At 46.5% G+C, this 56,892-nt stretch carries 61 protein-coding genes, 1 pseudogene and 1 riboswitch (2 of these 63 only partly in view); of the genes and pseudogenes, 19 read left to right on the top strand and 43 right to left on the bottom strand.

Translation table 11 applies throughout. From position 1 onward, the window contains the following. The 6 genes from trpB to BLU03_RS11020 all read right to left on the bottom strand — a co-directional run. Window positions 1-392, bottom strand: partial view of a tryptophan synthase subunit beta gene (trpB, locus tag BLU03_RS11045; protein ID WP_093107799.1) — the start only. Its footprint begins 796 nt before the window's first position; the window shows 392 of its 1,188 coding nt (coding positions 1-392); the start codon lies at window positions 390-392; the stop codon falls past the left edge of the window. Beyond that, a complete protein-coding gene (locus BLU03_RS11040; RefSeq protein WP_008588469.1) occupies window positions 367-1,026 on the bottom strand; it encodes a phosphoribosylanthranilate isomerase in 660 nt (219 codons plus the stop codon). The genes trpB and BLU03_RS11040 overlap by 26 nt, the downstream gene beginning before the upstream one ends. Then, window positions 1,026-1,781, bottom strand: coding sequence for an indole-3-glycerol phosphate synthase TrpC (gene trpC / locus BLU03_RS11035; protein ID WP_093107797.1), 756 nt, complete (start codon window positions 1,779-1,781; stop codon window positions 1,026-1,028). The genes BLU03_RS11040 and trpC overlap by 1 nt, the downstream gene beginning before the upstream one ends. Continuing rightward, window positions 1,771-2,790 carry an anthranilate phosphoribosyltransferase gene (gene trpD / locus BLU03_RS11030; protein WP_076571406.1) on the bottom strand — a complete coding sequence of 340 codons (1,020 nt, stop codon included), beginning with the start codon at window positions 2,788-2,790 and terminating at the stop codon, window positions 1,771-1,773. The genes trpC and trpD overlap by 11 nt, the downstream gene beginning before the upstream one ends. Further along, window positions 2,787-4,274, bottom strand: coding sequence for an anthranilate synthase component I (gene trpE / locus BLU03_RS11025; RefSeq protein WP_093107795.1), 1,488 nt, complete (start codon window positions 4,272-4,274; stop codon window positions 2,787-2,789). Before trpE ends, trpD begins: the two co-directional genes overlap by 4 nt. Before the next feature lie 284 nt (window positions 4,275-4,558). Beyond that, window positions 4,559-4,759 carry a hypothetical protein gene (locus BLU03_RS11020; RefSeq protein ID WP_008588461.1) on the bottom strand — a complete coding sequence of 67 codons (201 nt, stop codon included), beginning with the start codon at window positions 4,757-4,759 and terminating at the stop codon, window positions 4,559-4,561. A 147-nt stretch (window positions 4,760-4,906) separates the two neighbouring features. Here BLU03_RS11020 and bshB2 point away from each other — a divergent pair, with 147 nt between their 5' ends. Together bshB2 and BLU03_RS11010 are read left to right on the top strand one after the other, a co-directional pair. Then, window positions 4,907-5,593, top strand: a complete 687-nt coding sequence (gene bshB2 / locus BLU03_RS11015) for a bacillithiol biosynthesis deacetylase BshB2 (protein ID WP_093107793.1) — start codon at window positions 4,907-4,909, stop codon at window positions 5,591-5,593. Between the two features lie 182 nt (window positions 5,594-5,775). Next, entirely contained in the window at window positions 5,776-6,525 is a 750-nt protein-coding gene (locus tag BLU03_RS11010; RefSeq protein WP_076571401.1) for a FixH family protein, read from the top strand. Window positions 6,526-6,578: 53 nt separating this feature from the next. On the opposite strand, the gene typA is transcribed toward BLU03_RS11010, so the two are convergent. Then, window positions 6,579-8,420, bottom strand: coding sequence for a translational GTPase TypA (gene typA / locus BLU03_RS11005; RefSeq protein WP_008588455.1), 1,842 nt, complete (start codon window positions 8,418-8,420; stop codon window positions 6,579-6,581). 115 nt (window positions 8,421-8,535) lie between these two features. On the opposite strand from typA, the gene BLU03_RS11000 reads away from it, so the two are divergent. The 3 genes from BLU03_RS11000 (at window position 8,536) to BLU03_RS10990 (ending at window position 11,217) form a co-directional block, all read left to right on the top strand. Beyond that, complete coding sequence (locus tag BLU03_RS11000; protein WP_076571399.1) at window positions 8,536-9,447, top strand: RluA family pseudouridine synthase; 912 nt, start codon at window positions 8,536-8,538, stop codon at window positions 9,445-9,447. 112 nt (window positions 9,448-9,559) lie between these two features. After that, the gene (locus tag BLU03_RS10995) at window positions 9,560-10,513 is read left to right on the top strand and encodes a TIGR03571 family LLM class oxidoreductase (protein ID WP_093107791.1); all 954 of its coding nucleotides are present in this window, start codon (window positions 9,560-9,562) and stop codon (window positions 10,511-10,513) included. Next, window positions 10,510-11,217 (top strand): DUF5694 domain-containing protein, encoded by a 708-nt coding sequence (locus BLU03_RS10990; protein WP_008588448.1) that lies wholly within the window; start codon window positions 10,510-10,512, stop codon window positions 11,215-11,217. Before BLU03_RS10995 ends, BLU03_RS10990 begins: the two co-directional genes overlap by 4 nt. 41 nt (window positions 11,218-11,258) lie before the next feature. Here the strand turns inward: BLU03_RS10990 and BLU03_RS10985 are convergent, their stop codons facing one another. Further along, window positions 11,259-12,890: a BCCT family transporter gene (locus BLU03_RS10985; protein ID WP_076571397.1), complete on the bottom strand. Its 1,632-nt coding sequence runs from the start codon at window positions 12,888-12,890 to the stop codon at window positions 11,259-11,261. A gap of 168 nt (window positions 12,891-13,058) precedes the next feature. Between BLU03_RS10985 and BLU03_RS10980 the strand changes: the two genes are divergently transcribed. Further along, the gene (locus BLU03_RS10980; RefSeq protein WP_076571395.1) at window positions 13,059-13,325 is read left to right on the top strand and encodes a hypothetical protein; all 267 of its coding nucleotides are present in this window, start codon (window positions 13,059-13,061) and stop codon (window positions 13,323-13,325) included. Here BLU03_RS10980 and BLU03_RS10975 read toward each other — a convergent pair. From BLU03_RS10975 to BLU03_RS13540, 6 genes are all read right to left on the bottom strand, one after another. Next, window positions 13,318-13,572 carry a hypothetical protein gene (locus BLU03_RS10975; RefSeq protein WP_093107789.1) on the bottom strand — a complete coding sequence of 85 codons (255 nt, stop codon included), beginning with the start codon at window positions 13,570-13,572 and terminating at the stop codon, window positions 13,318-13,320. The two genes, BLU03_RS10980 and BLU03_RS10975, sit on opposite strands and share 8 nt — an antisense overlap. 147 nt (window positions 13,573-13,719) lie before the next feature. Further along, the gene (gene mbcS, locus BLU03_RS10970; RefSeq protein ID WP_093107787.1) at window positions 13,720-15,285 is read right to left on the bottom strand and encodes an acyl-CoA synthetase MbcS; all 1,566 of its coding nucleotides are present in this window, start codon (window positions 15,283-15,285) and stop codon (window positions 13,720-13,722) included. 151 nt (window positions 15,286-15,436) lie between these two features. Continuing rightward, window positions 15,437-16,288, bottom strand: a complete 852-nt coding sequence (locus BLU03_RS10965) for a YitT family protein (RefSeq protein WP_008588437.1) — start codon at window positions 16,286-16,288, stop codon at window positions 15,437-15,439. 154 nt (window positions 16,289-16,442) lie between these two features. Further along, window positions 16,443-17,312 carry a DNA-3-methyladenine glycosylase family protein gene (locus BLU03_RS10960; RefSeq protein WP_076571389.1) on the bottom strand — a complete coding sequence of 290 codons (870 nt, stop codon included), beginning with the start codon at window positions 17,310-17,312 and terminating at the stop codon, window positions 16,443-16,445. A 130-nt stretch (window positions 17,313-17,442) separates the two neighbouring features. Next, window positions 17,443-18,747 (bottom strand): Na+/H+ antiporter family protein, encoded by a 1,305-nt coding sequence (locus tag BLU03_RS10955; protein ID WP_076571387.1) that lies wholly within the window; start codon window positions 18,745-18,747, stop codon window positions 17,443-17,445. 98 nt (window positions 18,748-18,845) lie between these two features. Next, window positions 18,846-18,995 carry an SE1561 family protein gene (locus tag BLU03_RS13540; protein WP_008588430.1) on the bottom strand — a complete coding sequence of 50 codons (150 nt, stop codon included), beginning with the start codon at window positions 18,993-18,995 and terminating at the stop codon, window positions 18,846-18,848. A 220-nt stretch (window positions 18,996-19,215) separates the two neighbouring features. Here BLU03_RS13540 and BLU03_RS10950 point away from each other — a divergent pair. Continuing rightward, window positions 19,216-20,531 (top strand): IS3 family transposase gene (locus tag BLU03_RS10950; protein ID WP_093107785.1). Its coding sequence is split into 2 segments (ribosomal slippage): window positions 19,216-19,576 and window positions 19,576-20,531, totalling 1,317 coding nucleotides; the frame shifts between segments, so codons are not numbered across the junction. Between the two features lie 49 nt (window positions 20,532-20,580). Here the strand turns inward: BLU03_RS10950 and BLU03_RS10945 are convergent. Beyond that, entirely contained in the window at window positions 20,581-20,970 is a 390-nt protein-coding gene (locus BLU03_RS10945; protein WP_093107783.1) for an OsmC family protein, read from the bottom strand. 144 nt (window positions 20,971-21,114) lie between these two features. On the opposite strand from BLU03_RS10945, the gene BLU03_RS10940 reads away from it, so the two are divergent. Beyond that, a complete protein-coding gene (locus BLU03_RS10940; RefSeq protein ID WP_093107780.1) occupies window positions 21,115-22,284 on the top strand; it encodes an MFS transporter in 1,170 nt (389 codons plus the stop codon). Window positions 22,285-22,302: 18 nt separating this feature from the next. Here BLU03_RS10940 and BLU03_RS10935 read toward each other — a convergent pair whose 3' ends face one another. The 7 genes from BLU03_RS10935 to BLU03_RS10905 form a co-directional block, all read right to left on the bottom strand. Further along, window positions 22,303-23,256, bottom strand: coding sequence for a metal ABC transporter substrate-binding protein (locus BLU03_RS10935; RefSeq protein ID WP_093107778.1), 954 nt, complete (start codon window positions 23,254-23,256; stop codon window positions 22,303-22,305). Window positions 23,257-23,322: 66 nt separating this feature from the next. Next, window positions 23,323-23,736, bottom strand: a complete 414-nt coding sequence (locus tag BLU03_RS10930; protein ID WP_008588420.1) for a Fur family transcriptional regulator — start codon at window positions 23,734-23,736, stop codon at window positions 23,323-23,325. Further along, entirely contained in the window at window positions 23,733-24,590 is an 858-nt protein-coding gene (locus tag BLU03_RS10925) for a metal ABC transporter permease (RefSeq protein WP_008588418.1), read from the bottom strand. The genes BLU03_RS10930 and BLU03_RS10925 overlap by 4 nt, the downstream gene beginning before the upstream one ends. Then, the gene (locus BLU03_RS10920) at window positions 24,587-25,360 is read right to left on the bottom strand and encodes a metal ABC transporter ATP-binding protein (RefSeq protein WP_008588416.1); all 774 of its coding nucleotides are present in this window, start codon (window positions 25,358-25,360) and stop codon (window positions 24,587-24,589) included. Before BLU03_RS10920 ends, BLU03_RS10925 begins: the two co-directional genes overlap by 4 nt. A 102-nt stretch (window positions 25,361-25,462) precedes the next feature. Beyond that, window positions 25,463-26,155 (bottom strand): amino acid ABC transporter permease, encoded by a 693-nt coding sequence (locus tag BLU03_RS10915; RefSeq protein ID WP_076571382.1) that lies wholly within the window; start codon window positions 26,153-26,155, stop codon window positions 25,463-25,465. 12 nt (window positions 26,156-26,167) lie between these two features. Beyond that, complete coding sequence (locus BLU03_RS10910) at window positions 26,168-27,046, bottom strand: transporter substrate-binding domain-containing protein (RefSeq protein ID WP_093107776.1); 879 nt, start codon at window positions 27,044-27,046, stop codon at window positions 26,168-26,170. 119 nt (window positions 27,047-27,165) lie between these two features. After that, window positions 27,166-27,633 carry a low molecular weight protein-tyrosine-phosphatase gene (locus tag BLU03_RS10905; RefSeq protein WP_008588409.1) on the bottom strand — a complete coding sequence of 156 codons (468 nt, stop codon included), beginning with the start codon at window positions 27,631-27,633 and terminating at the stop codon, window positions 27,166-27,168. 135 nt (window positions 27,634-27,768) lie between these two features. Here BLU03_RS10905 and BLU03_RS10900 point away from each other — a divergent pair, with 135 nt between their 5' ends. Continuing rightward, the gene (locus BLU03_RS10900; RefSeq protein WP_076571378.1) at window positions 27,769-29,124 is read left to right on the top strand and encodes an alanine/glycine:cation symporter family protein; all 1,356 of its coding nucleotides are present in this window, start codon (window positions 27,769-27,771) and stop codon (window positions 29,122-29,124) included. A gap of 113 nt (window positions 29,125-29,237) precedes the next feature. On the opposite strand, the gene BLU03_RS10895 is transcribed toward BLU03_RS10900, so the two are convergent. After that, a complete protein-coding gene (locus BLU03_RS10895; RefSeq protein ID WP_093107774.1) occupies window positions 29,238-29,603 on the bottom strand; it encodes a DnaJ family domain-containing protein in 366 nt (121 codons plus the stop codon). Window positions 29,604-29,614: 11 nt separating this feature from the next. Beyond that, a complete protein-coding gene (locus BLU03_RS10890) occupies window positions 29,615-30,358 on the bottom strand; it encodes a YkgJ family cysteine cluster protein (protein WP_008588403.1) in 744 nt (247 codons plus the stop codon). Between the two features lie 132 nt (window positions 30,359-30,490). On the opposite strand from BLU03_RS10890, the gene mreBH reads away from it, so the two are divergent. From mreBH to BLU03_RS10865, 5 genes are all read left to right on the top strand, one after another. Continuing rightward, the gene (gene mreBH / locus BLU03_RS10885; RefSeq protein ID WP_008588401.1) at window positions 30,491-31,498 is read left to right on the top strand and encodes a rod-share determining protein MreBH; all 1,008 of its coding nucleotides are present in this window, start codon (window positions 30,491-30,493) and stop codon (window positions 31,496-31,498) included. A gap of 228 nt (window positions 31,499-31,726) precedes the next feature. After that, window positions 31,727-32,023 (top strand): hypothetical protein, encoded by a 297-nt coding sequence (locus tag BLU03_RS10880; protein ID WP_008588398.1) that lies wholly within the window; start codon window positions 31,727-31,729, stop codon window positions 32,021-32,023. A gap of 34 nt (window positions 32,024-32,057) precedes the next feature. Further along, entirely contained in the window at window positions 32,058-32,978 is a 921-nt protein-coding gene (locus tag BLU03_RS10875; protein WP_076571374.1) for a ketopantoate reductase family protein, read from the top strand. A 115-nt stretch (window positions 32,979-33,093) separates the two neighbouring features. Continuing rightward, the gene (locus tag BLU03_RS10870; protein WP_076571372.1) at window positions 33,094-33,744 is read left to right on the top strand and encodes a hypothetical protein; all 651 of its coding nucleotides are present in this window, start codon (window positions 33,094-33,096) and stop codon (window positions 33,742-33,744) included. 228 nt (window positions 33,745-33,972) lie between these two features. Further along, window positions 33,973-34,353: a hypothetical protein gene (locus BLU03_RS10865; RefSeq protein WP_076571370.1), complete on the top strand. Its 381-nt coding sequence runs from the start codon at window positions 33,973-33,975 to the stop codon at window positions 34,351-34,353. Between the two features lie 97 nt (window positions 34,354-34,450). Here the strand turns inward: BLU03_RS10865 and BLU03_RS10860 are convergent, their stop codons facing one another. From BLU03_RS10860 to BLU03_RS10820, 9 genes are all read right to left on the bottom strand, one after another. Then, entirely contained in the window at window positions 34,451-34,792 is a 342-nt protein-coding gene (locus tag BLU03_RS10860; RefSeq protein ID WP_084193883.1) for a DUF2188 domain-containing protein, read from the bottom strand. Between the two features lie 71 nt (window positions 34,793-34,863). Then, window positions 34,864-35,322 carry a DUF2188 domain-containing protein gene (locus tag BLU03_RS10855; protein WP_093107772.1) on the bottom strand — a complete coding sequence of 153 codons (459 nt, stop codon included), beginning with the start codon at window positions 35,320-35,322 and terminating at the stop codon, window positions 34,864-34,866. 141 nt (window positions 35,323-35,463) lie between these two features. Next, window positions 35,464-36,438 (bottom strand): quinone oxidoreductase family protein, encoded by a 975-nt coding sequence (locus BLU03_RS10850; protein WP_093107770.1) that lies wholly within the window; start codon window positions 36,436-36,438, stop codon window positions 35,464-35,466. A gap of 18 nt (window positions 36,439-36,456) precedes the next feature. Further along, window positions 36,457-37,509, bottom strand: coding sequence for a phosphotransferase family protein (locus BLU03_RS10845; protein ID WP_076571364.1), 1,053 nt, complete (start codon window positions 37,507-37,509; stop codon window positions 36,457-36,459). A 4-nt stretch (window positions 37,510-37,513) separates the two neighbouring features. After that, window positions 37,514-37,924 carry an acyl-CoA thioesterase gene (locus BLU03_RS10840; protein WP_008588381.1) on the bottom strand — a complete coding sequence of 137 codons (411 nt, stop codon included), beginning with the start codon at window positions 37,922-37,924 and terminating at the stop codon, window positions 37,514-37,516. Window positions 37,925-37,929: 5 nt separating this feature from the next. Next, complete coding sequence (locus tag BLU03_RS10835; RefSeq protein ID WP_008588379.1) at window positions 37,930-38,502, bottom strand: TetR/AcrR family transcriptional regulator; 573 nt, start codon at window positions 38,500-38,502, stop codon at window positions 37,930-37,932. Window positions 38,503-38,518: 16 nt separating this feature from the next. Next, complete coding sequence (locus BLU03_RS10830; RefSeq protein ID WP_093107768.1) at window positions 38,519-39,298, bottom strand: SDR family oxidoreductase; 780 nt, start codon at window positions 39,296-39,298, stop codon at window positions 38,519-38,521. Beyond that, complete coding sequence (locus BLU03_RS10825) at window positions 39,285-40,514, bottom strand: acyl-CoA dehydrogenase family protein (protein ID WP_093107766.1); 1,230 nt, start codon at window positions 40,512-40,514, stop codon at window positions 39,285-39,287. The genes BLU03_RS10830 and BLU03_RS10825 overlap by 14 nt, the downstream gene beginning before the upstream one ends. Window positions 40,515-40,626: 112 nt before the next feature. After that, window positions 40,627-41,253 carry a FusB/FusC family EF-G-binding protein gene (locus BLU03_RS10820; protein ID WP_076571355.1) on the bottom strand — a complete coding sequence of 209 codons (627 nt, stop codon included), beginning with the start codon at window positions 41,251-41,253 and terminating at the stop codon, window positions 40,627-40,629. A gap of 185 nt (window positions 41,254-41,438) precedes the next feature. Here BLU03_RS10820 and BLU03_RS10815 point away from each other — a divergent pair, with 185 nt between their 5' ends. Next, window positions 41,439-42,539, top strand: coding sequence for an NADH-dependent flavin oxidoreductase (locus BLU03_RS10815; protein WP_093107764.1), 1,101 nt, complete (start codon window positions 41,439-41,441; stop codon window positions 42,537-42,539). Window positions 42,540-42,580: 41 nt separating this feature from the next. On the opposite strand, the gene BLU03_RS10810 is transcribed toward BLU03_RS10815, so the two are convergent. Then, window positions 42,581-42,907 (bottom strand): thioredoxin family protein, encoded by a 327-nt coding sequence (locus BLU03_RS10810; RefSeq protein ID WP_245698830.1) that lies wholly within the window; start codon window positions 42,905-42,907, stop codon window positions 42,581-42,583. 389 nt (window positions 42,908-43,296) lie between these two features. Between BLU03_RS10810 and argS the strand changes: the two genes are divergently transcribed. Continuing rightward, window positions 43,297-44,919 carry an arginine--tRNA ligase gene (argS, locus tag BLU03_RS10805; RefSeq protein ID WP_093107760.1) on the top strand — a complete coding sequence of 541 codons (1,623 nt, stop codon included), beginning with the start codon at window positions 43,297-43,299 and terminating at the stop codon, window positions 44,917-44,919. 69 nt (window positions 44,920-44,988) lie between these two features. Further along, window positions 44,989-45,219, top strand: a complete 231-nt coding sequence (locus tag BLU03_RS10800; protein WP_008588364.1) for a hypothetical protein — start codon at window positions 44,989-44,991, stop codon at window positions 45,217-45,219. 87 nt (window positions 45,220-45,306) lie between these two features. Here BLU03_RS10800 and BLU03_RS10795 read toward each other — a convergent pair whose 3' ends face one another. The 7 genes and pseudogenes from BLU03_RS10795 to msrA all read right to left on the bottom strand — a co-directional run bounded on the left by BLU03_RS10795 (window position 45,307) and on the right by msrA (window position 50,902). Beyond that, a complete protein-coding gene (locus tag BLU03_RS10795; RefSeq protein ID WP_076571349.1) occupies window positions 45,307-45,762 on the bottom strand; it encodes an SRPBCC family protein in 456 nt (151 codons plus the stop codon). Further along, entirely contained in the window at window positions 45,737-46,849 is a 1,113-nt protein-coding gene (locus tag BLU03_RS10790) for an ethanolamine utilization protein EutH (RefSeq protein WP_076571347.1), read from the bottom strand. Before BLU03_RS10790 ends, BLU03_RS10795 begins: the two co-directional genes overlap by 26 nt. A gap of 189 nt (window positions 46,850-47,038) precedes the next feature. Beyond that, on the bottom strand, window positions 47,039-48,652 hold the full coding sequence (locus BLU03_RS10785; RefSeq protein WP_093107758.1) for an ABC transporter permease: 1,614 nt from the start codon (window positions 48,650-48,652) through the stop codon (window positions 47,039-47,041). Between the two features lie 25 nt (window positions 48,653-48,677). Further along, window positions 48,678-49,559 carry an ABC transporter ATP-binding protein gene (locus BLU03_RS10780; protein WP_076571343.1) on the bottom strand — a complete coding sequence of 294 codons (882 nt, stop codon included), beginning with the start codon at window positions 49,557-49,559 and terminating at the stop codon, window positions 48,678-48,680. 46 nt (window positions 49,560-49,605) lie between these two features. Then, a complete protein-coding gene (locus tag BLU03_RS10775; RefSeq protein ID WP_245698829.1) occupies window positions 49,606-50,043 on the bottom strand; it encodes a TetR/AcrR family transcriptional regulator in 438 nt (145 codons plus the stop codon). A gap of 15 nt (window positions 50,044-50,058) precedes the next feature. Continuing rightward, window positions 50,059-50,178: pseudogene (locus tag BLU03_RS13840) on the bottom strand (TetR/AcrR family transcriptional regulator); the annotation flags it as partial. A 253-nt stretch (window positions 50,179-50,431) separates the two neighbouring features. After that, window positions 50,432-50,902, bottom strand: a complete 471-nt coding sequence (gene msrA / locus BLU03_RS10770; protein ID WP_093107754.1) for a peptide-methionine (S)-S-oxide reductase MsrA — start codon at window positions 50,900-50,902, stop codon at window positions 50,432-50,434. Between the two features lie 121 nt (window positions 50,903-51,023). Next, a riboswitch (SAM riboswitch) is annotated at window positions 51,024-51,143 on the bottom strand. A gap of 180 nt (window positions 51,144-51,323) precedes the next feature. Here msrA and BLU03_RS10765 point away from each other — a divergent pair. Together BLU03_RS10765 and ppc are read left to right on the top strand one after the other, a co-directional pair. Continuing rightward, window positions 51,324-51,809 (top strand): DinB family protein, encoded by a 486-nt coding sequence (locus BLU03_RS10765; RefSeq protein ID WP_093107752.1) that lies wholly within the window; start codon window positions 51,324-51,326, stop codon window positions 51,807-51,809. Window positions 51,810-51,998: 189 nt separating this feature from the next. Then, window positions 51,999-54,758: a phosphoenolpyruvate carboxylase gene (gene ppc, locus BLU03_RS10760; protein ID WP_093107750.1), complete on the top strand. Its 2,760-nt coding sequence runs from the start codon at window positions 51,999-52,001 to the stop codon at window positions 54,756-54,758. A gap of 91 nt (window positions 54,759-54,849) precedes the next feature. Here ppc and BLU03_RS10755 read toward each other — a convergent pair whose 3' ends face one another. After that, a complete protein-coding gene (locus tag BLU03_RS10755) occupies window positions 54,850-55,905 on the bottom strand; it encodes a C45 family autoproteolytic acyltransferase/hydolase (protein ID WP_093107748.1) in 1,056 nt (351 codons plus the stop codon). 88 nt (window positions 55,906-55,993) lie between these two features. Beyond that, window positions 55,994-56,892: the 3' portion of a Glu/Leu/Phe/Val family dehydrogenase gene (locus BLU03_RS10750; protein ID WP_008588347.1), read on the bottom strand. It continues 478 nt past the right edge of the window; 899 of the gene's 1,377 nt are visible here — the last part of the coding sequence; the start codon falls outside the window, past its right edge; the stop codon is at window positions 55,994-55,996.

The raw sequence follows: 56,892 nt of genomic DNA, 5'->3' as shown, positions 1-56,892 counted from the left end.
CCGAGCTTTGCCGCTATGGTCGCGGAGGCGACACCGTGCTGTCCTGCTCCGGTCTCGGCTATGATTTTATCTTTACCCATACGTTTGGCCAGAAGGGCCTGACCGAGAGCGTTATTCAATTTATGTGCCCCAGTGTGAAGCAGGTCTTCCCGCTTCAGGTAAATATGGGCTCCTCCCAGTTCAGCGGTCAGTTTATCTGCATACGTCAGTGGAGTCGGACGGCCGGCATATTCTTTCAGATCGTGTTCATACTGTTTCAGGAAAGTCTCGTCTTCCATCGCTTCATCAAGCGCGGATTCCAGTTCCTCCAGTGGTGCCATCAGCGTTTCCGGTACGTATTTTCCACCGAAGTCACCGAATCTCCCCTTATGATTTGGCAAATTTGTAAGCATGACCCGTCACCTCTTTCGTAATTACCTGGATTTTATGAAAATCTTTCCGACCCTCTGTTTCAATTCCGCTTGAAATATCTACGCCTTCCGGAGAGTAGGTCATCAATTCCTTAATGTTTTCGGGAGTAATACCTCCCGCCATCAGACACGGTACGTTCTGCCTGTTCGCTTCCTGCTGGTAAGCAGGAATAGCTTCCCAGTCAAAGCTGACACCTGTGCCGCCGTAAGCTCCCTTCACTTTGGAATCCACAACGAAGCCCTCAGCCACCCCGCTGAACAGCTTCATCGTCGCCAGACCATCCTTCTGGTGAGGGATAGCTTTCCATACGGGCATAGGGAAAGTTTCCTTGATTTTCAGGAGTTCCGAAACCGTCTCGTTACCGTGGAGTTGTATAACATCGAGAGGTACAAACCTCAGCACTTCATCAATTTCATCTACAGTCGGATTAACGAATACACCTACCAGCTTCTGAGCAGGTCTGATACGTTTAATCCAGCTGCCTGCTTTCTCGGGAAGAACGTATCTTCCCGCAGACTTCACAAAGATAAAACCTAAATGGGTAGCAGGCGAAAACGCGCCTTTTTCCACGTCAGCCTCACGCTGGTTTCCGCAAAGTTTAATAAGTGGTTCCATTAGTTCTCCTCCTTCAGCAGCTGTCGTACCGCTTCTTCCACATCTGACTGCCTCATTAATGACTCACCCACAAGAACCGCTCCCGCTCCGGCTTTCTTTACCTCGGCTACATGCTCGCTCGTATAGATTCCACTTTCGGATATGAGAAAACAGTTTTCGGGCACCGAATCGGCAATAGTAGCTGTGTGGGTAAGGCTCGTGTTGAAAGTATTCAAATCACGATTGTTGATACCGAGTACTGCAGGCGTGAAAACCTCCAGAATTCTGTGCAGCGTTTTTAAAGCATGCACTTCGACCAGCACTTCCATGCCGAGACTGTACGCTTCATCATACAGCTTTTTCAACTGTTCCACATCCAGCGCTTCACCGATCAGCAGGATAGCATCCGCCCCTAATCGGCGGCTCTCCTGAACCTGGAGGGAGTCGATGATGAAATCCTTTCTCATTACGGGCAGGGAAACGTGCTGTTTAATCGCTGTGAGATATTCAGGATTTCCCTGAAAAAAGGTTTGGTCGGTCAATACGGATATAGCCCGGGCTCCGCCTGCTTCGTAGGCTTTCGCTATAGCCACAGGGTCAAAATCTTCGCGTATAAGTCCTTTGGAAGGAGACGCTTTTTTTACTTCGGCTATAAGTCCGATCGATCCTTCCTTCTTCAGAGAATCAGCGAACGGCACACACGGTTCTCCCTCACGTTCCGGAAGGGTGAGTCTGCTGATTTCTTCTCTTTTCACTTCCAGAATCTTATTCAGCATAACTGCTCTCCCCTTCTGTCAAGCGTTCATAGTACTGTTCAACTTTTCGACCGGCGATCGCTTCCTTCACCTGTGTTACCCCGTCGGCGATGGTTTCAGCACCTCCGGCTACGTAAACGCCGGCACCGGCATTCATTACGGCAATAGCCTGAGCGGCTTCCGGAGCAGAACCTTTCAGCACGTTCCGGATTAAAGCGGCACTTTCATCCGAGGATGAGATCTGAACATCTTCAATCGGAAAAGTACTGTAACCGAAATCCGCGGGATGGACTGTGAATCTGGTTATTTCGTTATTTTTAAGTTCCACTACGTCCGTCGTACCGGTAATAGTAATCTCATCCAGACCATCCTGTCCTGTTACGAACAGTACGTGTTCCGACCCTAATTGTCTAAGAGCCTCCGCCATCTTTTCGGCATACTCCGTGTCATACACACCTATCAGCTGTCTCTTCGCGTTTGCAGGGTTGCTCATCGGGCCGAGCAGATTGAATACCGTGCGGAATCCCAGTTCTTCCCGGGCTTTTGCTGCATGCTTCATCGCAGGATGATAAACCGGGGCGTACAGAAACGTCAGACCTTGAGCCCGGATCGTTTCCGCTCCCTCATCCGGAGTGGAGTCCACCCGGATACCGAGAGTTTCTATAACATCTGCGCTTCCGCTCGTGGAAGAAACTTTACGATTTCCATGTTTCGCGACTTTAACCCCCATTCCAGCCAGTATAATCGAGACGGCAGTCGAAATATTGTAGGTAGAGGCGCCATCGCCCCCCGTACCGCACGTATCCACGACATCGGAGTCGGACATCGGAAATTCTTTCATGTGTTCTCTCATCGCTTTGACAAATCCTGTGATTTCACTTGAGGTTTCCCCGCGATATTTCATAAGGCTGAGAAGACCGGCCAGCTGAGCCGTGGTCACTTCCCCGTTCATTATCGAATGCATCAGCTCATAAGCTTCATGTTCAGAAAAAACTTTACCCTCCAGGGTGTCATTTAAAAATTTGTTCATTTCTTCTCCGCTCCTTCTCTTCTCGTCTCAAATGCCTGCTCTGCTACAGCCAGCGCATATTTCAACGCACTCGCTTTCTTCACTGTTTCCTCATACTCCCCTTCAGGATCCGAATCGGCCACGACTCCGGCTCCGGCCTGGATAAAGACCTGCTGACCGATTTTCGTCATCGTCCGGATGGCAATACAGGAGTCCAGGTCTCCGTCAAGACCCAGATATACCACTCCACCCCCATACACGTGCCGGGGAGAAGGTTCCAGTTCACGCAGAATCTGCATTGCTCTTACTTTCGGCGCTCCTGAAAGTGTCCCTGCCGGAAATGCGGCTGTTAAAGCATCGATAGAGGAAATATCCTCCCTTATCTCTCCTGTAACTTTACTGATGATATGCATTACTTTTGCAAAAAGTCCGATCGTCATATAGTCATGGACGTCCACTGTTCCGTATTTAGCTACCCGTCCGACATCATTCCTGGCAAGATCCACGAGCATACGGTGTTCTGCCTGCTCTTTCTCATCCGCCAGAAGATCGGCTGCCAGCTCTTTATCCTCCTCTTCCGTTTCGCCTCTCTTTCTCGTCCCGGCGATAGGATGGATTTCCAGCTGTCCTTTTTCCACACGCAGTAACCTTTCCGGTGAGCTGCCTATTATTTCCATGTGGGGGAAGTTCAAATAAAACATATACGGGGAAGGGTTCACTTTTCTGAGGACCCGGTACAGTTCAAAGCCCGAACGTGTCGTTTCAGCCTGGAAACGCTGGGAAAGCACTGCCTGAAATATATCGCCCGCTTCAATATACTCCTTGATAGTACGTACACTTTCGAGGTAACTGTTTTTGGTGAAATTACTTGTCAGAGTCATTTCCACCGGACGGATGTTTTCATCAATAAGGAAGTCCGGAAACACACTTCCTTTCACAATCGACCGTTTCACCTCATTAATGCGTTCGCAGGTGTTTCGATAAGAAGATTCAGGGAACTTCCCGTCCGCAAAAGAAATGACCGTCGTTTTTTCGGTACGGTGTTCATGAGCAATAATGGTGCGACAGAACACAAAATGATAGTTTTCCTGATCTTCATTAACGGGAGGCACAGGTTCAAAATCAGAAACTGCATCGTAGGATATATACCCTACGCACCCTCCCTTGAACGGAAGAGGCGTCTTCGGAATCTTGATCTGAAGAAATTCATAAAGACCTTCATACGCTTCTTCAAGCGATGTGTATGCGGAAGTTTCTTCCGTTTCCAGAGTTTTTACAAAAAATCGCCCTTCTTCCTGAAAAATAGTATAGGCGGGGTCGAGGCCTATAAAGGAGTAGTTGGACCACTCCGACTCCCTGTCTCCACTTTCAAGCATGTAGACCGCTTCTTTTTCAAGAGCCGCAAACATGTGAATCGGAGTGATAGTGTCTGTTGTAAATGTCTCCATCACAGGAATAGTAAGATAATGATCAGAATCTTTTCGGAAGGATTCATAAGTAGTCAAGTGGCTCACCTCTCCATAGTTGCAGAATGGAGAATGAGATTATGAAGAATGTAAGAGAGTGGTGGTGCAGGGGATATGACGCAGCCCTCAGACAGCTCCTTACGTCCGTCTTTATCTGCGTTCTCTCGGCTCACCTGAATTCTCAGCTCAACTGCTCTCATTCTCGACTTTATAATGTAACTTTCGAATAGTTTATAAAATTCAGAACTGAAAGTCAACCTTATAGGCAGGTTTCTCTCTGTTCTTCAGGATACGTCACTTCACCAGAACCTATAATCACCACGTCAGGGCGTCGGTTCTTCATCACGTTCCACTTCCACGGTTTTAAGATTACCTACTTCATCAAAATCAATATAGAGAAATTCTCCGGGCACCGCAAAAGCTTCCAGCCTTTCACGAAGTACCAGCAGCTCATCAGTTTCTTCCCTCTCCTGAACGAGGACGGCGAATTCCTGCTGGAATCGGGCAAGTTTGTAACGGTTCATTGTACCGCTCCTTCCTTTTTTCTGAAAATACCCTTTTATTTCGAAATCTAAACAAGCATACTTTCTCCAAAGAATCCTTTTAAGCAGATGAATTTATATTTCTTTAAACTTCTATCATAATGAATATAGCTAAAGGAGGAAGTCTGTATGCTTAGGAACGAAAATCACGTATTAGTTATTTTTCCACATCCGGACGATGAGGCATTCGGAGTAAGTGGCACTATATCCTCGTATATTAACCAGGGGGTTCCGGTCACCTACGCATGTCTCACATTGGGAGAAATGGGAAGGAATCTCGGAAATCCGGCGTTCGCCACGAGAGAATCCCTTCCTGAAATAAGAAAAAAAGAACTGCAGAAAGCAGCGGAAGAAATGGGACTCAGAGACCTTCGCATGATGGGATACCGGGATAAAACACTAGAGTTCGAAGATGATGATAAGCTCCAGGGTCTGGTGGAAGATCTTCTGGAAGAACTGGAACCTTCCCTCGTCATAAGTTTCTACCCGGGGTATGCTGTACACCCTGATCACGAGGCGACAGCCCGTGCTGTTGTCCGTGCCTTACGGAACATCAAAGAAGAAGAACGCCCTGCTTTTTATGCTCTCGCTTTTGCGAACGATACGGAGGAAAATCTCGGGCAGCCGGATGTGTCTCACGATATTTCGGAAGTCCAGGAAAAGAAACTGAGAACACTGAAAGCGCACGACTCCCAGACATCGCAGCTCCTGAGCGATCTCGAAGCAGGAGTAAGAAGCGGGAATCCGGAAGCTATGAAATGGGTGACCCGAGAACAATTCTATTCATACAACTGGAAAGAAGACAACGTAGACTGACCCTCATTTTCAGGGTCAGTCTTTTTGCATACACGGGTGCAGTGTTTCCGGATTTCCGGATCTCCTGCTCCCCCGCCCCCCGGCCGGCATGGAATGAAAAAATATTTTAGGGAATGTTCACAGACGAAGTCCTGAAACCATGATATGCTGAAGGAAACACATAATAAAGGAGTATTACCCATATGAAAAAAGCAATCCCGTTCTTATTACTAATAATCACTCTTGCTGCCTGTGGTTCGGCATCTTCCGAGAAAGAATCCACGGATTCAGAGAAAAAGGAGGATGAAATGGCTGCCGCTCCTGTAGAGGTGGAGGTCAGCTTTGAACCTCACCCCCTCACGGCCGCGGAGAATGCAGATATTACCGCTACAGTGACCCAAAATGCGGAGCCGGTCAATGATGCCGAATACGTGGAGTTTGAAATATGGAAAACGGACCAGGGACAGGAGTCATCCGAAACGATTCAGGCCGTACAGTCGGAAGAAGGAAAATACACTACCCAGTACAGTTTCTCTGAAGCCGGCTCCTACCAGGTTATCGCCCATACACAGGCCCGGGGACTTCACACCATGCCTCAGAATGAAGTTACGGTGGAAGGCGCAGATGGACAGACTTCCGAAGATGGTAGCCACAGTCATGCATCCTCCCCTTTCGAAGTAACGCTTGAAAAATCCCAAAATGATGAAGGAACCGTATTAAAGACGACAATCAATAAAGACGGGGTTCCTTTCGAAAAAGGAGAGATCACTTATGAGATCTCGAGCCCGGAATCAGAGAAGCATGAATATGTGGATGCAGAAGAAACAGAACCGGGAGTTTACAGGGCCCGGCATTCCTTTCCTTCCAAAGGCACCTACACAGTGGCAGTCCATATAGAAAAGCCTTCCGAAGAGATTCATCAGCACCAGGAAAAGAAAGTCACGATCCAGTAGTTATTTACCACAAAAAAACCGGAGACTCCTCGTCTCCGGCTTTTTCTGTTCTTCTATTCTTCAGCGTTCTGTAACTTATTCCTTTTAGCGGCACGGTCGCGTTCACCTTTGTTAAGGACTTTCTTACGAAGACGAACGTTTTCAGGCGTTACTTCGCAATACTCATCGTCATCCAGATACTGAATCGCTTCTTCAAGCGTAAGGTCACGAGTCTTCTTAATAGTGTTCGTCGTGTCCTTCGTAGCTGAACGTACGTTAGTCAGGTGTTTCTCTTTTGTAATGTTTACGGTCAGATCGTTTTCCCGGACGTGTTCTCCGACAATCATTCCTTCATAAACATCCGTACCAGGGTCGACGAAAATTGTACCTCTGTCTTCAAGGTTCATAATTCCGTACGTTGTAGCCTTCCCTTTTTCCTGGGAAACAAGTACCCCGCTGCGGCGTCCGCCGACATTACCTTTCTGTAATGGAGCGTATCCGTCAAATGTATGGTTCAGAATACCATACCCGCGTGTCTGGCTCATGAATTCTGTGGAATAACCGATCAGTCCACGGGAAGGTACGAGAAACTCAAGACGTACCTGGCCGTTACCATCGTTGACCATGTCTTTCATTTCACCTTTCCGTGTACCGAGTGATTCCATGACGGCACCCTGATACTCTTCGGGTGTATCCACCTGGACACGTTCCATCGGTTCACACTTCACTCCGTCGATTTCCTTGATGATTACTTTAGGTTTGGACAGTTGCAGTTCGAAACCTTCACGGCGCATATTTTCCACCAGAATGGAAAGGTGCAGCTCTCCACGTCCGGATACGGTAAAGGCATCCGGGGAAGAAGTAGGTTCCACACGCAGACTTACGTCTGTTTCCAGCTGAGTAAGAAGACGCTCCTCGATTTGACGGGAAGTCACAAATTTACCTTCCCTGCCTGCGAATGGACTGTTGTTTACAAGGAAAGTCATTTGCAGTGTCGGCTCATCGATACGCGGAATCTCCATGGCTTTCTGGTTATCTTTGGCCGTTACCGTTTCACCGACGTTAATGTCCTCAAGGCCGGCAAGTGCGATAATATCGCCGGCTTTCGCTTCAGTTATCTCCACCCGTTTCAGACCGATAAAGCCGAACAGTTTGGAGATACGGAAGTTCTTCACGGAGCCGTCTTTCTTCATAAGGGAAACGTTGTCTCCCACTTTCAGTGTTCCCTGAAAGACACGGCCTACTCCGATCCGTCCGAGATAATCGTTGTAATCCAGAAGCGTTACCTGGAATTGCAACGATTCATCCCGGTTGTCGATCGGGGCAGGAATATTGTTCATGATAAGGTTGAAGATCGGTTCCATCGTCTCTTCCTGATCATCTTCCCCTTCTCCGGAAGTACCGTTCAGGGCAGAAGCTGTGACGACAGGGAATTCAAGCTGCTCATCATCTGCACCCAGTTCGATGAAAAGATCGAGCACTTCGTCGATGACTTCCTGAGGACGGGCATTCGGACGGTCGATTTTATTCAGTACTACTACAGGCGTAAGCTTTTGTTCAAGTGCTTTTTTCAGAACAAAGCGTGTCTGCGGCATACACCCTTCATAAGCATCGACGACGAGAAGAACGCCATCCACCATTTTCAGAATACGTTCAACTTCCCCGCCGAAATCAGCGTGTCCTGGCGTGTCCAGGATGTTGATTCTTGAATCTCCATATTGAACAGCGGTGTTTTTGGACAGAATCGTAATTCCGCGTTCTTTTTCCAGATCGTTGGAGTCCATGGCTCTTTCACTTACATTTTCGTTGTCACGAAATGTTCCAGAATAACGTAACAATTGGTCTACTAACGTCGTTTTTCCGTGGTCGACGTGTGCAATAATAGCAATATTGCGAATATCATCTCTAAGTTGCACGGTGAAAACACCTCTTTCTACTCGTTTCATTTTTTAACCTACCTATTATAACATAGTGTATACATAGTTCAACAACATGATTACAATAGATTCACAGAAAAGGGGGGAGAAGTCTATGGAACGACATGGTGAATGGCTACATATGACCGTACCCGAAAATTGGTCCGGAATAACAATAGCTAACGTAATGAAGAATAAATGGAAGGTGCCGAGAAAACTGAGACACGATTTCCGCTCCAACGAAAAAGTGTTGCTGAACGGCAGTCCTCCCCACTGGAAAACTGCTCCTGTGCGGTCCGGAGACATACTTTCCTTAAATTTTTTTCAACACGAAGACTTTACTCTTCCTGAATTCGAAATGGAGCTGGATGTCCTTTACGAAGACGACCACGTACTGGTCGTAAACAAACCGGCGGGAATGTTCACCCATCCAAATGGAGCTGCTGATATCCAGCAGACGCTATGGAATGGCATAGCCTTTTACTGCAGAAAACAACAATTACCCGTCTTACCTAAATATATTCACCGGCTCGACCGTCACACCTCCGGAGCCGTACTTTTTGGAAAGCACGCTCTGGCCACGGCGATACTGGGAGATATGATGAAAAACAGACGAATCAGCCGTGCATATGCAGCTAAAGTACACGGCCTTGTGGAAAATGACAACGGGCGTGTAGAGGTGCCGATTGCAAAAGACCCCGCTCATCCTGTGAAAAGAATGGTCGATGAAGACGGGCAGCCCGCCATTACTAATTATCACGTTGTACAGCGGGGACAGGATTATACACTTCTCAGTCTGAAACTGGACTCGGGCCGCACTCATCAGATCCGTGTGCATCTGAGTCACCTGGGGCATCCGCTCCTTGGAGATGATCTTTATGGAGGACAGGGCGATGTACTTGGACGCCAGTCTCTGCATGCAGCCGCTTTGTCTTTCCCCCACCCTTTCACGGGAGAAATAATCACGTGTGCCGCTTCGTCCGAGACGACGCCTTTTTTCACAGAAGAAGAGTTACGCTCTTTCTGAATCGCAATATTGGGAAATTGCCTCGCCCTTTCTCTATACTGGGAAGAAAGCTATATCTTTACTTGTCTGCACAATCAGCCATACTTAATTTTTTGGAAAGGGGAGAATACTGTTGAAAGAGCATAAAGGATTCACTTCTATGTTTCAGAAAAGAAAACTTACGCTTGGGCTGAATATTCCTATAGAGGCTCACGGGAAAGAGGTACCCATACTTGATCGGCAGGTGGAGCGGGCACAACTGGCAGAAGAAGCCGGATTTTCCTGCTTATGGTTTCAGGACGTCGTACTTGAAGACCCCACGTTTGAAGATCCTGCCACCGGTCAGATTTTCGACAGTCTGATTTACCTCACTTATCTCGGAGCACACACAAAGTCGATAAATCTAGGTACTGCAGCAGTAGTAACGCCGTTACGTCATCCGCTCCGCCTTGCCAAGGAAGCTGCGAGTATAGAACGGCTTTTCCCGGAGAGACTAATACTCGGTATCTCTTCCGGAGACCGGCGTAAGGATTTCGAAGGGCTGAACGTCCCGATTATGAAGAGAGGACGCCTGTTCCGGGAATCTTTCGACTTCTTCAAAAGAGCGATAAGCGAAGAATACCCGGCACTCGAATCCCCCATGGGCAAACTCGATAAATCCAACCTTGTCCCGAAACCGTCTTCTCCCATACCTTTGCTCATGACCGGCTACTGTCAGCAGACGTTTGACTGGATTGCGGAAAATGGGGATGGGTGGATGTTTTACCCGCAAGCTCCCGAAAAACAGAAGGAGATGGTAGCATCCTACAGAGAGAAAGCAGCAGAGTTCCACGAAGATGAATTCCATCCATTTATTATGCCGCTTCCTGTGCAGCTGGAGGAAAACGAAGATGCCCCCCTTTCGAAGATTCCGGCAGGATACCGCGGTGGACGGAGAGCGATCGTTGATATTTTGAAAGAGTACAGGGAAATCGGAGTGAATCACATTATGTTCAACCTGGCCAAAAGTGAGCGGCCTGTAGAAGAAGTGATTCACGAATTTAAAGAATATATTATACCTGCTATTGAGGAGGAAAATTTCTCATGAGTCGTCTTTTACTGATAGCAGTACCTAACTTTTCAGTTCATCCCGACCTCGTCCAGGAGGAGAAAATTTCGTCTATTGCGGAGTCTTTCGCTTCATTTGAACCGACTGCGATAGCTATCGAGAAAAATTACTATGTGGAAGAGGAAGTCAACAAAAATCTCGATTCTTATCTCAGGGAAGAATTCATTCTTACTTATGATGCACTGGAGCAGTTCTCTTTCCGCACGGCAGAACAGGCAGGGCTTGCCGTCCTCTATATGGTTGATGAAATCGTGAATATGTCCGACCCTTCCCTCGATCAGGTATTTACCTGGGTGGAAGAGTATCAGCCGTCTTTGTTGAAGGAAATCATATCCATTAAACAAAAAGCGGACGCTTTTCGAACGTACGATGATATCCAGGGGGTTTTGGAACAGATAAACAGCGATACCTACATCACTCTCATTCAACACCTGCACGCCTCCATAAATATTGCAGGGGATCGGTATCACCAGGTCGGAACGGCCTGGCTGAAACAATATTTTGAAAAGAATCTGGCGATTGCCGCCAATCTGGAAAGAATGATCCGGCACGAAGAGCGGATCATTGCATTTGTAAGCGAGGAAACACTCCCCTTACTGAAAAATCTTTTAAAAAACAGCAATCGTATTACGCTGGAGCACCCCGACTCCTACTTAACCCGTCACAATTCTTCGAACGAATAAAAAGCCGCCTCTTCCTAGCTGGAAGAGGCGGCTTGATGTTTCTATTTTTGATCCTTTTGATTCTTTTGATCATCTTTGAAGACCTGGGAAGCGGCACGACGCTTGCCTTCTTTTTTCCAACGTTTAATATGAATCGTCGGTGATTCATAATCATCTTCTGATCTGATATCCGCGCTGGAAGCTTTCATGAACGACCAGGCAAGCAGGAACATTATGAAGATGAGCGGAAAACCACCTACGATACTGGCCGTCTGCAGTGTACCGAGTCCCCCGAGGAAAAGAAGAACAAGAGGCATCAGACACAGGGCAAAAGCCCAGAACAAACGGTTCCATCTTTCCGGTTCTCCTTCGATCTCTTTCTGAACGACAGAAGCAAGAATATAGGAAGAGGAATCGAATGTGGTTGCAAGAAAGATGATTGCCAGCACAGTGAATACAAACACCATAAAAGGAGCAAACGGCAGCTGGGCAATAATTTCAATGATGGTTGCCGGAGCACCGTTGGCCTCCAGGAAGGAGATTGCATCGAACTGACCGGTAAGCTGCAGATAAAGTCCGAAGTTCCCCATGATACCGAAGAAAAGGATACTTCCGAGACTTCCGTATACAATCGTACCGAAAATCATTTCGCGAATCGTCCGGCCTCTTGAAATCCTGGCAACAAACAGACCGACGAACGGAGCGTAAACGAGCCACCACGCCCAGTAGAAAACGGTCCACGCTTCAGGGAAACCGGTTTCTTCAAATTGTCCAAGATTTCCAAATGGTTCCATCCAGGTAGCCATTTTGAAGAAATTATCCAAAAGGATCCCGACGGCGTTGAATGTCGTTTCCAAAATGAACCGTGTCGGTCCTACAGCTAATATAAAGGCGAGTATAAATATGACCAGCCATATATTGATGTCACTAAGCACCTTAATCCCGTTTCTTAGTCCCGAATAGGAACTGACGGCGAATATTCCGGTGGCTACAAGCATAATGACAGCCTGCATTCCGAGAGTGACGGGAATGCCGGTCAAATAATTGACCCCCTGGGCAATCATCGGTGTACCGAGAGCGAGAGTCGTTCCGGCACCGCCCATCAGACCGAACATAAATAACACATCTATGATATTCCCGACAGGGCCGTCCACCCATTTTCCGAGGACCGGACGTACTGCTTCACTTACTTTAAGTACAGGTTTTCGTCTTACGTAAAAGAAATATGATATAGGAAGTGCGGGTAAGGTGTAAATCGCCCAGGCGATTGGACCCCAGTGGAAAATCCCGTAAGCGGTAGACCACTGTATCGCTTCTTTCGATTCCGGCGCTATGCCAAAAGGAGGTCCCTGGTAATAGTATACCCACTCTATGACACCCCAGTACAGAATACTTGAGCCGATACCGGCGGCGAATAGCATGGCCGCCCAGGAGAACGTATTGAACTCCGCTTTTTCTCCTTCTTCGCCAAGTTTTACATGACCATTCTTACTGAATGCTACAAATACGAGGAATGCAAAAACTGCCAGCCCCATGGCCATATAAAGAAACCCGAATTTATCGGTCATAAAATCGTTCGCTTGCCCTACCAGTTCTTTACCTGCTTCCGGAAATAAAATGAGCGGAACAGTTACAAGCAGTAGAAGAGCCAGTGCCCCAAAAAATGTGGGCCAATCCATAATCCGTTTATTCATTTTCTCCATCCTTTCCAAAAGCTTGTGTTGTTTCATTGCTGTGTACGGTTTAGTATTGTAACAAAGCCTTAAAATAAGTCAAAGGGAATTCATTACTTTTCGACCATATTATGGTTAATTTCACACAGTTTAAAAATATTAAAAAAAGGGAATGAGGAAAAGTTATTCATGAAAAAATTCTTTGAAAAATGGAAGCTTGACGCCCTGTACGTACCCCTTGTAACCGCATACCCGGCGGGCTTATGGTTGCTTCTTGGATCGACGGAATGGCACGCTACGACACTGACTCTTTATATATTATGCATCCTCTTTTTATCATTCTCCGGCTTCGTGGAAACCGGTGGAGATTCAGGCAAAGAAATTTTTTTCGGCTACGTCTATCTGACAGGTGCCCTGTTCTTTTCTGCAGCCGGTTTGTGGATGTGGCTTATATAAAGAACAGGAAAGGCAGAATCATTGGTATCATGATGATTATAGTGAAAATCAGCCACTCTGTCTTCCGGTCCCCTTTCACCTGTTTGTAATAGGACATCCCCCAGGCTAAAAGCAGCAGACCCGTCATAATTATACTCCTTAAATGCAAGTCCCCGTCTTTATTATTCGTAAAGATGAACAGACCTCCCTCCACCAGTATCAGTATACCGACGATACTATTGAAGAGATGATGAAATGTATTGCTCATGTTACTCTCTCCTTTCTACTTCCATCATACCTTATAGCTCTTACTTCCATAAAACAAGAAAAATTCCCGCGCGAAAAGCTGTCTTTTTTCACTAAACAGGCGCAGAAGAGCGTTGTTCTTCTGCGCCTGTTTCTGATATTATTTCATTTATTTCTCTTTCTTCCTCAATTCGATTCTCCGTATTTTTCCTGAAGTCGTCTTCGGCAGCTCCTCGATAAACTCGATTTTTCTCGGATATTTATAAGGGGCCGTTTCCGCTTTAACATGATCCTGCAGTTCTTTGACGAGCTTCTCGTTCCCTTCCACGCCGGACTGCAGTACAATAAAAGCTTTGACTACGTTACCTCTTACCTCGTCGGGACTTGCGACCACTGCGCATTCCTGGACGGCTTTATGTTTCACGAGAGCATCTTCCACTTCGAAAGGCCCGATCGTGTATCCGGAACTGATGATGATGTCATCACTTCGGCCTTCGAACCAGAAGTAACCTTCTTCATCTTTTTTAGCCTGGTCTCCGGTAATATAATAATCCCCTCTCCGGGACATTTTCGTACGTTCCGGATCTTTATAGTATTCTTTGAACAGGGCCGGTGTATCAAGATGCACCGCTATATCCCCTACCTCCCCGACTTCTGCCGGTTTACCTTCTTCATCGATTACATCCACATCGTTGCCCGGTGTAGGGCGACCCATCGATCCCGGGCGCACTTCCATATCTTTCATAATCCCGACAAGCAGAGTGTTTTCCGTCTGACCGTAACCATCCCGTACCGTGATGTTGAAATGATTTTTGAACGTATCGATCACTTCCCGGTTCAGCGGTTCACCTGCGGATACGGCACTGTGAAGCGATTGAAGCGAATAATCATCAAGATTATCCACTTTGGCCATCAGCCGATACTCCGTAGGCGTGCAGCAGAGAACATTCACGTGATAGTCCTGCATAATCTGCAAGTACGTCCGCGGGTCGAATTTACCTTGATAAATAAGTCCACACGCGCCCGTGCCGAGAACGGAAAGGAAAGGTGTCCAGATCCACTTCTGCCAGCCCGGCCCGGCTGTAGCCCAGACTACGTCGTTCTCTTCTATAGCCAGCCATTTGGATGCAGCCGTCTTCAGATGGGCGTACCCCCATCCGTGAGTGTGCACCACACCTTTCGGGTTTCCGGTAGTCCCGGACGTATATGGAAGAAAAGCTGTGTCGTCCCTGTGGGTCGGAGCCGCTTCCAGTTCCTCCGATGTATTTTTAATTTTTTCTTCAAGAGATATCCAGCCTTCTTTCCCTTCTCCGACAGAAAACAGATGAAGATCATCGATCCCTTTCACTTCATCAAACTGTGAAGTGAATGGATGATAGCAGGCTACGGCTTTCGCTTCTCCGTGTTCTATGCGGTACTGCAAATCTTTTGCCCGCAACATCTCCGACCCCGGTATAATGATGATCCCTGTCTTCATAGCAGCAAGATATACTTCGTAGGCTTCAATCGTCCGCGGAATCATGATAACTATTTTGTCTCCCGGTTTCAGTCCTTCATTCAGGAAAGCGTTACCAATTTTGTTTACTCTTTTCATTAATTGCTGATATGTAGCTTCCTTTTTGTTGCCTTCACTGTCAATCCAGATTAAGGCCTTCCGTTCTTCACCCCGGGCATACTTTTCCATTTCGGAAATAATATTATACTGTTCCGGTGCAATGAGTTCCTTTCTATCCATTAAAAATCCCCCCAAATAAAATGTATCTCTTTCATTATACCTAAGATTCTGATTTTTTGGAATGATTCAAACAATTATTATGCCAGAAAAAACCTGCTTCGAATAAAGAACTTTACGCAAAAGGGTTCTTTGTCCAAAGCAGGAGTATTTATCAGGAAGCTAAACGTTTGAAGTTTTCTCCCAGTATTTCATTCATTTTGTGTACAGTGATAAACGCATGCTCATCAATGAGAGTCATGGATTTTTTCAGGAGAGTGTATTCTTTTCTGGTCAGCACCGTAGTGATCACTTCTCTGTCCTCTTTGTTGAAAGCACCCTTAGCCTGATGGATAGTAGCTCCGCGACCCAGTTTTTCTACAATATACTGACGGACTTCGTCACTTTCCTGGCTGATGATGACGACTTCCTTGTTGTCTTCGAACTGTTCGAGAGCGTAATCTATAACGAGACCGTTCAAAATGACTCCGAAAAATGCATACATGCCGATAGCCGGGCCGAATACGAGTACGGAAGATATCGCGATAGCAATATCGGAGACGAGAACCCCTTTCCCGACTTCAATGGAGAAATATTTATTGAGAATCATAGCGATAATATCGGTACCTCCGGTGGAAGCACCCTGATGGAAGACGATAGCCATTCCGGAAGCTGCGATGATCTGACCGATAATCAGCTGAATCAAAATGTCCTCGCTGAGCGCTTCCTGAATAGGAAAATACGTCTCAAGCCCCCACACCATGAAGGATAAAGCGAAACCCGCATATATCGTCTTCGCGCCGAAACGAAAACCGAGAAAAATGAATCCGACGATAAATAAAAGAATGTTGAGTATAACCATAATCAGCCCGAGAGACAGTCCAGGGAAAACATTACTCATTACGATGGAAAGACCACTGACGCCTCCGGTAGCCAAATCGTTAGGAGACAGAAAGTAAGTTACGTTCACTGCTACAAAAAGAGCACCAAGATTCATCAGCAAAAAACTTTTCATTTGTTTCCACATGGAACACAACCCCCTCGTTTTATCCGTAATTTCTTCTCACAAAGACGGATTATAACGAGTCTTACACCCTTTGTAAACAGGCTTCGGAAAACTTTCCCAAGTAAGCGGATACACCCTGAAACTTCTGAATTATCTCCACTTTCAATGCATTTTATTACTGTTCCATAAGACTTCTCCACAACAGGAGTGAAGCATAACTTCTGTAGGGTGCCCACTCCCGGCTGACCCGAAGCATTTCTTCCTGCGAAGGTTTCGATTCTTTTCCGAAATACAACTTCCAGGCGTTCTGGATCCCTACATCCGCTTCCGGAAAGAGGTCTGCACGGCCGAGTGCTCTCATCTGCCAGTTCTGGGCCGTCCACTTCCCTATTCCCCGCACTTTGGTCAGCTGCGTTATCGTATCTTCCGCACCAATCTGTTCAAAATCGTTCAACTCCAGCTCCTCGCGGGCGATTTTACCGGAAGTATCGATTACATATTCCGCCTTTCTCTGACTGAACTGCAGTTCCCGGAGGTCATCATATGCGAGTGAAGCCACTTTCTCCGGAGACGGATAAAACCAGACGCCCTTTTCCTTTTCCCCGAAATTTTCTACAAATCTGGTACTCAACCGATATGCGAACGTTTTATTAAGCTGCTGATGGATAATCACTCTCATGAGTGCATCATACATATGAAAACTTCGGACTACCGGTGTGGCCGGAAACTTTTTCTGAAGGTCGGCTAACGAAGTCCCGAGGAAGTGAGCGTCCACTTTCTCAAGATCAACGTCCCATTGAAAAATTTCGTAGAGTCTATTTACTACAGTATCTCTATCCCGCTCCCCCGTAACCCGGAACTCCGGCGCATCTCTTGTACCTGTAGACTGCACACGTGCGACTTCTCTTTCATTGCCATGAAGTACCAGCGGAACATCCACCCACTGTTCCTGCTTGTCCAGCCGGATGAGCGGGTCTTCTCCCATACGATCCAGTACAAACGAAAAATCATAACGGAACGGCAATTCGATATTTTCTGTCCACATAATCATTCCTCCCGCTTTTTCTCTACCTTACTTCAGTATAGACGAAACCTTAGGCTCTTCAGGAACCGTTGAAAATTAAAAGCCTTACTTCTTCCCGAAGAGAAAAAGTAAGACTTTCAATAAAGTGCCATCAGAATAGAAGGCTCGCCGCCCATCCGAAAATGATCAGAGGTATATTATAATGCAGGAAAGTCGGTACGCATGTATCCCAGATATGATTGTGACGACCGTCCGCATTAAGACCCGACGTAGGTCCGAGCGTACTGTCGGAAGCGGGGGACCCGGCATCACCGAGAGCCCCTGCCGTACCGATCAGAACAGCGATCGCCATAGGAGAGTAACCGACTTCCAGGCAAATCGGAACGAATAACGCAGCAAGAATAGGGACGGTAGCGAAAGACGAACCTATACCGATGGTAACGACAAGGCCTACGAGAAGAAGCACGAGTGAAATTACTGCTTTATTATCACCGATCATGCCTGAACTCGATTCCACGAGGTCCTGGACAGAAGCTGTTTCTGTAAGGACGTTAGCGAACCCGGCAGCCGTCAGCATGACAAAAGCGATAAAACCCATCATGGTTATGCCCTCTCCCATCGTACGATCACCATACTGAAAAGGAACGACTCTGAAGATGAACATAACGATCAGTCCGGCAAGAGCTGCAAATATAAGGTTCCCCCACACTGCCTGTATAAAGAGCGTCACTACGATCGCTATAATGGTGTAAACGTGCTGTTTTCGAAATGTCACCTGCTCATCTTTCGGTATTTCGGAAAGACCGCTTCCATCCGAAGCGCGCGGCTCCCTTGGTCTCCTGTAAGTGATAAGTACAGCGACGAGAAGACCGGTCACCATCCCGAGACCAGGTATTATCATCGATTTGGCGATCGTACTGATAGATGTTTCCACTCCATTCGACTGCATCGCATCCTGGATTGTCTGGTGGAAAATAAGACCGAAACCGAGCGGAATAGTGACATAAGGTGCTTTCAAACCGAATGTCAGTGCTGCCGCTACAGCTCTTCTGTCCAATTTCATCTGGTCGAACATGTGTAAAAGCGGTGGAATAAGAATCGGAATAAAAGCGATGTGTACAGGGACGACGTTCTGTGAGAGACTCGCCACTGCTGCTATGATGAATACGAGCCATACTTTTTTATCTTTCAGCAGGTGCAGGAGCGTCTGCACGAGAAGCGTCGTAATACCCGAAAAACTGATGGCGGCCGCAAAAGCTCCCAACAGTATATAACTAAGTGCCACCTCAGCCTGGTCTCCCATGCCGGCGATGAACAAATCCAGAGCCTCCGTCAGCGATTCTCCGTTCATCACTCCCGCTGTAAGACCTGCAGCTATAATTGCTACTATAACATTGACCCTGGCCAGACTGAGAATAGTCAGAACCAGCACGGATACAATAACAGCCGATGCCATCATCCCCACCCCTTTCATCTCATTAACGATTTACCATGATAAAGAATAAATATAAAAAAATCAACCCTTTCCCATAATGTCTGAAAAGGTTGAAAAAGTCATTTCATTCTATCTTCGAGTTCATCAAGCATTCGTATCAGTTCATCAATATCTTTGACGTCCGTTTCTTCCGGATCCAGTTCATCGATCCGTTCGGCGAATTGAGCCAACTTCAGTTTCAAATTACTCAGTTTTTCCTGATCCTCCATAAAAAGCTCCTTTTCTTCTAAATCGGTTCCAGTTCATGATAGTACAGTTCAACCGCACTGTCGATATTTTTTCCGGAAAAAAAGCCCTCCAGGCAGAGGGTGAACTATACCCCGAATAATGGACACGAAAAAAAGTGCCCCTTATTCGGGGTTTTTTATGTTTCCTAACCTCGAAGTTCCTTTATAATCAAATTAACGACAAAGAGCGGGGTTGAAAAACATGACGAAGATAATGTTTACCGAAGCACAAAGAAAAGAGTTAGCGTCCAATCCGAACGTCCTCAAGGTGACTGATCGTTCCATCACCTATGCCCCAGCCTTCAAAGTGAAGGCTGTGAAAGAAAACCAAGAAGGAAAGAGCCCGTCTCATATCTTTGTAAACCACGGTTTCGATGTGGCGATGATTGGCGCCAAGAAGCCTAAAGAGTGTTTGAAACGGTGGCGCAAGATATTCCATGAACACGGAGAAGATGGGTTACGGGGCAAAGGTTCCACAGGGAGACCTTCCTCGAAACATCTTTCTTCCGAAGATCAATTGAAGAAGGCAGAAGCGCGTATTGCGTATTTGGAGGCAGAGTTGGATTTTGTAAAAAAGCTCGACGAACTCGAAAGGCAGGCGAAGAAGAAGAGATAACCACCTCAGAGAAATTTCAACTCATTGAACGAGTCCTCCGGACTCATGGTTTCCCCCATATGATCCGGTATTTTTGTGAGATTGCCCGGGTAAGCCGGTCCGGGTACTACAACTGGTTGAAATCAGAGGATGCCCGTCATAAGAGGGAACAGAAAGGTGAGGCGGATTATGAAATCATCAAGAAAGCGTTCGACCGGCGTCAGGGCAGAATCGGAGCTCTCCCCATCAAAATGATGGTGGAGAACGATGAACACGTCGTGATGAACCATAAACGTATTCGACGCATCATGAAGAAATACAACCTCGTATGTACCATTCGCAGAGCGAACCCTTATAAACAAATCGCTCAAGCGACCCAGGAACATCAAACATGTGACAATAAGCTGGAGCGTCACTTCGATCACGAGGAACCACAACGCGTCCTTTTAACGGATATCACGTATCTCTATTATGCGAAGGGACAGAAGGCTTACCTTTCGGCCATCAAAGATGGGGCGACCCGTGAGATTCTGGCTTACTATCTATCGACCTCTTTGAAGATGGATATCGTCTACACGACTCTTGATAAGTTAATGGAACGGGAGGATTTCTTCCCTCATCCCGATTGTCTGATTCACTCAGATCAGGGTATGCATTACACGCATCCTGCGTTCCAGAAAAAAGTGAAAGACCTGGGGTTACACCAGTCGATGTCTCGAAGAGGCAACTGTTGGGATAATGCCCCGATGGAATCCTTCTTCGGCCACATGAAAGACGGCATCAACTTCAAGGCCTGTTTCTCTTTCTCCGAGGTGCAACAAGCCATCGACGAATACATGGATTATTACAACAACCATCGATACCAGTGGTCCTTACAAAAAATGACCCCGGCTCAATACCGAGGTCATCTTATAGCAGCCTAGCACTTTTTATTAAACTGTCCATTTTCAGGGTTACAGTTCAGGGCTTCAGTCAGCTCAATTGAATGCATTCTATAGTCTCTTCAATGTCGATACTGTCTTTCACTGACTGCACCATCGAGCAGTTTTTTCTTGCTACTTCAAGGTTTTTAGCCAGCTTATCCTGGTTCAGATGATAGCCTTTCACTACGTAATGAAGATGGACTTTTTCAATCCGGTTCGCTTCATCAGGGTTTCTTTTCACATCAGCTGTAAGATTGATGTCTTCATATTTGATCCTCTGCTTATCGAGAATTTTCCGGTACACACTCAGGCTGCACCCGGCTATGGAAGCCGTCATCAGCTGGTAAGGACGGAAACCGTAATTCTCATCACTGGAAATATTAAGATTGTCGAACTCGAATGATGTACGGATGCCTTCATCTTTCAGATAAAATTCCATTCCCTCTCACTCCTCTGTTAAAATGCGTCTTTATTCATAGTATAACCGATTCATCTGTATTTCTAACGTAAAATTAATCTTCTTGCAAACGATCCCTCTGTTCGCTTATTCTGTAGGAAGACTTTACCGGAGGGAGGGAGTACCATGTTCAGTGTAAAACAGAGATTCCGGGTCTTAATAGGACTCGTTACTATTTCCGGGTTTTCTCAAGGGATGCTCCTCCCTCTACTGGCTGTCATTCTGGAACAGAACGGAGTATCCTCCTCTTTGAATGGCATCCATGCTACAGGTCTTTACATAGGTATTCTCCTTGCTTCCCCTTTTATAGAAAAGCCGCTCCGTTCCCTCGGCTTCAAGCCGATTATTATGGTCGGAGGTCTCCTGGTGGTTACGTCGCTGTTCCTTTTTCCTTTCTGGCAGTCCCTATGGTTCTGGTTCGCCCTCCGTGTAGCTATAGGTATCGGGGATCAGATTCTGCACTTCGGTACGCAGACGTGGATTACGACTACGGCCGACAAAGGAAGCCGCGGACGCAGTATCGCCTATTACGGGCTGTTCTTCAGTCTCGGTTTCACACTGGGCCCTCTTATGACCAATCTTCTTTCGGTCAGTACGTACTTTCCTTTCCTGCTGGCTTCTTTCCTCAGTTTGGTCGTATGGCTGTTCATGCTGAAAGTGGGAAATGAATTTCCGGAGGAAGATTACGCCTCCGCTCACGGATCCAGTTCGTTCGGAAGATTCCTCAAAGCCGCCGCAATAGCCTGGCCCGCTTTTCTCGGTCCGCTCTGCTACGGCTTTCTGGAAGCGTCGCTGCACGGCATATTCCCGGTTTACGGATTACGTATCGGTCACGAAGTGCAGACCGTCTCTTTCATTATCCCGGCCTTCGCTGCAGCAAGTCTTTTATCACAGATTCCGCTCGGCCGCTGGAGCGATTCCATAGGGCGCCCCCGCGTCATACGCTATGCTCTTGCCGGAGGCACAGCCGCTTTTCTCATCGCTTCCTTCTACGAGTCTTCGGCCACTGTACTGTTTCTATGCTTTGCTTTCGCCGGACTTTGTGTCGGATCTTTATTTTCCCTGGGCATCTCTTATATGACTGATCTTCTGCCCCGGGAACTCCTCCCTGCCGGAAATATATTATGCGGGATGTCGTTCAGCATCGGCAGTATTCTCGGTCCGTTTCTGTCGGGAATCGTTCTTGACATACTCCCGGACCTGTCTCTCTTCTTTTTGATCGTAGGTCTGCTCGTCTTTATTTTTCTGGTGTTCTTTTTCAAAAAAGATGTATCCGTCACGCAGGACCCGGTCTGAAGTGTAGACGGGTCCTCTTTACCGGTTCAAGGCCTGCTCGAGAACTTCCCTGTTTTCTTCCATGATGTCGAAGTAATCTTTTCCTTTTTCCGCTTCTTCTTCTGTTCTCGTAGCCAGATTATGCAGATAAAGGGCTTCTGCCCCTATTTCTTCCTGTACTATATCCGCCGCTTTCATAGACACGTTCTTTTCGAACAATACGTAGTTGAGTCCATGCTCCTCTGCAGTTTCGATCACGTGTTCGAGTTCTTTTTGAGAAGGTTCATTCGTAGAGGAGAGACCGGCTACGGAAATCTGTTTTAAGCCGTAGGCGTCCTCCCAATACCCGTATGCCGCGTGTGAGACTATCACTTCCTGAGTGTCCGCCTCTTTGACGGTGGCGGCCATACGTTCATCAAGTTCGTGAAGTCTTGCCTTCAACTTTTTTGTATTCTCGCTGAACTCATCCTTTTTTTCCGGATACATAGTCGCCAGTTCCTTTTCAATCTCTTCCGCCACTTCCGTCATAATCACAGGATCGAGCCATATGTGAGGATCCTCTCCGCTCGAGGAATGGCTGTGGCCGTCATGATCCCCGCCTTCTTTTTCTTCATGTCCGTTCTCCTTCTTCAACCCTCCCAAGCCTTCTGCCGCAGCAACCGTTCGGACATCTTCCGCTTCCAGTGTATCGGCGATCGTCTCTGCGTATGCCTCGAAGTCATCTTTCGTGTAGATGAATACCTCTCCTTCTGCCATACGTACCATTTCCTTGGTCGTCGGTTCATACGTATGTGCATCCGCACCTGCCGGCAGGATAGACTCGACCTCAAGCGTCTCACCTGCTATTTTCTCAGTCATAAACTGCAATGGATACACAGTAGTATAAATGACATCTCCCTTTTCCTCATTCCCTTTTTTCCCGGCTTCGCCGCTATCGCAGGCCGAGAGAACGACTACTGCGAGTAAAAACAGAGCAATACCTGACTTTTTCATTCCACACACCTCTCATCCATAACAATTACTTCACGCCTGAAAGTCTTTCTTTATAAACTCACGGGGTTAAGCACATAGCGGGCACTTCCCGTAAATTTCAAACTTATGACTTTCCACATCATAGCCTTTTAAATCTTCATTTATCTTTTCCATCGGACAGAACTCTATCAGCTTCGTTTTTCCGCAGTCTGTGCAAATAAAATGGTGATGATGGTGCCCGGTACCGCAGCTGAGCCGGAAATGTTTTTCGCCTTCAAGTTCTGTAGCCTCAAGCACGTTTTCTCCGGATAAAAGATAAAGATTCCGGTAGACTGTATCGAAACTTATATTCGGAAACTCCTTCTGCATATCCTGAAGTATCTTCTTTGCCGGTACGTACTGATCGTGCGATGCGAATATTTCTATAATCCGCTCCCTCTGTTTCGTCTTCTTGTACCCTTTCTCCTTCAGCTGTTGTAAAGCACGGTTCATTACACTCATACTTTTTCTCCTTTCTCAAAAAGACCGGAACGGAATTTTTTGTACAGCATACTTATCATAAGAAGCACCACCGCAGCCATTACGATCGTCCCTCCCGGCGGTACATCCAGCTGATACGCACTGATCAGCCCGATAACAACGGAAATTTCTCCGAACAGTACCGAAAGACCGATTGTCTGCCTGAAACTGACGGACATGCGGAGAGCGGATGCGACAGGCAGCGTCATGAGTGCCGAAACGAGCAGTATGCCGACTACCTGCATGGCCGAGGCGATGACGAGAGCTACCATTACAATAAATAAAAAGTGGACGAACCTGGCATTCACCCCGGCAATAGACGCATGGTCTTCGTCAAAGGAAAGTACGAAAAGCTCTTTGTAAAACATAAGGACGATAATTACGACCAGCGTGGTGATGACAGCTACTGTCCACATATTTCCTCTGCTGACGGCTGTAACACTTCCGAATAAATAACTGAATAAGTCCGTATTGAATCCGTCTGCCAGAGAAATAAGTATAACGCCGAGGCCTATTCCGCCCGATAACATGATAGGGATTGCCAGCTCTTCGTAATGCTTGTACACTTTTCTCAATTTTTCTATGAACACAGCACCCAGAACGGAAAACGCCATCCCCATATACATCGGGTTCCAGTCGTCCACTGCCGATACGCGCTTTTCAATCAGCAGACTGGCAGCAATCCCCGTTAAAGTGATGTGGGAGAGGGCGTCCGCTATCAGCGACAGTCGCCGCACGACGATGAATACTCCGAGCAAAGGAGCTACAAGTCCGATGAGCAGACCGGTAATCACCGCATTCTGTAAAAATTCATATTCCACAATCGCTTCAATCATAGTGAACTCCCTTCGTGGTTATGAGTAAGCTGCTGCAGGGAGTGACCATACATCAGACTCAAAGTTTCATCGTCCATATTTTCGTAATCCTCCGTGGAACCATGGAAATGGACTGTTTTATTCATGCAGGCAACGTGTGTAGCGTGGCTTGTAATGGTGCCGATATCGTGACTTACCATTAAAAGAGTGAGATTGCGCTCTCCGTTCAATTTAGCTAAAAGATCGTAGAAAGCAGTAACATGTTCACTGTCCACTCCGACAGTGGGTTCGTCGAGAATAATCAGGGAAGGGTCGCTCACCAGAGCACGGGCAATAAACACCCGCTGCTGCTGCCCTCCCGACAGTTCACCGATAGAGTGTTGGGCATATTCTTCCATCTCCACTTCGCGCAAAGTGGCAAGCACTTTATCTTTATGACTGTGATTAAAGAGCTGGAACATGTTCATACGGGATACAAGACCGGAGCGGACGACTTCATAGACGGTAGCCGGAAATCCCGAGTTGAAACTGTTCGCTTTCTGTGAGACGAAGCCCACTTCCTGCCATCTATTGAACTTTTTCACTTCTTTACCAAACAGCCGGATGTGTCCCCTGACCGGTTTTTCGAGACCGAGCATCAGTTTGATCAGGGTGGATTTACCGGAACCATTCGGTCCGACAAGACCGACGAACTGCCCTTCGTTTATAGTCATGTTTACGTTCTCCACTACCCAATTCCTGTCATATTTGAAAGACACATCTTCAAGTTCAATAAGCGGTTCCTGAGCCATGATTCGCCTCCTCCAATTATAAATAAGAATGATTACGATTTAGATTATATAGCAGCCCGGTGAATGTGTAAAGAAAAAAACGCCTCCGTCTCCGGATGGCGTTTATACATATCTGTTATACCTTTTCTCCAAATAGTTCTGAAAGAAAGAGAATAATAAAGTCAGAGCCCAGTAAACGAGTGCGGCAGTAATGTACATCGTCATGGAATCTACCGTTCTCCCTGCCGCTATCTGCGCTTTATTCAATATTTCGGGCACAGTGATCATTGCTGCGAGAGAGGTAGCTTTCAACAGGTCAAGAAACACGTTGGCAAGCGGCGGAATGGCCACTCTCGTCGCCTGAGGTACGATGATTCTTTGTAATGTCTTCCAGTAGGAGAACCCGAGAGCCCGGGAAGATTCCCACTGGCCCTCGTCCACACTTGAAAGTGAGGAGCGTATGATCTCCGCCACGTAAGCGGCACTGTTCGTCCCGAAACCGAGAACGGCAGCTGAAACGGCATTGATTTCAATACCTACAGCCGGAAATCCGAAATAAATGACGAACAGATACACAAGGATCGGCGTTCCCCGCATGAACGATATGTAAAATCTGGCGGGAAGCTGCAGCCATAGCTGAGCCGACGACCGTGCCAGAGCCAGAAAAAAACCGAGAACCAGACCGAGAACCATACCTGCCAGAGCTACAAGCACTGTGTAGGGGATCCCTTCCAATATCAGGGGCAGATTTTCGATAGAACGTTGAAAATTAAATAGTTTGCCGGGTTCAAAATCGTCTATCTCGATTCCGATCATTTTATTCCCTCCTTAAAGATCCAGTTCATCTACAGAAGGAATATCCTCTTCCGGCCGTTTGGACACGTCCGCATTATAAAATTCCTCCGACAGCTCTTTCAGCGTTCCATCTTCTCTCATTTCCGTAATCGCCTCATCGACCTTCTTCTTCAGTTCGTCCGCATCCTGCGGAAGAACGACCGCAATTTTGGCTTCGTTGAATTTAATGTCCGGATGTATCTTCACATTTATATCAGGAAGAGCTTCTGTCGCCAGTTTCTGCAGGTAGTAGTCGTTAATGATAAAATCCGTACGTCCATTCTCGACATCACGCAGATATACATCATTAGTCACATTATTGTATGTCTTCAGCTCAGCTCCCAGTTCCTCTGCGAGCTGGGAGTGCGTAGTGGTCGCTCCCCCACCGTGTACTTTACCGGAAACGTCCTCAAGCGTTTCAATTCCGGATAAATCATCTTCACGAACAATTATCGAAGTGAAGGAATATTTATAGGGCTCGCTGAATGCGAAATCCCTTTTTCTTTCTTCAGTGATTTCAAAATCGTTGGCTACCATATCCACTCTTCCATTTTTAAGGGCTGGAAGCATGCCGTCCACACCGATTTCTTCGAAAGAAATATCGATATCCAGCCGTTTACCGATTTCTCTCAAAACCTCCACGTCATAACCGGTCAGTTTATCCGATCCCTCCGGATAGTAAGTGGAAGCAAGCAGGGTTCCGGAAGTTGCTACAGTCGCCCCTTCTTCCTGAAGCTGCTTGAATAATGTCTGTTCTTTCTCACCGTCTTTGCTGCTATTGCTCTTCTCACTGGAGTTCTCGTCACTGCCGGTCCCGCAGGCAGCCAGTACAAGAGTAAAAGCGAGAGCAAATAAAAATATTATTTTTTTCATGTATACACACCTTTCTATTTTTTAACAATTCCAACTATACCAATCTTCTGTATCACTATTCAATCATACACACCTCTTTTTTCATAAAAGTAAAGGAAGGCACTGGCAGCCTTCCTTCCCTATAATGAGTGGTCTCTTCTGATAGAATCCAGAAGCCCTTCACAACCGCTGTTCACGAGCTCAAACGTTCCTTCGAAATCGCCAGTAAGGTAAGGGTCAGGCACTTCACTTTCCGGAACATTTTCGGCGTAATCCATCAGTTTCTGTATTATGACACCCTCTTTGTCATTGATCGCTTCTACATCTCTCAGGTTATTATCATCCATGACGATCAGGTAGTGGAAATCTTCCCAGTCCTGTTCCGTAATCTGCCTGGCTTTCGTATCTGTCATACGTATGTGATTTTTCCGAAGGACAGCCCGGGTACCTTCATGAGGAGGAGACCCCTCGTGCCAGTGTCCCACGCCGGCAGAGTCTGTATCTATTTTATCCTGTAACCCCTCCTGTTCAACCTTACTGCGAAAAATGGCTTCGGCCATCGGTGACCTGCAAATATTACCGAGACAAATGAATAATACACGAATCATAATAGTAACCTCCTTCACTCTTCTTATTATAAATGATTTTTCTGTTTTCCTCACTTTTTCCTATAAAAACCTTGACTTTTAGTTGAATTTTCGGAATATTTAGTATGTAAGCATTATCTTACAAGGGGGATTTAGATGGACAGATTAAACGAAATACTTGGGAACATAAGCGGCCTCGTATGGGGCTGGCCTCTCCTCGTACTGCTTGTAGGTACAGGTGTTTACTTAACGCTTCGGCTGGGTTTTTTACAGTTCCGGACTCTGCCTTACGCTTTGAAACTTGCATTTAAACCAAGCGCTCAGCAGAAGGGAGAAAAAGGAGACATCTCCCACTACCAGGCTCTGACCACTGCACTTGCCGCCACAATAGGTACAGGTAACATAGCAGGGGTGGCTACAGCGGTCGTGCTGGGCGGGCCCGGAGCAGTATTCTGGATGTGGATCACCGCTATATTCGGCATGGCTACTAAATACGCAGAAGCAATACTTGCCGTAAAATACCGGGTCGAAAACAACAAAGGTGAAATGTCAGGTGGACCTATGTACTACCTTGATCGCGGACTCGGCCAAAAATGGCTGGGAGTGCTTTTCGCATTTTTCGGAGCTATCGCCGCGTTCGGCATAGGGAACATGGTCCAGGCCAACTCCGTCTCCGATGCTGTAGTCCAGACATTCAACATTCCGACATGGATTACAGGACTGATTCTTCTCGTGTTTGCCGGTCTCGTTCTTCTCGGCGGAATCAAAAGCATCGGCCGTGTAACGGCATTTTTCGTTCCGATTATGGCAGCTTTTTACGTTCTTGGTGCATTAATAATCATTATTACTAATTTTGAACTCGTAGGCCCTGCCTTCAATACGATTTTCACAGATGCTTTCAGCGCTAATGCAGTCGGAGGAGGTCTTCTCGGTACTGTCATCCGTTACGGGGTAGCCCGTGGAGTCTTTTCGAACGAAGCTGGACTCGGCTCGGCACCGATCGCCGCCGCTGCTGCCCGTACGGACTATCCCGGCCGTCAGGCTCTCGTGTCCATGACACAGGTACTTATTGATACGATTATCATCTGTACAATGACCGGACTGACCATCGTTATGGCCGGGGAATACAAGGGGGAAGGAAGCGAGGATGGTGCTGCCCTGACCACCGCATCGTTCAGTGCTTTCCTCGGCGATATAGGAGGATACATCGTCACGTTCGGACTGATCTTCTTCGCTTTCTCCACTATTGTAGGCTGGTCCTATTATGGAGAGAAATGCTTCGGTTATCTGACTAACGACCGGGGGCTCGGATTTTACAAAATTCTTTTCGTCGCCTTTGTATTCATCGGTGCGGTAATTGAACTCAGTACTGTCTGGACCTTCGCTGATGTCATGAACGGTCTTATGGCTTTCCCTAACCTTATCGGACTTCTCCTGCTTTCCGGAGTCGTAGCCTCGGAGACGAAGCGGTTCCTGAAAGTCGCCAAAGAGGAGAAGCGTTCTGCAGGTTAACAACGGTCTCTATTCTTAAAGAAAAAAATGAAGCCTCTCCCTCACTTGCCTGTGCGGGGGAGGCTTTCCTATCAGATCTGTATGGCCCGGAGGTCGCTCGGAAAGTTTATGTTTTAAAGCCGCTTTCTTATGGAACTTTCATATTGGCCGAAAGTTCCGGACTGGGCCATTTTCCTCTTTTCCATAAGCATTTGAAAACGGATACGTTTCTCCGTCAATTTCCTTTCCGTGCGTTCTTTCTCTTCGGGATCCGTAATCTGATCCAGCAGTTCCTCGAGTTCCACCACTTCTTTCTTAATCTGCATCTCTTCAGGTAACATGCCGGCGTTTTTCAATACGCGGTAGCTGTTCCTGAGGTCATCCGGCACGTGGGCGAACTCATCTTCCGGCAAAGGTCTGCCCTTTCCCGGCAAATCATCGAGGTCTCCCTGATCAACCGCCTTTTTAATTTTCTCTTCAACGATGTGAGCAAGATCCATCTCCCCACCCCCTATACGTGCATTTCTCCCTGCCGATACTGTCTGATCCATCCCGGAAGGTAATCATAGCTCCAGGCGTCCATCGGGTAATCGACAGGAAGTTCTTCCCCGTTTTCATACAGGGCCTGCACAAGTTCATTTATACCCTGGAAGTAAAAATTATAAAGAAAGTCGTAACTTGTCGTCTCTTTCGGCATGTGTTCCGTAGCACAGACTGTCGGGTCGGAATAGTTCACGTACGTACGGCACGGTACCGGTCTGATTTCATACGCCTTGCACAACTGTTTCTCCTCATCCAGCATCGGACACGGTAAATTCAGCTGTTTGTATTTCCATTTCATCTCGGGGTCGTCTTCCTCAATAGCCAGAGCCTCCTCCAGCTTCCGGGGGAACTTTTCGTAGTATTTTTCCCAGTGTCTGTAGATATCTTCTTTTCTATCCGGCTCCATATGTTCAATGGAGCGGAAGAAGAGTTTCGCTTCCATTTTGCTGACCCTTATCGGGAAATAACAGCAGAAAGCACAGCCCATGAAACAGTTCGGTTTCATTTCCATGAAAGAATCTATATCCGTCATCGTTTCATCCACCGAACGGAGCAATTTCTCGAAACCTTCGAGAATGATACTCTCCGTATCTTTTTCACTTTCCAGAAGATCATCTACGACTTCCTCAAAGATGGAAACATCCAGTTCATACGATTCATTCAGGACGTCACTTTTTTTTCGTATGTCTTCATAAGTCAAATAACCGCCCACTGCAGCGTCCCCCTGTCTTTACTTTCCCCCGATTATAAAACAATCACTCATTTATTTCTATCACTGTTTTCCCAAATACATTATAATAGAGTTATCCATTCAGAAAAATCTATCATCACTGGAGTGAAATCAATGCTATCTAACGAAGAAATCGGAATTGATCTTGGTACCGCAAACATACTTATCTATTCCAAATCCAAAGGAATGTTATTGAACGAACCTTCCGTCGTCGCCTACAATACGGACACCAAATCAGTGATCGCCGTAGGGGAAGAAGCTAAAAAGATGGTCGGGAAAACACCAAAGAACGTCATACCCGTAAGGCCGCTCAGAGACGGAGTGATCGCAGACTTCGACATGACCTCCCAGATGCTGAAAGAATTTTTGAAGAAAGCCGGGAAATCCTCCGGTATGTCTATCAGAAAACCTACGGTAGTAGTGTGCACTCCGTCCGGTTCCACCTCCGTAGAACGACGGGCAATCGAAAACGCTGTGAAAAACTACGGCGCCAAACAGGTGCACCTCATTGAGGAACCGATAGCAGCGGCTATAGGAGCGGATCTGCCCGTAGATGAACCGCTTGCGAACGTTATAGTGGATATCGGTGGCGGGACGAGTGAAGTGGCTATCATTTCGTTCGGGGGCGTCGTCTCCAGCAACTCCATCCGCTCCGGCGGAGATGTGATGGATGAGGAGATTATGAATTACGTACGCAAACAGTACAACATGCTTATCGGCATCCGGACCGCCGAACTGATTAAAATGGAAGTCGGCCAGGCTCCGGTCGAGCATGAAGAAAGAACAATGGAAGTGCGGGGGCGGGACATGGTGACCGGTTTGCCTAAACCGATTCAGCTCACTTCTACAGAAATACAGGGCGCCTTGAAGGAGATTCTTGCACAAATTCTTGAAACGATCCGCACGACTCTCGAAAGCTGTCCTCCTGAACTAAGCGGGGATATAGTCGATCGCGGTATTATACTTACGGGCGGAGGTGCACTTTTAAACGGTCTGCAGGACTGGCTGTCAAGTGAGATCGTTGTTCCTGTACATATGGCCCCGAACCCGCTGGAGTCTGTCGCAGTCGGAACGGGCCGTTCGTTGAAAATGATAAAAAAATTACAGAAAGCCAATAAATGATTTAAAAGAAAGCACCGCCGCACCGGTGTTTTCTTTTTGCATGGAGGACTTTTTCACTTATCCCATGCAGGTAAAAGCGTTTAATAACAGGCTATAACAGGAAAGGAATAAGGGACGATTGTTGTTTATCGGGAACAGAATCGGCATCTTTCCGGAGAAATTACAGCTTCCCCCGAAAATTTTTGAATACAAAGCGGTCTTACCGCGAGCAGAAAGGGAGGGATCATTATGAGTGCAACAACTTTATTAAAATGGATCACCGGTATTTGTGAGGCTTTTCTGGCTATCCCGGTCATAGGCGGGACGTTTATACTGAGCGGCGGCTGGCAGCCGCTACTATTTATGTTCGTTTTCCACGTAATCGTACTTATCGTTTCCGTTAAGCAGAACGAATTCAGCTCAGGAAGCGTCGCCGGTATGGTGGCGAACGCCCTCGGAATCATACCTGTAGTCGGCTGGATCCTGCATACTATCACTGCAATCATTCTCATCATTGATGCAGGGAAATCCACGGTTAAAAAATAATCGTTTCGTAAGTATTTGAGAGGGAGGAATTGAAGTGAAGATAGTCATTGTGGGAGCCGGGGCTCTCGGAGCTTACTTCGGGACGAGGTGGCATGATGCCGGTCACACCGTCATCAATCTCGTTCGTGAAGGAAGAGCTGAACAGTTAAGGACACACGGAATGAAAATCCACAGTAATGTAGAAGATACGGTATGGGAAAACCCGAACATAGCAGAGGATCCTTCCGTGATAGAAGATCCGGACCTCGTGGTTCTCGCCGTTAAAGGATACCATCTGGAGGGGACGATGCCCTGGCTGAAGTCTCTCGTAAAAAAAGGCGCAAAAGTTCTGCCCCTTCTGAATGGTGTGGAACATTACGCTATTTTGGAAAAGGAACTGGGAGAGGAGACAGTCCTCGGAGGTCTTGCCTTTATTATAGCTACCCTTAATGAGAAAGGGCATGTGGAACATACGAGCGACTTCCATAATATAGTGTTCGGCCCTCTTCACCCTTCCCAGGAATCGATATGTGAAGAGCTTTCCCTTGCCGGGGAACAGGCAGTGATGAACAGCCGGTGGAGCTCGGACATTCTGAAGGAAATCTGGAAAAAGTACATGTTCATTACAGCTTTCTCCGGTATCACTACCTCAATGAATACCACTATCGGAGACATCCGTGCCTATCCCCCAACCTTTACTATTGCCAGGCGAATGCTTGAGGATATGCAGAGACTGAGCGTCGCCAGAGGAGTTAAAATAGGGCAGGATGAAGTGGATCATGCTTTTAAACAGCTCGAAAATCTTGGGAACGACATGACTTCTTCCATGCATCAGGATCGACGGAAAGGGCTCCCGCTTGAGCTGGAGCATCTCCACGGAGGAGCGATGCGGCTGGCAGCGGAAAAGAACCTCACCCTTCCCTATATCGAAACGATTTACGGAATCATAAAACCTTATGACGGAATGGATTTATAATTCGGAAGCTGCTCTTCTAAAGAGCGGCTTCTTCTTTTTTTACGGCTCATGTGCGCACGTCTGCCCTTCAGAAATGTTCCATGCTATAATGGAAGTCTCAAAGGAGGGCTGCAGGATGAATCGCTGGAAAAGAAGACCAGGAAAAACAGCATATGAAGTATTCATGGTCCTTCTCGCCAGTTTATCTGTAGCCACCATATGGCAGGAAATGCAGTACGACAGTCTTATTGTGTGGGGAACGTGGGCTATATTCTTTCTCGACTTTCTCTATCGTTTCTTTAAAAGTGAAAGCAAACTGGATTTTGTCAAAAAACACCCTTTTATAGTCATTGCCGCCATTCCACTGGATGCTGTCTTCCAGCTTGCGCGTTTTGCCAGAATTCTTCATCTGCTCCGGTTGAAATCTATCACCAAATACTACACGAAGCCGTTTCTCCGCTTTTTGAAACGCCAACATCTCGGTTTTGTGGCAGGAATCATCAGCATCGTGATCTTTTTACTTATTATCCCTCTTACTTGGATAGAGGACGAACTGGAGACCTACTCCGACGCATTCCTTAGTGCACTTCTTTCTATTACATTCTTTGGCAGAGCCACCTTTGAACCGGATACTCTCCCCGGCCAGGTGATCGTCGTTATCTTCACGATTCTGGGAGTGATTCTGCACGGTCTGATCATTTCTGTCGCAATCGATTTTCTTACTTCGCTCCCCTTGTTCAGGCTGGGAAGAAGAAAAATCAAAAAAATTATCGATAAAAAGAACTGAAACACGTTTTCAAATGTACGTAACGGGTAAGGTAGTATGGAAGGCGCTAATTTGGAAAATGACTTCCCCCTACAACATTTTTGCCAAAGCCTTCACGACTTCTTCCCTTTTCCTTTATCCGTGAGATAGAGGGAAAGGATTTTCTTTTACATAACGCTGCTTATTGATTATACATCTGCATTTTTCCTATTACCCCTTCAAAAATTCCGACTAAAGGAGAGAAAGCCGGTGAGTCATTTTTTAAAAAGGTTTGATCCCGTGGAAGTGCGTTACCTGATCGATGCCGGGGAAATTCAGGAGATCACAGCCGAAATGCTTGGAGAGGTGAGTTCCCTCGTGAATACATACGTCTCCTATGAGTACACGGCTGCTTCCGAAGGCAACCTGGTACGTCCAATGATCACGCTTGAAGAAACAGAAGGACTTACAGAGAAAGACCGTAATGCCATTCTCTCTACCGGTTTTAATCTGGACGCCCCGTTTGATAACGGTGATGAGGTTTTCCGTACTATTTTCGGTGATTCTCACGTAGTAATCGCTGCAACCGAAGACGAGGACGGTGTATTTTTCACTGTAGAAGTCCCTTATGAAGATTTCAAAAGCTTTTAAATCTTTCCTCTAATCCATTACAAAAAGGAAGCTCTTAATCAGAGCTTCCTTTTTATATGACTTTATAAGTATTTTACATCCGGGAACCGGGTCCCTTTCAGTTACTATACGATACGTTCTCTTGAATGGTACCATCCTGTTTGTGAATGATAACACTGCCGCCTTTATTTCCGGCTATTTCTTTCGCTCTTTTTATTGCCTCGTCTTTTTTGTCAAAGACTTTCGTAGGCTGCGAGGAATTTTCTCCCTGTACTGCCCAGCCGTCTTCATGAGCAATGACGTGTTCTCCTTTTTCGGAAAGATCCGGAGTGTTTTGACGGGAATTTCCGCTATTACCTGACTGCTGCTTTCCTTTTGCATGTTTTCCCTGACGTCCGTATTCTTTATTCTGTTCCTCCGTACGGTTCTCACCGCTTCTTCCCTGGTTGCCGTTTGTCATGTGTGTTTCCTCCTTGTTAAAAATCATGTACATTTTTTAGTATACCCATAAATTCCAATAATAAACTAATTTTACTTATTATAGGAAATATTCTGTTGTATCGAACCGTCCTGCTTATGAATAATAATTGCCGTCCCCTTATTTTCGGCTATTTCCTTCGCCCGGCTCACTGCTTCCTCTTTCTTTCCGAAAACTTCCGAAGGCTGTCTGGCATCCTCCGCCTGTACTGCCCATCCATCTTCATGAGCAATGACATGTTCTCCTTTTTCCATAAGCTCCGGGCGGCTGTTCTGCGGATTTTCCTCGTCTCTCGTTCGCAGTTCCTTATCCGTCATCTGTTTCACTTTATTGATGTCGTTATCCGTGGCATTACTATACCATTCCTTTGCCTGTTCAGTGGCAATAGGTATAGCTCTCCCTTCCTCATAACCTTCATGAAGCATGCCGTTCGCGATTGTTATCGCTTTTTTTCGAACTGCCGTGTCCAGGTTCTTCAAAGAGTCCGGATAATCCTGTGTATCCCAGGGCATGATTAAAACCTCCTGTTTTACTGTTTTCTTTTTCTATACCGCGCCGTAGCGGGATTTAAACACTTTTCTGCCGAAATCACTCCTCTGTACAATTAAAAAAGCTGCCGGAGAGATCCCCCGACAGCTTTCGTATCAGCGTTATTAAGGTTTCAGTACCAATTTTCCTTTTGTCTTTCTGTTTTCGAGATCTTTGTGAGCCTGCGGCGCTTCACTAAGCTTATATACTCCCCCGATATGAAGTTTCAGCTCTCCCTGCTGTACAAGAGTCAGCAGTTCTTTCATACTTTTTTGAATCAGTTCCGGATATTTCATAATCTGTGGAAGGAAAAACCCTATAACAGAAAGGTTGCGTCCCATGAGACCGGCTGCGTTCAACTGAGGCGGCTGGCCGCTTGCTGCACCGTAAGTAAGTACACGGCCAAAGGCACGCATCGTCTTCAGCGTTTCTGTGAAAACGTCACCTCCGGCCATCTCGAGCGCCACATCCACGCCTTTCCCGCCGGTTTCGTCAACAACGTCCTGCTGCCAGTCTTCTTTCGTATAGTCGATTCCTGCATCTGCTCCCAAATCTTTGGCGAACTTCAGTTTCTCTTCGGAACTGGCAGTAGCGATGACCTTGCCGGCCTGAAAATGCTTAGCAAGCTGCACCGCAATCATACCTACTCCACCGGCTGCCGCGTGGACGAGGATCGTTTCCCCCTTCTCCATACGACCCATCGTGCTGATCAGATGATAAGCGGTAAGACCTTGAAGCAACAGAGCTACTGCCTGTTCATCTTCCACTCCATCCGGTACAGGTACGACCGAAGAAGCATTTGCGGTAACGTATTCGCTGTACCCGCCTGATTCTACCAGGGTAACGATCCGGTCCCCTTCTTCAACGTTTGTGACACCTTTACCTTTTTTATTTACAACACCGGCGACCTCTGCCCCTGGTACGAAAGGGAGCGGGGTTGGAACAACATATTGGCCGCGGCGACGTGCCGTATCTGCAAAATTGACTCCGATCGCTTTCACTTCAATCTGTACTTCGTTATCTCCCGGTTCAGGCATCTCGACGTCGACTTCGTTCAGAACGTCCGCCTCTCCGTATTCCTTGAATTGTATAGCTTTCATAATTTATCCCTCTCTTTTTTAAGTAATACCTGCCTGCACGGCAGCCTGATCCATAAGTTTATTCACAAAATGGTTCATGTGTCTGAAACGCGGATCGTCCGTCTGTCCCTGCTTGTATCTGAAATAAATCTGCTGGACGATTCCCGCCAGTTTGAAATAGGCAAAAGCCAGGTAAAAATTCATGTTGTTTAAATCGCGTCCGCTTTTCTCCGCATATCTCTCCATAAATTCCTTCCTTGTGTAGAACCCTTCTGCTGTCGTAAGAGGAGGTTTCCCCAGTCCTTCTTTCAACTCAGAAGAATCTCCCGCTTCCATCCAGTAACTCATAGCCGCCCCGAGATCTGCAAGAGGATCTCCGACAGTGGTCATTTCCCAATCAAACAGACCGGTCATTTCCGATGGGTCGTCGTGAGAAAACATAGCGTTATTGAGTTTATAATCATAATGAATGATGGCACTCTCTTCGTTTTCCGGTATGTGTTCCACGAGCCACTTTTTGAGCTCGCTCCCTTCTTTTACATCTTCGGTGTGAGCTTTTTCATATCTCCTGATCCATCCCTCTACCTGTCTTCCCATAAATCCTTCGGGTTTAACCATATTATTCAGAGGAGTCTCCGTATAATCAATGGAGTGAAGTTCAACCAGACGATCCACCATTTCCCGGGAAATATCTTTCGCAAGTTCCGGCGATGGGGTCACCTCTTCCGGCCATTCGGTATCGAACACGATCCCTGTTTTCCTTTCCATTATAAAAAAGGGCTTTCCAATTAATTCATCTCCCTTAAAAGCCAGAGGCTCAGGCGCAAGGGGGAAAAAAGGGTGGACCGCTTTGATGACTTTATATTCCCTTTCCATGTCGTGGGCTTTGGGAGGGAGAGGCCCTTTCGGTGGTCTTCGCAGTACGGCTTCCCAGTCTCCGATTTTCAGTTCATACGTAAGATTGGAATGTCCCGCACCGAACTGCCGGATGTTTAACGGGGACTTAGGAAGGTCCGTGAACGTACTTCTCAAATACTCTTCAAGAACTTCTTTCTCCAGTTCCTCTCCTTTTCTTACTTCGCGCGTGTCCATACAGTCATCTCCCTTCTGCAGTTTCAAACTGACAGGAAGCAAGCTGGTTTTTCATCCATTCGGACATCTTCTCGCTTGCTTCCGTCTTGAAATCGTACTGGACTACTACAGAATCCCCTTCCGCTACAAGTTCTCCACTTTCTTTCTCATACATGTTCTGCTTCAAATGGAAACTGGAGTTCCCTATTTTCGTCACAAAACTTTTAATCGTAATCGACTGACCGAAGTACAGCTGTTTAACGAAGTCGCACTTTACGGAAGCTACAACGAACTTCCATTCTCCATCCCCGACCAGGTCGAGATAGTCGAAGAAATGTATTCTTGCTTCCTCCATATATATGAAATAATTGTTGTTATTTACGTGTCCCAGCTGATCCGTTTCCGAAAATCTCACTTTTATATCATGTTCGTGCATGTCCCTCACTCCTTCTCTTTCGATTCCAGACCCTGTAATAAAATAGCTGTATATATATCCGCCAGATGTTCTTCCGACACTTCTCCTTCCGGCTCATACCAGAAATAGCTCCAGTTCGCCATGCCGAGAATGAAATAGGAGATCATGTCCGCCCGAAGATCAGTGCGGAATGCTCCTTCTTCTATACCTTCCTGCACAAGCTTTTCGATATTCTGCTGAAATAAATCCCGCTTCTGCCTTACGTATAACAATTTTCCTTCACTTAAGTGCCGCATTTCCCGGAAAAAAATCATGGCACTGTTTACACTTGCACGGATATTTTCGATCATCATCCTCACAAGCTCGCGCAGTTTCTCCTCCGGGCGAAGGCTGCTTCTCATAATTTTTTCCTGTTTTTCAAGTAAATCATCAATGAATCGTTCATGAATCTGAACGAGAACTTCTTCTTTGTTTTTGAAATAATAGTAGAATGTGCCTTTCGTAAGGCCGAGATGATCGACGATTTCCTGTATAGAAGTTTCCTTGAAGCCTTTTTGGCCGAAAAGTGAAATGCTTGTTTCGGTAATCTTTCCTTTCACGCCTGCTTCCTCCTTTTTAACAAGTTGCGTGCATCCCCCCGTCGACTGTGAGAATATCTCCCGTCACGTAGTCAGAGGCGCCGGATGCCAGAAAAAGCGCTGCGCCTTTTAATTCCCCTTCTTTCCCGAAACGCTTCATCGGCGTCTGATTCAGAATGTATTCCCCATTCATCGAAAGAAGGCCCTCGGACATTTTCGTAGGGAAGAACCCGGGAGCGATTGCATTCACCTGGATATTGTCTCCCGCAAGTTTCACAGCCAGATCTTTTGTGAACGTATTCACTGCTCCCTTGCTCGTATTATAGCCGATGGTGTCCATAAATCTCGAATCGGCCCCACCGAATCCTGCCACTGAGGACAGGTTTATAATTTTACCCGACTGCTGCTGTTTCATAACTTTGGCAGCTTCCCTGCTCATCAGAAACGTACCGGTAACGTTAACATTCATCACCTTCTGAAAAGCCTCCGTAGGCATATCAAGAACGGGTGCTCCCCACGTAGCCCCGCTATTATTGATTAACACATCAAGCGTTCCGAATTCGTCCTTCACTTTCTCAATGACGCCCCTCACACTGTCTTCGTCGGTTACGTCACATTCGAGTGCCAGCGTCCTCACTCCATAATTTTCTGTCAGTTCGGATGCTTTCTCTTCGCAATTTTCGAGTTTTCTCGAACATAACACAACATCAGCTCCCGCTTCAGCCATACCTTCGGCGAGCTGTGCTCCGAGACCTCTTCCTCCTCCCGTGATGACAACGGTCTTCCCTTCCATCTTAAAATAATCAAGTACGTGCATATCCATCCTCCTCGTATTTAGAGAGTTCCAGTTTTGCAATCTGTCTTTTGTGAACTTCATCCGGTCCGTCTGCCAGCCTGAGCGTCCGGGCATTCGCATAATTCATGGCCAGCGTGAAATCGTCGCTGACCCCTGCGCCTCCGTGAGCCTGGATCGCACGGTCAATAACGTTGAGCGCCATCGAAGGGGCCGTGACTTTGATCATAGCTATCGCAGCTTTCGCTTCTTTATTTCCCATTTTGTCCATCTGCCAGGCTGCCTGAAGAGTCAGTAACCTTGCCTGTTCAAGTTCCGTTCTGGAGTCAGCGATCCATTCGCGGATTACTCCCTGTTCAGCCAGCGGGCGGTGAAATGCTTCACGGTGACGTACGCGTCTGCACAAATCTTCAAGCGCCCTTTCTGCAGCTCCGATCAGTCTCATACAATGGTGGATCCTCCCCGGGCCGAGCCTTCCCTGGGCTATCTCAAAACCGCGTCCTTCACCGAGAATCAGGTTTTCTTTCGGCACCTCCACATTCGTAAACTCGATTTCCGCGTGCCCGTGCGGCGCATGATCATAGCCGAACACATTCAACGGACGCTTCACTAACACTCCTTCTGCATCCATAGGCACAATAATCATCGACTGCTGTTTGTGTCTGGGAGCTTCTGTATCTGTCTTGCCCATAAATATAGCGAAAGAACACCTCGGATCCATCGCTCCGGTCGACCACCATTTCGTGCCGTTTATAATATAGGAGTCATCCTTCTTCTCGATGCTGGAAGAGATATTCGTCGCATCCGAAGAAGCGACATCCGGCTCGGTCATCGCAAAACAGGAACGGGTCTCTCCGGAAAGAAGAGGCTCCAGCCATTTCTTTTTTTGTTCCCGGGAACCATACATAGACAACAATTCCATATTTCCTGTGTCCGGTGCATTACAATTGAAGATTTCCGGAGCCAGCATCGATTTCCCCATCTCTTCGCATAAAGGAGCATATTCCAGATTGGTGAGCCCTCCCCCGATCTCTTCATCCGGGAGAAAAAGGTTCCACAGTCCGAGCGATCGGGCTTTCTTCTTCAGTTCTTCGATGATCGGAGGAATCTCGCTCCATCGGTCGGTCTGGACATTCAACTGTTCGGCAAACACTTTTTCGTTCGGGTAAATATATTCCTGCATAAATGAGCGTACGGCTTTCCGGTATTCTTTTGTTTTTTCATTGTATGAAAAGTCCATCATTTCTCCTCCTCGCATACTAACCAGTTGGTATGTAAAGTATAAATAAAAAATTCGGAAAATTCAAGAAAGAAAAATTTCACGAAAAGACGACATAATAAGACAGGGAATCCTATCTTTTTATGTCGTCCATAAATTTATGGAGATGTTTTTGGTCTGTTATATTCCGGTTACACGTAATGCTGTCTTTGCAGACGTAATTCCCTTTTCTTTTGTATGCCGTAGCGTCTGTGACAAAAAGCCCGACATACTCATGTTCGCGACAGATGACACACATGTTTTTCCGTCCACTGTAAGTGAAAGACCCTTCCATACCCGTAAGGACGCCCTCTCTGTACGTTACAATGAATTTTCTGTCGAGCCCCGGGTCAAACCAGCTTACGTAAGTCAGATCACGCCGGTCTACGCCGGAACCGAGCACGGGCATTTTCACCCGGGAAAGGTGCGGAAACAGACTTCTGACCTCCTCTTCCTCCGGCATTTCAAAGGGATGGACCAGTGGGAGGATACGTGCTTCGAACATTTCCACATCTGTCCGGTCTTTCAGTTCAGTCATCCCGTCGAGCAGCCTTTTCTGCAGGTCGGTGAGACCGTAAAAAACATCCTTCATCTTGTCCATCGCGAGCCCCTGCACCGTCCGGACCATTTCCCTGTCATTAACAAGTGCATTCGTCTGAACAATGTGGCGGATCTGCTGTTTCAGGAAGTGGTATTGATCGCTGCGTATAAATGGTTCCATATTGCCACTGCTCCCTTCAAATATACATGGTTTCATCCGGCATTCTCCGGAAGTGTACAGGAATAATAACACGTACGATCTTCAGCAGAAATAAATATCTGTTTAATGACGGATGATAAAAGCAATTTAAAAGACCTTGCCTTTCTCCGAATGTTAAACTCATAAAAGCAAAGGAGGAAACATAAATGTTCGATTCATATACACTGCCTTCGGGCGTAACGTTGAAAAACCGGCTAATCCTGGCCCCCATGACAAATTTTCTCTCGGAAGAAGATGGCCGGGTCTCCGAAAAAGAATTGACTTATTATAAAAGAAGATCACGTGGAACCGGAACCGTCATTACGGCCTGCGCAAACGTAAATACGCAGGGTAAAGGCTTCGACGGAGAAATAGGGGTAGACCGTGACGAACTCATTCCGGGCCTGAAACGACTGGCAGAAGTCATCCATCAAGAAGGAGCAAAAGCCATCCTGCAAATCTATCACGGAGGACGAATGAGCCCGCCCCATCTCCTGCCGGACGAAACACCGGTCTCGGCCAGTGCTGTCCCCTCCGAACGTGAAGGGGCCGCAACTCCGAGAGAGATGTCTGAAGAAGAAGTTTCACAAACAGTCGAGGACTTCAAACAGGCTACGAGACGGGCAATTGAAGCCGGGTTTGACGGAGTGGAACTTCACGGGGCGAATACATATCTGCTTCAGCAGTTCTTCTCCCCTCATTCCAACCGCCGGACCGATAAATGGGGCGGAGATGTGTGGCAGCGTATGACATTTCCGTTAGAAGTTACGGAAGCGGTGAAGCAGGCCGTACGGGAATACGCCCGAACCCCTTTCATCACCGGATACCGGTTTTCCCCGGAAGAACCGCATACTCCCGGTATTGCACTTGAAGACACAATGAAACTGGTCAGCGAATTAACCGAAAGAGGACTGGACTATCTTCATATTTCCCTGAGGGATTTCCACCAGTCTTCCATCCGGAAAGAAGATGATGGAAGCTCCGTCATTCGGCAGATCAGAGACCAGATCGGGGACGACCTTCCTCTTGTCGGTGTCGGAGAAATAAGAACAAAAGAAGATGCGGAAAAAGCACTCGAAACTGTACCACTGCTGGCTTTAGGAAGAGAGCTCCTTATCGACCCGGACTGGGCTGTGAAAGTGGAAAAAGGACAGGAAGACCACATAGTTACGGAAATGGATATGGATGCGCAGGAAGAGCTGGTGATTCCCGAACCGATGTGGACAAACATCATGAGTGTTCCGGGATGGATTCCGAGAAAAGTGTAACAATGATAAAGAAGAGCCGTTCTTTTAGAGAGCGGCTCTTCTTATGCATTCATGGCATCCTGCAATTTATCCAGCTGATAATCCAGTTCTCCTACCGGTACGAAACGTGCTTCTCTTATAAGTTCCCTTCCTTCTGAATAGACAAGTACCACAGGTACCGTAAACACTTGAAATTCTCCGGATACCTCCGGAATTTCAGTCGCATCCAGGTGAATCGCTTTTACTTCCGGATAGCTCTCAAGCAACTCTTCCACCTGCGGTTTCAGGCTATGGCAGACAGAACAGGTCGGCTGGGAAATATACACCAGCGACAGTTTCTCTTTGGAAATTATTTGTCTGGCTTCTGTAATCGTCTGTAATTTTTCCATAGAAATCTTCACCTCTACTTTGTTTTTTCCCTGCACTTTCATTTTTAATCCGGTTATTGATTTACTTTTCTTACTATGCTATATTTTCTAATAATAACATATCACCTTTGACGAAGAGAGTAATCTAATCTGTTTTTTCAACAGCGAACCGGGGATGGTGGGAGCCCGGCAAAAAACGATGGAGGAACCGGACTTCTGAGGTGCGGGAGTGAACATAAGTAGCTCTGCCGCCTGGATGGACCCCGTTATCCGATCAAGTGGCCTTAAGGCTAAAAGAGTGGTACCGCGCGGCGCCCCCACGTCTCTTTACGACGTGGGGGCTTTTTTATGTCAAATAACTTTTATACAGTACACAAAAACCTGGTTCGATCCGAAAAGGAGATGAAAACATGGAAAAAGAAATCATCGCGTTACAGCTCGCTCACATCCTCGGGGAGGAGTTCACTCCGGAAGACCTGAAACAGAAACTTGAGCAGCCGAAACACAACGGCCATGGGGATATCGCCTTCCCGTGCTTTTTCCTGGCCCGGCACTTCAGAAAAAATCCTCAAAACATAGCAGAGGATGTGAGCGCTCAGCTGGATCACCCTATTTTTGCGGGCACGGAAGCCCTTAACGGCTACGTTAATATTTTTCTCGACCAGTCTTTTATGACCGACCACATCCTCCGCCGTGCTGCCCACAATGACTACGGCCGTCACCGTTTCGGGGAAGGAGAACGTGTAGTACTGGATTTATCGGCCCCAAATATAGCAAAACCCTTCTCCATGGGACATCTTCGTTCTACAATCATCGGCAATTCTCTGAGCCTGCTCGCCGAATATTGCGGTTATACTCCAGTGAAAATCAATTATGTAGGCGATTACGGCACTCAGTTCGGTCACCTGCTGGCAGCCTACGAACGATGGGGGGAGAAAGATAAATTAGAGGAAAATCCTCTGAAAGAACTTTCAAACATTTACGTCAGATTTCACGAGGAGGCAAAACAAAATCCGTCACTTACAGAAGCGGGGCGTGACTGGTTCAAGCGTCTTGAAGAAGGAGAGGAGGAAGCCGCAGCTCTGTGGAGTCATTTCCGTGAGTTATCTCTCGAAGAGTTCGACAGAATTTATGAACAGCTTGATATAACTTTCGATCTGACACGGGGAGAAGCTTACTATAGTGATAAAATGGGAGAAACGATAGCGATGCTTGACGAAAAAGGACTGCTCGAACAATCCGAAGGGGCCCTCGTAGTGCGCCTGGATGAATATGATCTCCCCCCATGTCTGATGGTTAAAAGTAACGACACGACAACCTATGCTACGAGAGATCTGACGGCTGCGATCGATCGATATCGGACCTATCGTTTCACTGAAAGTTTGTACGTGGTCGGAAATGAACAGACGCTCCACTTTGAACAAATTCAGAAGGTGCTGGAAAAAGCCGGATTCCCCTGGGCACCCTCCATGAAGCACATCTCTTTCGGCATGATGCTTCAGGACGGAAAAAAGATGTCGACGAGGAAAGGGAGAACTATTCTGCTTGAAGACGTACTCGAAGAAGCCCGGGAACGGGCCGGAGGCAATGCCGACATAGGGACAGGAGCGGTGATTTTCCACGACTTGAAACATCAGAGACAAAACGACGTTGAATTTTCACTGGATGATATGCTCACTTTCGAAGGAAATACGGGACCATACCTGCAATACACTTATGCCCGTGCCGTTTCACTTACCGAAAAAGCCGATTTCGACTTCAGGACCGACCTGAAAGACGGGAGCGCTTGGGAACTTGTAAAACAACTGCATCTCTTCCCCGATGAAACGAAAAGAGCTTTTATACAGAAAGACCCTTCCGTCATTGCCCGCTATCTTTTAAAACTGTCAAAACATTTCAACCAGTACTACGCCCACACGAAAATTTTACAGACGGACCAGATGAATCAGCGTCTCACTCTTGTACAGGCGGTAATTACGGTGCTGAAAAAAGGACTCCATCTGCTCGGGATGAAAACCGTGGAAAAAATGTAAAAGAAATTGCGTTCTTTATATAATAATAGTATGTTTGGCATATACCCTATTTCTGAAAGGGGAGATATTATGTATCCACTGTATTATACCGCAGCTATCATTATGACAGCCGTTGCCCTTGGAGCCACTATCTATATCGGAAAAAACCTGAACAAGCAGGAACATTCGGCCGACAGTGATGAAGAATTGGCCAGCCTGAAATCCGACTCCCGTGATACTTCCAGTTTCCGTCGTCTCAGCATCATCTACGTTATCACCTTTGTTATTACGTTAGCACTGATCTGGATCTTCATACTTTAACCTTCTCGGAAGAAGGTAAGGAAAACAAGTTGCCGCTCCCCCTCATAAAGCACTAAGGGAGAGCGGCAACTTTTGTATACACCCGTACTATTCGTTATATTCTTCCTCGGCCACTCTTTTCACGCGACGGACAAAGTTAGCGACGGCCTGATCGTTGGAGAAAAGAATCAGTATCCGTAAATACCATTTCCTTGGCCTATTTGAAGACAGATAGGTGAACGTCGTCTTCTTCTCTCCCGCTTTTTCAAGTAAATAAGTGGCCTGTATATCATAAACCCCGGCCAGTGTATAAGAATAAGTGAGTCTTTTTTCATTTTCTTCATCTTTGAATTCAGTTACGGTAACCTCGTATTCTTCCTTTGTCTCTCCTACGCCGTACGATTGTCTGTACACATTCCCGACCGTCTCTCCGGAAGAATGGATGAGCCGGTGTTCTTCGATATTCGGCATAATTTTTTTGGTCTGTTCCAGGGACTGATCGAAATATGACCAGACGTGTTCAATCGGTGTCTCTACCTCAATCGTATCCGACCACCGTTTCATGGGACTTCCCCTCCTCTTTTGTTGTTACTGCCCATGCGATAACTACTGCAAGAAAGCCGGCACTCAACTTACCGGCAAGCACCGGCACTACCATATCCTTTTCAATGCCTGCCACAAAAGCGATATGAGCTCCGAGTGCAAAAGCTCCACTGACAGCGAAAGCTGAGTTGATCACTTTCCCCCTCGGCTCCATATCCTTCATTGTTACCAGCATAGGTATATTGTGAGCCATAGAGGCCAACAGCCCCGTCATCGCCACTTTATCCACTTTCACCCAAGGTCTGATTATCTCAAAAGGCCTCTGCAGCATTCTTTCGAGAAAAGCGACCAGAGGAAAAGCTCCGGCCAGGGTGACTGTTATTTTCGCGACAATCACCGCCCCTTCCGACAAAGGAGCCAGACCCTGGATAACGCTCACTCCAAGAAGTGTTTCAATAGTAATAGAAACGAGACCTACAGCAATAAGGACTTCCACTATCTTACCAAATGCGGCGAACAGTCGTATAGTGACAGCTGTAAATAAACCGAGACCGATGGAAATTAAAATTGCAAGAACAATGGAAGGGAGCAGATTTACAAACATCCAGTCAAAAGCATATCCTCCAAGAAACCCGCCTGTAAAACAGCCCACGGGGATAGTCGTAAATCCGATCAGAACTCCTTTGGCAAAATAACGGTAATCCTGCTTATGTAATACCGAAAGCGCTACCGGTATAGTAAACACTACGGTCGAACCCATCATCGTTCCGAGAAGCGACCATGAAAATACAGCCGCTTCCGCGTCCTCGGCAAGGGACTCGGCCAGGGGATACGCCCCGGTATCGATAGCCAGAAGCATCGATGGAAACATACCGGGGTCCGCCCCCAGCCATTCGTACAGCGGCACGACTACCGGAGCCATCCACTCGGCCATCACGGGGGCGAACGAGATGACCCCTATCATGGCAAGAGCAAGCGTTCCCATCATCCGGAACGCCTCGTAAAACCGGTCCCCGAGTTTCAGCCGTCTGTTCAGTATGTAATAGTCCAGAGCCCCGAGAATCAGAAAAAAACACATAGCTCCGAGGACCCAGTCGTTAAGCGTCATACATCCACCCCCTGTTACGCCTAGTATACCAAACAGTTATAGAAGCGTAAGCACTCACGTAGAGTTTCCTGAAAATTCACATCAAAAAACGCATTCTTCCGTGGAAAAATGCGCCTTTTCAAATAATCAGTACTGTTACTATTCATTGATATACTTTATAGCGTTCGCCATCTTGCTTCTTGGTAAACATTAAGCTCCTTCGATCATGTCCCGTCGATTGTAACCAAAGTGACCAATTATTATTAAAGCGATACTCATTAAGGTTATTGTAATAAAGATTGATGCATCAAAATCTTCTAATGGCAATCGAGGTATCCAGCTTTGAATGGCTGTTTTTGAAAACCATTCCGGCAAATCTACGATCCCACCGAAATAGTTCAACAGAAAAGAGTATGCAAGGTACACATATACGACTTTTCCTGATTTCGGTGACCAGCCAAGAGCTAAGGAAGCTAAACCGATAAAGAACAGCAGGGACGGCAGGAAATTGAAGCCTGAACCAAGAAAATCAGCTATCTCCATTGTTGATCTGCCTCCCATAGCAGATACAGCTGTACCACCAAGGCTGCCGGCAGCTATTAGAATTCCCGCTGCTCCTGTAATAATAGCTAAACCGATGCTGGTCCAATAAAGTCGGCTGCGGGTCACTTTTGTAGCAAAAATCTGACTTAAATATGCCCTGTTTTCCTGGGCAAACAGTTTATTTACAATGGCAATCGGCAGAATCGACACTAAAGCAATCATCACCATCATTATCGTGCTTGTAAATGATTCTTCAATGGAAACGTCCGCCTGCGCAAACATTTGTTTCATAATTTCGTTGCTTTCGAGAAAAGTTTGCATGTCACCATAAATTGAACCGTAAGCAGCGCCCATAACAATAAAAGCTATCAACCAGCTAATTATAGTACCTCTGTTAAGCTTAATAAATAAACCATGGACGGACAATAAAGAGTTAGCTGCGCTTTCCCGACCTTCTCTGCTCGGGAGGTAACCGGCCCCCATGTCGCGGCCTCTTTCAAGTGAAAAAGCGACGACTACTGCAATCAAACTGAAAATCAATGCAAAAACAAGCGCAATCCAATTATTTTCAGTAAACGGGTAGGTGAGGTAGGTCCAGCCTAACGGATTGAGCATGGAGAGATCAACGTTCGAAACGTCTGTCCCGGCACGAATAATGTACAATAACCCGATTATTCCGAGCGTTGAACCTGTTGCAGAGGAGGAAGCAGGCATAATTTGTACCATCACGAGAGCAATAGCGGCACCAATAATACCGGCAATTCCAACCGAGGCTCCGAACAAAAAGGCGCCCTCGACAGAAATAGTCTCAGCATCAAAGCTGATCATCACGACGCTAATAAAAAGTGATAATAAAAGGTTAATGAAAACAATTTGCATTATCGCGGCAAACGAATTAGCTTGTCGGCCGATTTGGAAGGAGCGTACCAGTTCGGTCAGACCAAGATCTTCTTCCTTTCGGGTGTGCCCTACTACATGCAGAACAGCGATGACCATTGAAAACAAACCACAAAACAACAGCATTTCATGGGCGTACATGGCTCCAAGTGTATAATCAACCGCTGTTCCAACCGGCGTTGGACCTACCATTGCAATCATTGCAGGGTTTTGGAGCGTTTCGAACATTCCGAGCAGGCCGTTGCCTTTCGCTATTTCTTTGAAGGCTGGCACAAAAGCTGCTGAAAACAGGCCGAACCCCAAAATCCAGACAATTATCTTTTTCCAGTCCCGTTTCAGATTAAGCAGGAACAAGGTCTCCCATTGTGCAAAATTTTCTCTCATCTTGATTCACCCTCCTTTCTGAAAATCAGCTTTCATAATGACGCATGAACAAATCTTCAAGAGTCGGTGGCACTGATTCAAATTTCTTGACCCCCAATTTACTTGCTGCCATTAAAATTTCATCAAGGTGTTTATTATCCGCAGAGAACGTTGCCTGATCTTCTTTTTGTTCGAAATCGAAAACGCCATTCACATTGGTCATCTCAGCCACATCCCCCTCTGTTACCAGCGTTATTGCAGAACGGGTCAAATGGCGTAAATCATCAAGGCTCCCGGATTCCACGATTTCTCCTTGGCGAATGATTGCCACTTTGTCAGCTAAACGCTCCACCTCACTTAAGATATGTGAGGACAACAGAATGGATTTGCCAGTTTCTTTGATTTTTTCTACTTCTTCCTGGAAAATCGCTTCCATCAATGGGTCAAGACCTGAAGTCGGTTCATCGAAAATGTACAGATCCGAATCAGCAGATAATGCTGCTATTAAACCCACCTTTTGACGATTCCCTTTCGAATACCCTTTGGCTTTTTTCTTAGGATCCAATTCAAAGCGTTTTATTAAATAGTCGCGTTTTTTTTTATTTCCGCCCCCGTGCAATTTAAGAAATAAATCAATAATCTCCCCGCCTGTCAAGTTTCCCCACAGGGTGACATCTCCCGGGACATATGAAATTCGTTTGTGTATCTCAAGACTGTCTTTCCAAACGTCCTTACCGAATATCTGTGCTTGACCTGCATCCCGCTTCATAATTCCCAATAAAATACGGATAGCAGTAGATTTACCAGCCCCATTCGGACCAATAAAGCCGACAACTTCTCCAGCGTTTACTGTGAATGAAACGTCGCGTAATGCCTGAAACTTACCGAATTTCTTTTGTAAACCTTGGATCGTTACAATCTCTGTCATAACACGAACACTCCTTTTTTAGAGAATTCAACTTTTCAGTTCATGCTTACTTATAAAAGCTGTATTTGAGAATCTCTGAATACCTCTTCCATTCTGCAAAATATTTTTCTCTGAATTCCTCTAAGTTTTCAAAGGTATTAATCTGTCGAAGTGCTTTATCGCTGAAACCGAACATCGTCCAATTCAGAATCTCAATCGCCTTTTCAATATCGATCCCTTCACGGAACTTGGAGTAATCAATATCTTTATATATTAATTCTGTGCCCCGCTCATAGATGGGATCGATTCTTTTCCTGATAGTTTCTTTTACCTCAACCGATTCCTCTTGGACCGCAGCAGTCAGGAAATCAAATATTTGAGGATGCTTTTCCTGAATATGCAATTTCTGCAAACCGATATTTTCAAGTCTTTTGAATAGATCTGTTTCACTCAAGTCAATTTGCTCATAAAAATCTTCAATAACCTGAACGCCTAATTCGATCAAATATACATAAAGATCTTTCTTGCTATTAAAATAATTGAACAGCGACCCTTTGGAAATGTTGGCACTTGTTACAATTGCATTAGTTGAGGCTTTATCAAATCCGTTTTGAACAAATTCCTGGATTGACGCGTTAATAATAAGTTCTTTCTTGCTCCTAGTTAGTTTATTAAAATTTGGATTAATGGTACTAACCTCCTTTCAGTTAGACATGACCGGTTTGGTCATTTTTATATTAACATGGTTGACCGAATTGGTCAATTTAAATATATAATAGCGGAAAAACACGGATGGTGTTTTAAATTATCTATGCTTCATCTGTGCCAAAGCAACTACTTTTTCTTAAAAAAGTCTTTATAAAATAAAAAAACTCCAGCTAAAAGCTGAAGTTTTAAACGGCGCTGCAAGCCGCTCCATATTTTTTAACATATTGCTGATGATATTCCTCTGCTTCATAAAAAGTGGAAGCCGGCACCACTTCTGTTATAATCGGAGATTTGAAAATTCCGCGACCGTTCCATTCTTTTATTTTTGCAACGGACAGTTGACGCTGCTCCTCATTCGCATAAAAAATCACGGAGCGGTACTGATGTCCCACATCTTCCCCCTGACGATTAACGGAAGTAGGATCATGGGCTTCAAGGAAGTACTCGACGAGAGCTTCATAAGTGAGCACTTCAGGGTCGAACTCAATGCGAATGGACTCTGCATGTCCTGTTTCTCCGGTTTTCACATGCTCGTAGGACGGATTCTCCACGAAACCTCCCGTATAACCGACTGTCGTATTTGTCACTCCGTTCAATCTGTCAAAGAACGCTTCCACACCCCAGAAACATCCTGCACCGAAAGTAGCGATTGCCATAGTATATCTTATCCTTTCTCTCTAACTACACTTCTTCCGAGAGTTTAGACGGGCTAACAATCAAAATCCCCTCTCCTTAATATCCAGGAAGAGGGGTCGACGTTATAATATCCGCTCGATCCTCTCATCTCTTAGAATGGATGTCCATTCTACAGGAATTGGCACCGTTCACACTGATTCACATCAGCAGGATGGTTGCCGGGCTTCAAAGGGCCAGTCCCTCCGCCTCTCTGGATAAGAAGTTTCGTTATTAATTTTAAGTTATTTTCCATAATACAATGAACCGGTAGTAAAGTAAAGCAGTAAAGCTCATTTTTTTATCCCTGATAATTATGTTTAACCTCCTGAGTTTTTGTCTATAAAGTAACAGTTACGATTATAATAATCACAATGGTTATAATTCCGGGAAGGATGACGAACTATGTACGGACTGGAAGACAAAAGAAAGCTTATTCAGGACTTTATCAGTCAGATTTCCGAAGAGGAGGCCGGGAAGAAACCTTCAGACGATACGTGGTCTATACTGGAAATATTGGAACATTTGTATCTGATGGAGAACTTCATCATTGAACAGATCAATGACGTCATAAAAAATGGCACGAAAGAATCTGCATCACCCAAACCTATCGAGCGAACCACCAACCGTTCCTATAAAGTGGAAGCTCCGGAAGCAGTCCAGCCATCAGGAGTCTTCTCTTCCATACAGGAAGCGCGTGACGCTCTCGAAAAGACAAGAGAAGTCACATTGTTTCTGACCCATAATAAATCCGGGGACACACTTCAGCAATATTCCTTTCCCCACCCTTCCTTCGGGGCTATGAATCTGGAGCAGTGGGTAGAATTCATCGGATGGCACGAAATGCGTCACCTGGAACAGATGAAAGAAGTACAGGAACAAATAAGCTGAACCCTTTCCACCTCTCTTCGTTGAGCATTTAGAAGAGAGGTGTCGTTTGTATAAGGCCGTATACATCTTCGCCCCGTCATTTGACTGTATGAAATATTCTGATAATATTATTAAAATACGAACCTTTGCGGTTCCCTCTCTACAGCCGACAGCTGAATCAACCAATAGAACATACAGGAAGGTGAAGAAGTGAATACACAACCAACATCTAACAATCATACTACGCCACTGCGTCATGATATACGGGTCTTAGGCGAAATGCTCGGTAAAGTCCTCGTTCATCAGGGCGGTCAGGAATTACTTGATAAAGTGGAAAGAATACGCAAGTTAACAAAGGACTTGCGGAGCACCCCTGATTCTTCGACTTATGAGACATTAAAGTCGGAAATCACCGAATTAAAACCGCCTATGCGTTCTCAGGTGATTCGTGCTTTTTCCATATACTTTCACCTGGTGAACATAGCCGAACAGAATCACCGTATACGCCGGCGGAGAGAGTACCAGCTCAGAGAAGACATGTCCGTACAGCCGTTTTCACTGGAGAGTGCTGTGCAGAACCTAAAAGAAAATGATTATTCAAAAGACGTCATTCAGGAGACACTGGACAAACTTTCTTTGGAGTTGATCATAACGGCCCATCCTACAGAAGCGACGAAGCGGACCGTACTGGAAATACAAAAAAGGATTGCTACCCTTTTGAAACAGCTGGATGAAAGCAGACTCACCCGGAGAGAAAGAGAAGGAGTTATGGACAGTCTTCAGAATGAAGTCACCGTGCTTTGGCAGACAGAAGAGCTCCGCGAGCGGAAACCGACCGTTATGGATGAAGTAAGGAACGGCCTGTACTATTTCGACCATACGTTGTTCGACGTCTTACCGGATATTCATCAGGAACTCGAACATCAGCTTGAGGCGAACTATCCCGAAGAGGAATGGTCTGTACCTGATTTTCTTCATTTCGGTTCCTGGATCGGAGGAGACAGGGATGGGAACCCGAACGTGACTCCGGACGTTACCTGGGAAACCCTGCATAAGCACAGAAACCTGATTTTAAAAAAATACGAAGACTCGCTCGTCGATCTGATGAAACGTTTCAGCCAGTCGCTTGCTTACATCCAGGTGTCCGGAGATCTCATGCAGTCTATCGAAAGAGAAGAAACGTGGCTTCCGGAAGACAAAGTATGGAAAGTGGAAAAAGAAGTGTACCGCAGAAAATTCGCGGTGATATTAGAGCGTCTGCGTCAGGTAGGTCAGTCAGAAACCGGCTACAGAAACGCCGATGAGATGCTCAATGACCTGTCCCTGATTCAGGAAAACGCGCTTCGCCATCAACCTGAAAGCAGAGAGCTTAAAAGCCTGAGAAAACTTATCCGTCAGGTAAGTCTGTTCGGTTTCCACCTGGCTACTCTCGATGTTCGTAATCACAGCGGCGAACATGAAATAGCAATCTCGGAGCTTTTACAGAAAGTGGGAATTACAGATGATTATTCAACACTGAGCGAAGCAGATAAAACCGGAATCCTTGAGGATGTATTGAAAGACCCAAGACCTCTTTCCCTGCTGAATGAGGATTATTCGGAAACGACCCGTCAAATTATGAACGTCTTCCATATGATACGTGATGCTCATAAAGAATTCGGAAAACGCTCCATTGAAGTCTACCTGATAAGTATGACAGAGTCCGTCAGTGATCTTCTCGAAGTTCTCGTTCTTGCTAAAGAAGCCGGAATTTACCGCCTTCATGCAGACGGAAGTGTCGAAAGCGACCTCGACGTTGCACCTTTACTCGAAACTGTAGACGACCTTGTTGCAGGCCCTGACATCATCAAGACCCTGTTTGAAATGGAAGTATTTTCGAAGCACCTGGAAAAACGGGGCAACCACCAGGAGATTATGCTCGGTTATTCCGATGGCAGTAAAGATGGCGGCACGCTCACAGCCAACTGGAGGCTCTACAAGGCTCAGGTCGAGATCCACGAGATGGCCCGGGAGTATAACATCGGTCTTAAGTTCTTCCACGGACGCGGGGGCTCTCTCGGCAGAGGCGGAGGCCCCCTCCACCGGAGTCTTCTTTCCCAGCCGGTAGAGACACTTGGAGACGGCGTGAAAATAACCGAACAGGGAGAAGTCCTTTCTTCCCGGTACATGCTCCGTGATATAGCTTATCGTAGTCTCGAACAGGGGGCGTCTACGCTCCTCGAAGGGGCCGCTAACGTTTCAAAAGAGTCAGAGCAGGGTTTTCATCGGGAAAACAGCTGGGAAGAAGCGATGGAAGAGATATCCGACGTTTCCTTAAAGACATATCAGTCACTCGTTTTCGGAGACAAAGATTTCATTTCTTATTTCAATGAAGCTACTCCGCTGAACGAACTGAGCGAACTGAATATCGGGTCTCGTCCCATGAAGCGTAAAGACAGTTCGAAATTCGAAAACCTTCGTGCTATTCCCTGGGTGTTCGCCTGGACGCAAAGTCGTCAGCTGCTGCCGGGGTGGTTCGCTGCCGGATCCGGGCTCGCTGATTACCGGGACCGGGCCGATGAAAATCTGGAACTGCTTCGCCAAATGTATGAAAACTGGCCTTTCTTCCGCTCCACTATAAACAATCTGCAGATGGCCCTTACGAAAGCGGATATTCAGACTGCCAGAGAGTACAAATCGCTCGTGAAGGATGAAGAGGTAGGAGAACGGATTTTCAGTACGATTGTAGACGAATATGAAAGAACGAAAGAAGTCCTTCTTCAAATCACTGAAGATGATGAACTGCTCGATCATCAGCCGACAATTCAGGACTCCGTGCGCCTGCGTAATCCGTACGTGGACCCTATGAATTTCCTTCAGGTGGAACTGATCAAAGAACTCCGGGAAACGGAAAACCCGGGAGACGAACTGCTTAAAGAAGTTCTGCTCACTATCAGTGGTGTAGCTGCAGGGCTTAGAAACACCGGTTAAGCCGGTATAAATAAAAAGTTATAAACAAAGGAGCCGGTATCACCGAACTGTTCGGTGATACCGGCTCCTTTTATATTGAATACTGCCCTTCTCACTTACTCCAGTGAGCCCCGCGCTCCATATGTACAAAAGGGACCCGGGTATTGACTTCTCCCTCTATACGGGCAAGAGGAATGTTCTCCCCCTCAAGCCAGGTGGAAAAATCCAATACTACCGGAGACTGATCGCCCCCGAGAGCAAACCATATTCTTTTGTCATGGACAAGGTATCCGGAAGTATGAATGGTGCCCGCCCACTGATCATACAGTTCGGAAAAGACCCCTCTGGATCTGTCGTTCAGAAGTCTGAAAGCTTCTTCGGCTTCAGGGAGACCGGCGTTCTCCATCACTTCCATCCTTCTCTTCGAATCCACGAGGTGGTATCTGTTTTCTTTCGTCAGCTTTTCGAAATGATTCGTACACATACGCGCCTGCCTCACTTCCACTCCTCTCGGTGATGCTTCCACCACGTAAGGAGTACTGGACGGGTCAAACACTGTATAGCTGAACGAATGGCGATGCGGAATTCGTTTCAATACGTCCACCGCTTCTTCCACATTACCACAGGTCTCTAAAATGATTCTTCCAATCATACAGCAGATAAAACCCGGCCCGGGACGTTTCCGGTTCATAAAGTTATACCCGATCACCAGACCTTTTTCATTCATCCCGTCCATTCTCCCCGTAATACGCTGAGTCGGGCCGGCGGTAGCATATCCCGTATCCGAAGGCTGGAAAAATGCGAATCTCCCCTCGTACGTTTTCGGCAGATAATCATAGTTTCGAATCATATACCCGTCCCCGGTAAGGATGGAACAGCCCGATTTTTTGTAGGGGACCCGGTAGCCGCCGAATTCCATCAGCGTCCGTGTCATCGTCCAGTCAAGAGCATCTTTCAGCCCTTCAAGCTCCGTCCATATTCCAGGAGCGAACTGGTCGATCACCTCTTTCGCTTCCTCTATATCCACATCAAATCTCGGGATGCGTACCTCCCACTGCTTTTTTCTGTTCTCTACCGTGAGAGATCCCTTCAGCCCCAGGCCTTGAGCGTAACCAAAATCGTAATGTGTCCCTCTGAACTGTATAACGTCGCTATGTATTCGTTTCATATGTGCACCTTCCTATCTTTTCCCACTATTCTAAGGAAAAGGCTGGAAAATATCAAAGATCCGGAACTCGAAAGTCCCGGACCGGTAATTAATATAGTTTTCCCTGTTTAAACATGATTGTCGATAATTTCGTTACCGCGTGAATGTAGCAGTTTTGACGAAGCGGGAAAGGGTCTCCGAAGAACTGGGGCAGAATCGTATCCATCGTATGTTTCATTTTATCGAATAACCGTTCATACACTCTTTCCTCCGACATGAACTGGGTCTCTCTTCCCTGCATCCATTCGAAGTAAGAAACGATGACACCGCCGGCGTTAGCCAAAATATCCGGAATGATTAATACACCTTTGTCACTTAAATACTTATCGGCTTCTTCCGCAATCGGCTTGTTCGCTCCTTCGATAATGATTTCGGCTTTGATATTTTCCATATTATCTTTATGAAGCTGATTTTCAAGAGCTGCCAGCAGCAGTACGTCGACATCAAGTTCCAGAAGTTCATCCCGGTCGTGGATATTCGCTTTGATGTCGTACTCCTGAAGCTGGTCGTCTTCGGTAGGAAGTTCACCGTCGTGCTCATTCGCAAACTCTACAAGAGAGGGAACATCCAGACCTTCTTCATTGTAAAGCATGACGTTATGGTCGCTTACCGCAACTATTTTGTTTTGAAGGTAAGTACATTTATAAGCTTCGAGGGCAGCGACAGAGCCGAGATTACCGAACCCTTGAATAGCCATAGTCATCTTTTTCTTCGCATATTTTACTGCCGTATCAGCAAATACATTCTCATTTTGGGCCAGCCACTTCTCGTTCTCTCTTGCATAGTTATACATAAGGTAGCGGAACGAAAAGTATACTCCTTTCCCTGTAGCCTCTCTCCGCCCATGAGAACCACCGTTCAATATACTTTTACCCGTAAAACTGTTGCGGTACGTCTCTCCGGTGTGAATAGTCTTGTATTCAGCCATCATCCAGTCCATCTCACGTT

Source organism: Salimicrobium album, assembly GCF_900107115.1.
GTDB classification, from domain to species: Bacteria; Bacillota; Bacilli; order Bacillales; family Halobacillaceae; genus Salimicrobium; species Salimicrobium album.
This window is presented reverse-complemented; position numbering and strand designations above follow the sequence as displayed.

Bases quoted from the DNA above. Each gene is read 5' to 3' on its own strand.
- BLU03_RS11040 (WP_008588469.1), bottom strand. From the start codon at position 1,026: ATGGAACCACTTATTAAACTTTGCGGAAACCAGCGTGAGGCTGACGTG.
- trpC (WP_093107797.1), bottom strand. From the start codon at position 1,781: ATGCTGAATAAGATTCTGGAAGTGAAAAGAGAAGAAATCAGCAGACTC.
- trpD (WP_076571406.1), bottom strand. From the start codon at position 2,790: ATGAACAAATTTTTAAATGACACCCTGGAGGGTAAAGTTTTTTCTGAA.
- BLU03_RS11020 (WP_008588461.1), bottom strand. From the start codon at position 4,759: ATGAACCGTTACAAACTTGCCCGATTCCAGCAGGAATTCGCCGTCCTC.
- bshB2 (WP_093107793.1), top strand. From the start codon at position 4,907: ATGCTTAGGAACGAAAATCACGTATTAGTTATTTTTCCACATCCGGAC.
- BLU03_RS11010 (WP_076571401.1), top strand. From the start codon at position 5,776: ATGAAAAAAGCAATCCCGTTCTTATTACTAATAATCACTCTTGCTGCC.
- BLU03_RS11000 (WP_076571399.1), top strand. From the start codon at position 8,536: ATGGAACGACATGGTGAATGGCTACATATGACCGTACCCGAAAATTGG.
- BLU03_RS10990 (WP_008588448.1), top strand. From the start codon at position 10,510: ATGAGTCGTCTTTTACTGATAGCAGTACCTAACTTTTCAGTTCATCCC.
- BLU03_RS10985 (WP_076571397.1), bottom strand. From the start codon at position 12,890: ATGAATAAACGGATTATGGATTGGCCCACATTTTTTGGGGCACTGGCT.
- BLU03_RS10980 (WP_076571395.1), top strand. From the start codon at position 13,059: ATGAAAAAATTCTTTGAAAAATGGAAGCTTGACGCCCTGTACGTACCC.
- BLU03_RS10975 (WP_093107789.1), bottom strand. From the start codon at position 13,572: ATGAGCAATACATTTCATCATCTCTTCAATAGTATCGTCGGTATACTG.
- mbcS (WP_093107787.1), bottom strand. From the start codon at position 15,285: ATGGATAGAAAGGAACTCATTGCACCGGAACAGTATAATATTATTTCC.
- BLU03_RS10965 (WP_008588437.1), bottom strand. From the start codon at position 16,288: ATGTGGAAACAAATGAAAAGTTTTTTGCTGATGAATCTTGGTGCTCTT.
- BLU03_RS10960 (WP_076571389.1), bottom strand. From the start codon at position 17,312: ATGTGGACAGAAAATATCGAATTGCCGTTCCGTTATGATTTTTCGTTT.
- BLU03_RS10955 (WP_076571387.1), bottom strand. From the start codon at position 18,747: ATGGCATCGGCTGTTATTGTATCCGTGCTGGTTCTGACTATTCTCAGT.
- BLU03_RS13540 (WP_008588430.1), bottom strand. From the start codon at position 18,995: ATGGAGGATCAGGAAAAACTGAGTAATTTGAAACTGAAGTTGGCTCAA.
- BLU03_RS10945 (WP_093107783.1), bottom strand. From the start codon at position 20,970: ATGGAATTTTATCTGAAAGATGAAGGCATCCGTACATCATTCGAGTTC.
- BLU03_RS10940 (WP_093107780.1), top strand. From the start codon at position 21,115: ATGTTCAGTGTAAAACAGAGATTCCGGGTCTTAATAGGACTCGTTACT.
- BLU03_RS10935 (WP_093107778.1), bottom strand. From the start codon at position 23,256: ATGAAAAAGTCAGGTATTGCTCTGTTTTTACTCGCAGTAGTCGTTCTC.
- BLU03_RS10930 (WP_008588420.1), bottom strand. From the start codon at position 23,736: ATGAGTGTAATGAACCGTGCTTTACAACAGCTGAAGGAGAAAGGGTAC.
- BLU03_RS10925 (WP_008588418.1), bottom strand. From the start codon at position 24,590: ATGATTGAAGCGATTGTGGAATATGAATTTTTACAGAATGCGGTGATT.
- BLU03_RS10920 (WP_008588416.1), bottom strand. From the start codon at position 25,360: ATGGCTCAGGAACCGCTTATTGAACTTGAAGATGTGTCTTTCAAATAT.
- BLU03_RS10915 (WP_076571382.1), bottom strand. From the start codon at position 26,155: ATGATCGGAATCGAGATAGACGATTTTGAACCCGGCAAACTATTTAAT.
- BLU03_RS10910 (WP_093107776.1), bottom strand. From the start codon at position 27,046: ATGAAAAAAATAATATTTTTATTTGCTCTCGCTTTTACTCTTGTACTG.
- BLU03_RS10905 (WP_008588409.1), bottom strand. From the start codon at position 27,633: ATGATTCGTGTATTATTCATTTGTCTCGGTAATATTTGCAGGTCACCG.
- BLU03_RS10900 (WP_076571378.1), top strand. From the start codon at position 27,769: ATGGACAGATTAAACGAAATACTTGGGAACATAAGCGGCCTCGTATGG.
- BLU03_RS10895 (WP_093107774.1), bottom strand. From the start codon at position 29,603: ATGGATCTTGCTCACATCGTTGAAGAGAAAATTAAAAAGGCGGTTGAT.
- mreBH (WP_008588401.1), top strand. From the start codon at position 30,491: ATGCTATCTAACGAAGAAATCGGAATTGATCTTGGTACCGCAAACATA.
- BLU03_RS10880 (WP_008588398.1), top strand. From the start codon at position 31,727: ATGAGTGCAACAACTTTATTAAAATGGATCACCGGTATTTGTGAGGCT.
- BLU03_RS10870 (WP_076571372.1), top strand. From the start codon at position 33,094: ATGAATCGCTGGAAAAGAAGACCAGGAAAAACAGCATATGAAGTATTC.
- BLU03_RS10860 (WP_084193883.1), bottom strand. From the start codon at position 34,792: ATGACAAACGGCAACCAGGGAAGAAGCGGTGAGAACCGTACGGAGGAA.
- BLU03_RS10855 (WP_093107772.1), bottom strand. From the start codon at position 35,322: ATGCCCTGGGATACACAGGATTATCCGGACTCTTTGAAGAACCTGGAC.
- BLU03_RS10850 (WP_093107770.1), bottom strand. From the start codon at position 36,438: ATGAAAGCTATACAATTCAAGGAATACGGAGAGGCGGACGTTCTGAAC.
- BLU03_RS10845 (WP_076571364.1), bottom strand. From the start codon at position 37,509: ATGGACACGCGCGAAGTAAGAAAAGGAGAGGAACTGGAGAAAGAAGTT.
- BLU03_RS10840 (WP_008588381.1), bottom strand. From the start codon at position 37,924: ATGCACGAACATGATATAAAAGTGAGATTTTCGGAAACGGATCAGCTG.
- BLU03_RS10830 (WP_093107768.1), bottom strand. From the start codon at position 39,298: ATGCACGTACTTGATTATTTTAAGATGGAAGGGAAGACCGTTGTCATC.
- BLU03_RS10825 (WP_093107766.1), bottom strand. From the start codon at position 40,514: ATGGACTTTTCATACAATGAAAAAACAAAAGAATACCGGAAAGCCGTA.
- BLU03_RS10820 (WP_076571355.1), bottom strand. From the start codon at position 41,253: ATGGAACCATTTATACGCAGCGATCAATACCACTTCCTGAAACAGCAG.
- BLU03_RS10815 (WP_093107764.1), top strand. From the start codon at position 41,439: ATGTTCGATTCATATACACTGCCTTCGGGCGTAACGTTGAAAAACCGG.
- BLU03_RS10810 (WP_245698830.1), bottom strand. From the start codon at position 42,907: ATGGAAAAATTACAGACGATTACAGAAGCCAGACAAATAATTTCCAAA.
- argS (WP_093107760.1), top strand. From the start codon at position 43,297: ATGGAAAAAGAAATCATCGCGTTACAGCTCGCTCACATCCTCGGGGAG.
- BLU03_RS10800 (WP_008588364.1), top strand. From the start codon at position 44,989: ATGTATCCACTGTATTATACCGCAGCTATCATTATGACAGCCGTTGCC.
- BLU03_RS10795 (WP_076571349.1), bottom strand. From the start codon at position 45,762: ATGAAACGGTGGTCGGATACGATTGAGGTAGAGACACCGATTGAACAC.
- BLU03_RS10790 (WP_076571347.1), bottom strand. From the start codon at position 46,849: ATGACGCTTAACGACTGGGTCCTCGGAGCTATGTGTTTTTTTCTGATT.
- BLU03_RS10785 (WP_093107758.1), bottom strand. From the start codon at position 48,652: ATGAGAGAAAATTTTGCACAATGGGAGACCTTGTTCCTGCTTAATCTG.
- BLU03_RS10780 (WP_076571343.1), bottom strand. From the start codon at position 49,559: ATGACAGAGATTGTAACGATCCAAGGTTTACAAAAGAAATTCGGTAAG.
- msrA (WP_093107754.1), bottom strand. From the start codon at position 50,902: ATGGCAATCGCTACTTTCGGTGCAGGATGTTTCTGGGGTGTGGAAGCG.
- BLU03_RS10765 (WP_093107752.1), top strand. From the start codon at position 51,324: ATGTACGGACTGGAAGACAAAAGAAAGCTTATTCAGGACTTTATCAGT.
- BLU03_RS10755 (WP_093107748.1), bottom strand. From the start codon at position 55,905: ATGAAACGAATACATAGCGACGTTATACAGTTCAGAGGGACACATTAC.